Below are 52,500 nucleotides of genomic sequence, written 5' to 3' on the forward strand. Positions count from 1 at the left end.
TGCAGCTTCCCTCTGTTCCCACCCAATTCATGATCGCCCCAACCGCTGAGTCCAATGTAAATCATAGTAAGTACTCCTTACGTATGTTTCTTTTTTTCTTTATTTTATCGCTCGTTGAGATGTAGAACAACTAAAGACGCTTCTCAGCCGAATAGTCGGTTTGAGAAGCGCCTTTTAAATGATATTTAGTGTCAGATAGAGTGGAAATAGCTCGTCCTCTCATTATCCACTTGTTTATTTGTAAATTTTCAGTGTAGGATAAAGATATAGCCATATAGCCATTAAGTATCGTCAACTACACTAACTCATTGGAGGGATCGCTGAAATGAAACCCAGTCGAATCAATCAAATAGGTCCACCGCGCTTTGGCATCGCCGTTCATGCTCTTGTTTGGTTGGCAAATAGTGGTGGTGTCCTTTCAAGTGCAGTCATCGCAGGCCAAGTCAATTCTCATTCTACTTTTCTTCGCAGAGTCTTAGCGCTTCTAACTCAATTCGGAATCGTTGAAGCCCGAGAAGGTCGCGACGGAGGCTACTACTTAAAAATCCCAGCAGATAGGCTGACCCTTGCCGACGTTTATATAGCTGTAAAATCAGAATGCACGGAAGTTTGCACCGAAAGCGATGTAGATTGCGGAGAGGCCGGCAAACAGTTAGATTATGCGCTCGAACGCATCATGAGCGAAGCGGAGGATCAGACGATTACTTGGTTAAAACGATATACGTTGGCAGATTTGATGCAAGGTATTGATTTTGGTCCCCTTACCAATCATCCTACTTGCAATGAATAGAGAATGCGTATTATAATGTGCTCATATCAGTTGCAGTATGATTCGTACTGCAATTATATTTTAAATCTAACTGTGCTCAAAACTGAGACAGAAATTACGGAGGAATAATCATGTCTAATGTTTTATTTGTAAAAGCTAACGATCGCCCTGTAGAACAAGCCGTAAGCGTTCAAATGTACGATGCTTTTTTGAAAACCTATCAAGAGAGTCATCCCCAGGATCGTGTAACCGAGCTAGATCTTTATAACGTCGAGCTGCCTTACTATGGAAATGAAGCCATCACTGCTCTTTATAAATTAAATCAAGGTCTAGAGCTTACTGAAGCGGAACAAAAGCAAGCCGGGCTTGTAACCCAATATTTAGATCAGTTCTTAGCTGCTGATAAAATTGTCTTCGCGTTCCCACTTTGGAACTTTACTGTACCAGCACCCCTTATTACGTATATTTCCTACTTGATGCAAGCCGGGAAAACATTTAAATACACTGCTCAAGGTCCTGTTGGACTAGCTGGAGACAAAAAAATTGCCTTGCTGAGCGCACGTGGCGGAGATTACTCGATCCCACAAATGGCTTCCTTGGAGATGGCTGTCAATTATGTGAAAGTAGCCGTTAGCCTTTGGGGCGTAACCAATCCTGAGGTTGTTGTGATCGAAGGTCACAACCAATATCAAGATCGTTCGAAGGACATCGTTGAAGCTGGATTACAAGAAACAGCTAAGGTAGCCGCACAGTTTTAATTCATGATTCAAATACGTAGAGGCAAGGGAGATCAACGATCCCCTTGCCTCTTTTTTGTGAACCGAACGATTTTCCTTCATGCAGTAACAATACGCTGTCAGCAGATATCTTATATAATGAATACATAAGCAAGGGAGTCTTCACCGTATTTCAATTATCGGGAGGTATGTACGTTGTCGCTGCTGTTTCAATCCTATGTAAGCCAAAAGCTCAATGTCACCTTCTCCCACAGGCTGCGTTAGCATGGAATCAATCAACCCATCTTTCTCCACCCAGCAAGCATCGGAGCCAAATCATTCAAACCCAGCGCTTAGCAAACGTGCTCTCAACCGCGCACTGCTCGCCAGGCAGCTGCTCTTGGAGCGCTCGCATCTGTCCATACTTGATGCGGTTGCGCATCTCATCGGCTTGCAAGCCCAAGCCCCTAACCCACCCTACATCGCACTCTGGACGAGGTTGCATCACTTTCATCATGAGGAGCTGTCTCAGCTCATCCTAGATCGGAGCATCGTGCGCATGGCCCTGATGCGCTCAACGATCCATCTGGTCACGGCCGACGACTGCCTGACCTTGCGCCCGATCCTGCAGTCCGTGCAGGATCGCGCACTGAAAGGCACGTTCGGCAAGCAGCTTGCCGAACTGGACCTGAACGCGCTCGCCGCTGCCGGGCGAGCGCTGCTTGAAGAGCAGCCGCTCACCTTGGGGGAGCTTGGCAAGCGGCTTCAAGCCCAGTGGCCGGGGCGCAGCGCCGCGGCCTTGGCTAATGCGGTGCGCTGCCTCCTGCCGCTTGTCCAGGTGCCGCCCCGCGGCATCTGGGGCGCCAGCGGGCAGGCCGCCCACACCACCGCCAAGGCTTGGCTGAGCCAGCCGCTGGCGAAAGAGCAAGAGCCAGATGCGATGCTGCTGCGCTATCTGGCCGCTTTCGGACCTGCATCCGTGAAGGATATGCAGGTATGGTCCGGGCTCACTCGGCTGCGCGAGGTTATCGAGCGCCTGCGTCCAAGCCTGCTCTCCCTGCGCGACGAGCAGGGCTGCGAGCTGTTCGATCTGCCGAATGCTCCTCGGCCGGAGGCAGGTACCCCTGTTCCTCCGCGCTTTCTATCGGAGTTCGATAACATGCTCTTGTCCTATGATGATCGTACCCGGATCATACGGGATGAAGATAAGCGTCTGGTCTTTACCGATAATGGCATTATTCGCGCCACGCTGCTTGTGGATGGGTTTGTCCGTGGCACTTGGTCGCTGATACAAAAGCGCAAAACCGCCACTTTAACTATCAACCTGTTCGCTCCTTTATCCGAATCCGACCAGACTGAAGTCGCAGCCGAAGGTATCAAGCTGCTTGAATTCATTGCAGCTAGCTCGGACACCCATGATATTCAGTTCACTTTGTCTAAATAGGATGCGACTTCAACCAGATCATCTCATAAATTCAAGAAACACCTCGTTATAATAAACATACTTACTGGAAGGATATTTAAATCCTAAAAACATTCCTGAGTAGGCGATTTCCAACGAAGTAAAGCGACGTGTCGTCACTGTGCTGCGAAGCAAACGATTAAGAAATGGTTTGTTATTCGCATTAATCGCTTTTACTAAGAGAGCCGCGTAGCCCGCATTGTTCGCTATCTCTCGATATAGCGGTACAACCGCCTTAGCAATGGACCGATTAATTGCGCCACTGAAGGTGAATTGCACCTGTCCGGGACGAATCGATGTGGCATTGGTTATAACATCAAGTGGTTTGGGTAGCGGAAAGCCGATAAAATAACCGATACCGTTCGTTCCGAAGGAGGCTAATGGCACCGAACCTATGACCGATCTAAGCATCTTTTCCAGTGTATCCAGGTCCGCTTCGCGAACGGCTTTGGCCCATCTTGCAGAATAACTTCGATCCGCCGCAAGCTTTTGATAGAAAGGCAGCATAATGACCGCCACTTTACGCAAGGCATGCACCGTAAGTTTGACTTGCTTTCGAACCGTTTTGCCATTCCTTATCTTCATAGCTATCCCCCCACTGCCTATAGTCACTATGCTATAAACTATTGCAACGTCTACGAAATGGTGTGGGCGAACTAACAAACCCCGAGGATAACCTCGGGGTTTGTTCATTATGATCGTAATTTATTTTTATTTCTTCGTTTTATTTTCTGATTTTGCTTTCAAAGCATTTTTAATTTCTGTCAATACTTGCGCTGTTGTCTTACCTTCTGTACTGATTCCTAATTTAGCTGCCTTCTGATTAATGCTTGCTGTATGCTTAGCTTGTTGAGCCGCCTTCAACGCAGCGCGAATTTGTTCGGGCGTTAAACCTTCCGTAGCAATACCTGCTTTGGTCGCTTGATCTTTCAATTTAGCTAAAGAGGCTGCTTTCAGATCAGCTTTGATCTCTTTGTTCGTTTTGCCTTCGGTACTGACGCCATTTTTCGCTGCTTTCGTGTTTAGCTTTGCTTGCTCAGCAGCTTGCAGTTCGGTCTTGAGCTGCGCGGCCGATTTGCCCTCGGTGCTGATGCCCAGCTTCTCAGCAGCTTTCTTCAACTGCGCCAAGTGGTTGGCCGAAACAGCCGCTTGAATCTCAGCTTTGAGCTGCGCATTCGTTTTACCTTCCGTAGCAATGCCAAGGGATTTCGCTTTTTCTTGCAGCGACTGCTTAAGTGCATGTGAGGAACTGCTCTTTGAAGGTGCTGTAGTGCCTTGCGCATTCTCAGCAAAAGCAGCCACTGGAACAGATAATATGAGAGCACCAACCAACGCTAATCCTGTTAACTTTTTTAACATAAGTATCACTCCTCAATTCGTCTATGTTTACCCTACAATACATATCCTACAAAAAAGTTATGTCATAAGTTTGTCATCCGACGGAATAGATACAGCAGGCAAAAATATCATAAACACTGTCCCTTGGGAAAGTCGTGATTCCACACGAAGTGAACCTCCAAGAGCTTCAACAATATGCTTGGAGATCGTCAAACCTAGGCCAGCGCCTGAGCGGTTGCGGCTCTCATCGGCTTTATAGAAGCGATCGAAGAGATGCTGCACTTTCTCCGGCGCGATGCCTGGACCGTTATCCCATACTTCGATCCAATGTTCGCTTTTGATCTTTTTTACCCGAATTCCAGCTATTGAGCCCTCAGGAATATGGTTAATCGCGTTGTCCAGTAAATTAATCAGTACCTGCCTTAATCGATCTGCATCCGCGTAAACCGTATAAGGCCCCTCGATCTCCACACTCAGCTCAATTTGCTTAGCCTTGGCTTTCATCTTAAGCTGTGTGACCACAAGCCCGACTAACTCCGGAACATCCACGTTCTGTAAAATCAGTTTGACCTGCTTCTCTTCAAATGAAGACAACTCCATTAAATCATCCACTAAGCTGCTCAAGCGCAGCGTCTCATCCAAAGAAACTTGAATGAATTCCCTCGCATCTTGGGGATCTACGATTCCGTCCGTGATTCCTTGCAAAGAAGCTCGAATCGTCGTCAATGGAGTCCGCAGCTCATGTGATATTTCCGAGAGGAATCGTTTACGACCCTCTTCGACTTTTGCAATTTACCAGCCATTCGATTGAGCGACTCAGCCAGTGAAGCAATTTCATCCTTGCCTTTTACCGCAACTCTTCCGCCAAAATCACCCAGAGCCAAAGCCTCCGCGGTCTTACTCATCAACTGAATCGGCTTCACAAAATGCCTCGATACAAAGTAAAGCACGGCAATTGCCAATAAAGCGATGAAAAAAGCGGACCCATAAATGTATCGATTAATTTCATCAATTGTACCTTGGATATCTTCGAGCGGGGTATACAGAAAAATCCCACCTATAACCTTATTATCCAACACAACTGGGCGCCCTACGATGAGCATTTTCACCTTACTGTTTTGGGCAAAATTGCTTCGTGCAATGACCTGATTCCCAGAAAGCACTTTATCCACCCATTCCTTGCGTGAAGGTGTCTCACCAATAGACTGAATGTTATCCTGATTGGATTTGGGGTGTTTGATGACCGCTACGTGAACATGCGAAGTTTTTTCAATCGTATTGATTTGTTTTTTGAAATCCTTCAGCAATGTCGAATTGTCCAATAAAGCCTTTGCCAGCTCATCCACCTGCTCCACTTTCTCCAACAGAACCTTCTCGCTGCGATCATAGGTCTTCTTATTCATTGAATAACCAATCGTGCCGGATATGGCCACAATGGATACTACCGTGATCGAAATATAGATGAATAATAGCTTTCGGTAAAAAGAATTCAGCATGCATCCGGCCCCTCGAATTTATAGCCTACGCCCCAGACGGTGCGAATGCTCCAGTCTACCTTTCTTTCGGTCCAAGCAGACAGCTTTTGTCTTAACCTCTTAATGTACAAATCAACGACACGGTCTTCACCCTCGAAATCCCATCCCCATATCTTGGAAATCAAATCTTCCCGAGTGAATACCTGATTCGGATTGCGCACGAAAAACAGCAGCAGCTCGTACTCTTTTTTAGGTAAAGCAACTAACTGCCTTTCGACCGTTACATCATGTGACAAGACATCGATCCGTAAGCTGCCCACCTCATAAATATGAGCTGGCGTTCCAGCTTTTGTGCGAAGCAACGTGCGACGCAAAATAGTTGTCACACGGGCAACTAATTCATTAGGGTCAAAAGGCTTCACTAAATAGTCGTCTGCTCCCATCTGCAGGCCTTCAATCCGTTCATCGACATCTCCGCGCGCCGTCAACATCATGATGGGCACATCGCTCTTGGCGCGAATCATCTGGCATACGGACCAACCCTCCCGCTTCGGCAGCATAATATCTAAGACGATGAAATCCGGACTCAGCAAATCAAACTGCTGCAAGGCATGCTCTCCGTCATGTGCGGTCACGACGGCGTATCCGTTTTTCTCTAAATAAAGCTTCGTAATCCGGCAAATATTGAGATCATCATCTACCACCAAAACCGTTTTCATAGGGGGCTCTCCTCTTCTTACTTCATATCCTACAGGACTTCGTTAACTAACCTCCCGTTACGTCTCATATTTTGCAGTTTACAAGAAATTTGTGAACAAAAAATGGCAAAAAAACCCTAGCTATCACTAGGATTTCTTTGACTATATCTATGCATTCGTGAAGCACTACAGCACTTAAACGACAAATGAGCTTTTCAATGAAACGATCAGGTTGAACACTAAATGGTCAGTCGTTGTATGTTTAGGATCTACATTGAAATAACCATGGCGGAAAAATTGAAATTTATCATGCGGCTTGGCTTGTTTCATATTGTCTTCCACGAAACCTTGGATTATTTGCAGGGAATTGGGGTTCAAATTCTCTAAGAAAGAAGCACTCTCGTTCTCCTGATCATCCAAAATCAACGGCTCATACAACCGGAATTCAGCAGGAACAGCGCTTTTGGCATCTACCCAGTGGATCGTACCCTTTACTTTACGGCCCGTAAAGCCGCTGCCGCTCTTCGTTTCTACATCATACGTACAATGAAGCTCAACCACTTCGCCATTCTCATCTTTGATGAATTCGTTACATTTGATGAAATAAGCATTTTTCAGACGCACTTCGTTACCTGGGAATAAGCGGAAATATTTATTCGGCGGATTTTCCATGAAATCGTCTTGTTCGATGTAAATTTCGCGAGAGAACGGAATTTGACGGTTGCCCATTTCCGGATTCTCGGAGTTGTTTTCAGCCTCCAAAAGCTCCGATTGATCCTCCGGATAGTTCGTAATCACGACTTTAAGCGGATTTAGAACAGCCATGGTACGAAGCGCCTTCAACTTCAAGTCCTCGCGAATGAAATGATCCAGCATCTTGCCATCGACGACACTGTAGCTCCGAGCTACGCCAATTTCGCGGGCAAACGTGCGAATCGCTTCAGGTGTAAAGCCTCTGCGGCGAAGTCCCGAGATGGTTGGCATCCGAGGATCGTCCCAACCGTCAACGGCTTTCTCGTCAACGAGCTGTTTCAGCTTTCTTTTGCTCATGACCGTGTTAGTCAGGTTTAAGCGCGCAAATTCAAATTGCCTAGGTACATTTGGCATTTCGCATTCTCGAATCACCCAATCGTAGAAAGGACGTTGGTCTTCAAACTCAAGTGTACAGATCGAATGAGTAACGCCTTCAATCGCATCCTCAAGCGGATGAGCGAAAGCATACATCGGGTAAATGCACCAAGCATCCCCTGTTTTGTGATGATGAGCATGAACAACACGGTAGAGGATCGGATCACGGAGGTTGATATTTGGCGAAGACATATCAATCTTGGAGCGAAGCACACGCTCGCCATCTTTGAATTCGCCGGCACGCATACGCTCGAACAAGCTTAAGTTCTCTTCCACGCTGCGATCACGGTGTGGGCTATTTTTACCTGGTTCCGTCAAGGTTCCACGCGTTTCCCGAATCTCATCCGCCGTTTGGTCGTCAACATAGGCAAGACCTTTGCGAATCAAAACCAAAGCGCGGCTATACATTTCCTCGAAATAATCCGAAGCGAAAAATAGGCCGTCCCATGTGAAACCGAGCCAAGCAACGTCGGCCTTAATCGATTCTACATACTCCGTATCTTCCTTCGCAGGATTCGTATCATCGAAGCGCAGGTTTGCTAATCCTTTAAACTCATGAGCCAGTTCAAAATTAAGACAAATCGACTTCGCATGTCCTATATGAAGATATCCGTTCGGTTCCGGTGGGAATCGGGTGATCACCTGGCTGACTTTGCCTGATTTCAGATCTTCGTTTACAATGTTCTTAATGAAATTGGATGGAGTGCTTGTCGTACTCTTCGTTTCCATATGTGTCCAGCCTCTCTCCCACGGGGTTAAAGTTTTATTTTCTATCATACACTAAATCTTAGTAAAATATAAAGGAGCCAGCGAGATGGAAACGTTTGAATATTACTTAGATAAATATGCCGAGCTAGCTGTACGAGTAGGATTAAATGTACAAAAAGATCAAACCGTCGTCATTATGACCCCTATTGCCTGCGCTGACTTCGTTCGCATGCTAACGAAAAAAGCTTATGATGCAGGTGCCAAAGATGTCGTGATCGACTGGGACGATGATGAAGTGAAGGCACTTCGTCTGAAGCACGCCCCGGAATCCGCACTTCGCGAGTATCCGATGTGGAGAGCCAACGGGCTGGAGGAGATGGCCAAAGAAGGCGCGGCCTTCTTGCAAATCTACGCGCCCAACTCGGATTTGCTTAAAGATGTAGATCCAGAACGAGTCGCGATCTCCAGTAAAACAACAGCAACAGCGCGGGAAGGGTTTCTTAAATACTTGCGCAGCAATCAGGTTAACTGGTTGATGGTCTCCTTCCCCACCGCGGAGTGGTCGGCCAAAGTATTCCCTGAGCTTGGCGAGACAGAACGTATTCATAAACTGTGGGAACAAATTTTCAAGCTGACCCGCGTGGATAAGGCGGATCCGGTAGACGCATGGAAACAGCACATCGAGACACTAACCACGAAACAGAACGTGTTGAACGATAAAAGGTACAAACAGCTTCATTTCCAAGGACCCGGTACCGATCTATATATTGAACTTGCTCCTAAACACTTATGGGTGGCTGCGGGCAGTACAACCGATCGAGGCATTTATTTCGTGCCGAACATTCCGACGGAAGAAGTATTCACCATGCCGGGACGCAATGGTACGAACGGAACCGTTCGCAGTACATTGCCGCTTAGCTACCAAGGCTCTCTAATCGAGGGATTCAGCCTGACGTTTGAACATGGCAAGGTAGTTGAAGCAACGGCAGAGGTGGGCCAGGAAGTGTTGAATAAAATGCTGGATATGGACGAGGGTGCTCGTTACTTGGGTGAAGTTGCCCTCGTGCCTCACGACTCCCCGATTTCTCAGTCTGGGCTTATCTACTACAATACGTTATTTGATGAAAATGCATCCTGTCACGTCGCTCTTGGTAATTCGTATCCCTTCACGATAGAAGGCGGAACAACGATGACCCCGGAGGAATTGGCTGCGAACGGCTACAATAAAAGCTTAATCCACGTAGATTTCATGATTGGTTCTGCTGACATGGATATCGACGGTGTGTACGAGGATGGTACCCGCGAACCTTTGTTCCGCAAAGGAACCTGGGTGTAAAACAAGCTTTGCAAAGTAAACGAAAACACCGCCAATGCCAGGACCATCATGGCTCCTTCGGATTGGCGGTGTTTTTTAGCGCATTTTAGGATGCTGCAGCGTTTTGGTGATAGATGATTTCTGCAACATCCACTTTCCGTCCATCCACTTCCATTCCGAAGTGACATAGCCTATTGTATCTGCGTTAGCGATACCTGTTATTCGCTGGATACCCTTGAGCTCACAAATACCATTTTGATCTATATCCACTGGCTGCAAGGCCCCAAATCCATTTACGTTTACGATGATCGGTTTTACCAGTTTCCCGTTATTGTACACACCGAATTTATCATAATCGTCTTTCCGATCCTTGAGATCGATCTTAACCGATTTCCTTGTTGCTTCAATTTTCAACTTCACCACATAGTTGTTCTTAAACGTTGCCTTAACGCGAAGCGGATCGGGCAGTGGAAATGCCGTCGGGACATTATTATTCAATGAATAGATGGAATAGGTTGATAATCCACCACTTCCGCCTGTTTCAGCAGATACATAGATTTCAGGTATTTGGTCACCGGTAAAATCACAAAATACCATCTGCGGGTTGTACCCACCTTCAAGGGGTATGACGACTTGGGTTTGTGAGGGTCCTGTTACGATAATAAACAATTTGTTAAAGTACGGACTTGAATTGTCTAGTTTGGTGCCCACTAAAGCAACATGATCGGGTTTTCCATCGCCTGTGACATCCACTTCTCGAGTTTGCAAAAGTTGTCCCTGCTGGGTATTAGGGGGCGGCGACGGTAGTTCTTCGTTACTTCCGGCGAATGCCCCTCCCGTTCCGCTCAATAATAGACTGCTCAATAATAAACTGATTGCCACCGATTGGAAGGCAATTTTGGTGCTTTTTCTAAACAAGATGCTCAACTCTCTTTGCCTTGGATTTGGAATCAGCTTATTATTGCTACTATATCCGCGGGATATACGAAAAAAGGGATTGGCAGCTCACCGAAAAGATCGTTTTGTCTCAATTTTCGATAAAATACACTTTATAGAGTTATGGCAGCATTCGAGAAAAGGAATTTTCCATCACGACTCGAATGTTATTCTATCCAACCTGAATTAATGAGGTGCACGGTTTGAAAATTGATCGCCTGCTAGCTATTACGATGCTGCTGCTTAATCGCAAAAGAATTAGTGCCAAAGAAATTTCGGAACGTTTTGAGGTTTCTTTACGAACGGTTTACCGTGACGTTGAAGCCATTAACCAAGCCGGAATTCCCGTCGTCTCCTACGCAGGTGCCAGCGGCGGCTATGAAATTATGGATCAGTACCGACTAGACCGCCAGTTTCTCTCCTTAGAGGAACTACAATCCATTATTACCGGTCTCAAAGGCATTCACGCCTCCGTCGGTGACCAAGAAATCGGCAACCTGCTCGATAAAGTCGGTGCACTTGTCGCTAAATCGGAACAGCATACAGTCGCTAACATGAACAACCAACTCATCATAGATATGAATCCATGGCGCAAAGGCAGTGAAGACAAAGAGAAGCTGAATCAGCTTCGAACAGCCATTCGACAACAACAGCTTGTTTCTTTTCACTATACATCTTCCCAAAGTGAATTATCGGTGCGTACAGTTGAGCCTATGGGTATTGTCGTCAAAGGCTACAGTTGGTATTTGTACGGCTTCTGCTTGCTTCGCCAAGACTTTCGCATCTTTCGCTTATCTCGCTTGAAAGAACTCGAGGTGTTAACCAGAACCTTCGAGCGTAAAAAAGAAGAGATCGAACCCCTCCATTTCTGTTGGGGCAAAGATGACCCTTCCTCGCTAATTACGTTAGTCTTGCATATACAACCGAACGTTCGTGCTCAGGTTGAGGATTATTTTAAACCTGAAGACATTATCGTACAAAAAGACGGTACCTTGCTGGTCACAGCCAGGCAGCCTGACGAACCGTGGCTCCACGGAATGTTGTTAAGCTACGGCGCTAATTTACGGGTTCTTGAACCTCCGCATATCATAGAGATCATCAAGGAAAAAGCTAAACAAATTATTAATTTGTATGCGGTTGAACACTGACATGCTGTTGTCAGCTGTAGTTGGCTATACTTAGTCTATAAGTCATGCCAGTTTTCTGGCGAAAACTCTAAGCCTATGCTTACGATGCCAGTTTTCTGGCGAAAACTCTAAGCTTATGCTTACGATGTCAGTTTTCTGGCGAAAAATCTAAGCTTATGCTTACGATGCCAGTTTTCTGGCGAAAACTCTAAGGAGGCTCAACTCATGTTCACAACGATTCAGGATTTTGTTAAGGAATGGACATTCGAATCTACAGCAACTCAGCGCGTCTTAGACACGCTAACCGATGCATCGTTGGCACAGCGAATCGCTCCAGACTTCCGCACGCTAGGTCAATTAGCCTGGCATATCACAACAACCATTCACGAGATGTTGACGCGTACAGGCCTAGAGTTTGATGCACCCGAAGGTGAAGAGCATGCACCGGCCTCAGTCAAAGTAATTGCTGACACGTATCGTGCTTCTGCCGCCTCACTAAAGAACGCCATTGAATCGCAATGGACAGATGCCAAGCTTACAGAAACCGTTGATATGTATGGTGAGATGTGGGCGAATAGTGCCACATTGCGTATCCTCATCTCTCATGAGATACACCACCGTGGAGAAATGATCGTCCTTATGCGACAAGCCGGACTCCGTGTCCCTGACATTTATGGTCCGACTCGTGAGGATTGGTTGGAACGCGGCATGCAGCCACTGGTCTAAGGTCCCGCTTCAACAAGAGAGGAATGATTCCAATCCAACCAACATTTAAACAGCTGAACGAATTTCAGGTAACAGGCATATCCGCTCGAACAACCAATGCTCAAGAAATGGCGGGGAACGGTGTGATCCCGAAGCTTTGGCAGGATTACTACCAGCAAGAAGTTGGGGCAAAAATACCGCATTTCCTCCCGAACAGCCCTACTTTCGGGCTATACACAGATTATGAAAGTGATGCCTCAGGTTCCTATCTACTGCTGGTCGGATTGAAAGTGGCTGAGCCAACCGATGTTGCGGGGGATCTAGTGTCAAAAACGGTTCCAGCCAGTCGGTACGCTATTTTCACTACAGCAAAAGGTCCTGCTTTCACCAATGTTGCCCAAGCATGGGTAGCGATCTGGGATTGGTTTGCCCACCATCCTGAAATCCAACGAACCTTCACAGGGGATTTTGAATTATACGATGAGAGGACCGCTAATCCATTGGATGCTGAGGTCGATATTTATATAGCGATCCAGGAGTAGCTCTTCATAAGACATCCCATGGCTTACAAGATCAACAATCCTACGAAAACACAAAAAGAAGGATCCTGAACAGGATGCTTCTTTTTGTGTTTTCCTTCTTTGGTCACAGATAAGATTGATTCTCGCAGCCAAATTTCTCTTATTTAGCGCTTATATAAAATTCTTGAGATAACGACTCCAATCGTTCCAAGTCCGATAAACAGGATTGCGCGAATTGCGGTAGAGACGTCCGGCAGATCTACGAAAATAATTTTTAGCAGCGTAACGAATAGAAATAAAATGCCGACAAGCCTCGCTTTAGGCTTCTTGATTGTTAGTCCATAAACGATTAATAAAATCGCGTAAACGACCCAAACCGCAGATAATACTAAATGTTGATAATCAACGGTTAACGCGCGTGTTAGGACATTGGTTATCTGTGTGACAAAGATGAGGCATAGAACCAACTCAGCCCACAGCAAGATATATTGGAGCTCTAATTTTCCTCGACTTTCTTCGAGCGTTACACGAAAGAAACTGTACAAACCGCCAATGGATGCCAGAAGTGCGAGCCATGCGAACGTTTCTACGGAAAAGATTTCTTGAATTGGATGAACCAACACGATGATCATTCCAATTAAATAAGTAACGGTTCCTGTGATTTTCTGCAGTTTGCTTCTCAATTTGACCCCTAAGCAGAGAGCTATTGCGCCTTCGGCTACAATCGCAGCAGCGGATTGGTCAGCTTTCAGCACATAAATTAGCCATAGGAACCAGCCGAACGTGGCGATCGGCAAGTGGACGGAGAGGGATCTCTTTTGACTGAAAAGCCAGTAAGAAGTGCCGCTATACAGGAGTGACCATAAGGCTACCATCCATTCATACGTTATTCGATCGCTTGAATGTCCATATAACCCGTACATCCACGAGGCCAGCAAGCCAAAACTCATGAAAAGTGTCATCCGCTGTCCTAACGTGTTGTCTTTGGAGGGCAAGGTAGCTAATGTGTAAAGTAGGGTGTGCTGTAGAATTACGGCAATGATGATTGCGGCTCGATTGTCCGTTCCGTCCCCCATGAGGGACCCCATCAATAAAGAGAGATGTAGAACGCCGATCGCCACGTAATAGGCTGCACGGAATGAATAACGGAAAGATACTAGGATCATGGCAATAGAAAATAGAGCCTCGTATCCGATGAATACCCAGATGTTGGGTTTTGCAGAATCAACAAGAAATGGCACCAAATATCCAGCAAGTAAAGTAATGATCATTAAGGCTTGCGAACGATGGCGAAGTGCGGTAAAAACACTTAGACCTATGGATACTACAAATAAAACAAAAGCAAGTCCAGCAGGAATCAATCCAAACAACATATGTGCTGCAAACAAGGAAATAATCAGAACGCAGCTGGAACCACCGAGCAGCACTTGCCCAAGAGCTATACGACTGCGGCGAATCTGCGCTTCCCCCTGCCAATACATGAATCCTGCAACTGCGATACCGAGTATACAGCGTACAGGCTCAGTAATAATCCCCGCGCTGACTGCTGCGGTAAAACCCCACAATACGCCAAGTAGGAACACAACAATAAAGATTCGCGGCAGCCACACACGAGCAATCAAATACTCCCAGTCTTTGGGGGGAGCGGACTGCTTCGCCTGTTTGGTTATCTCACTATAGGGTTCCATAGCTTCTTGTGCCTGGAGTACAGGAGTTGTTGTTGCAAGTGTTAGGTGAGCTTGTGAATTTTTTTCTTTTTCAAGAATCGCTTCGAGTTGTTGTTCCAGATCCTTTACCTTCTTCTCAAGGGTATTAACACGTAGTTCCAGATCCATACAAGCACCTCTCTTTCATAAAATGAACCCCTATTTGAATGTAAAATGACATATTCCATATTTTAACACGGCTCATGTTGGTACAGTGAAAAATGTATAATTAACAGGCTATGCCAACCCTTTACATCTGCTATTTTTTACCTGAAATATTTGACTTCCGGTAGAAGTGTGTTATTATTTAATTACGTAATAACGTATTTACGTATTTAAATAAAGAGGTGATCCATTTGAGCACAATGCGGGATTATGGTTTGGAACTTGATGCGATGCAGGCACAAATGAAAGAACTCCAACAACTTGTCAGACAGTTGATTCATAACCAAGCAGAAGGTCAGGCTATTCACACAGAGAAAAATATGTCCACTGAGCTAGGCAGCGTGTTTTATTCAGGCCAATATCGGGGAGCACAAGGAAGCTTTCGTTGGGAGCCTCAGGAGAAACAGGTCAGTCTGCTCATGCAAATGGATGGCGAGAAAATCGCGAAAATTTTGGCAGTCTTTGGTCATAAACAGCGTTTAGATATTTTACGATCTGTCTTGCAAGAACCACTGACAGGACCCGAACTTGTCGAACGTCTGAACATGGGTACGACTGGCCAGCTTTATCATCATATCAAAGCATTAGTAGGCGCCGATCTACTTATCCAGGAGGAACGTGGCGGCAAATACACCATTCCGGGCCACCGAGCGCTGCCGCTGCTTTTGTTGCTGGCCGCTGCGGCTGATTTCATCGATACAAGCGACTATCTGGACATGACCGAAGCTAGACATAATGCTCATACGTATCTAGGCGGAGCCCACGAGCAATATGATCCTCACCTCCTCCTTTGGGCTGTCGTCGAGAACAGCATACTGGAGCATATACATGGAACCTGCAGCGAAATTCATATCTTCCTGCACCTCGATGGCAGTATCACCGTCTCAGACAATGGTCGGGGCATCCCCGTACAGGCCCTGCCCGATAGCGAGCTGCCTCGTGTCCAAACCGTACTGACAGACATGAATCGCTTAAATGCCAGCGCCTCCTTTTTAGCGCCAGGTGGAGAGAAAGGCATTAGCATGCCAATTGTGAACGCACTTTCCCGCCAACTTTCCGTAGAAATACGTCGTGACAATAAAGTGTTCCAGCAGCAATACAGACATGGTATTCCACAAAGTGAATTGCTGACTGTAGGCAGAACGAACGAAACCGGAACCAGCATTACTTTCTTGCCGGATCGCGATATTTTCAGCCAGGCATTTGAATTCAGTGTGCTGGAGAAGCAAGCAGCCGATATTTCCGCTTTTTATCCGAAGCTCCGCCTACAGGTCGTAACCGATTGATCCAACAAAGCCATTAAACACAAAAAAAGCGGGGCCCGCTTGATGAGGCATCGCTTTTACCTTTTTAAACTCAAATCGTTACACTGTTCCATCCTATTTCCACTTTCTCACATAAAGCGCTTCTCGATTCGCTTGCTAATGACCATAGAAACTGCGATGAACAGAACAACATATAAAATCTGATAAGGGTGCTCTATAAATCGCTTGAGATCGTAACCTATAAAACTGACCGATAGGACCATGACGGCTTTACCCGAAGCTACCGCCACGAGAAAAGAACGAAATTTCATCCCGACGAGTCCAGCCGCCATATTGACAACAACAAACGGCCCTAACGGAAAAAGGCTGAGTATGAATACATAATTAAAGGCTTGTCGACGCGCCCAAACCAAGCTCTTCTGGACTTTCGGCTTCTGGGACCAGCGTTCCAGGTAGGGATGACCTACAACTTTTTTCACTATCAAAAAAGTGACCAAACACCCACAAACAATGCCTATCCAGGAATAAAGGAAACCTAACCATAACCCATATACCGCAGCATTGACGCTAATAATGACCAGTGTCGGCAGAGGCGGGATAAACGATTTCATAAAAGGTAAAATTAGACCGGGAAAAGGCCCCAGTGAACGGTACTTATCTAAAAGAATCGCCAAATTCTCTTCTGTAAAGTATGACAACAGTTCCGTAACTCCCATAAATGCGTACACCTACTCTGCTTTGCAATAATTAGAGAACACAAACAGCCCCCATAGGCATAATAGCATATGAGTGGCTCTGCTGCTTATTAATAAGTGAAATATTTCGCAAACTATCCATCGACCAGGCAATCTGGTTAGCATCGAGCCTAATAGCTGGTCCATTTTTCTACTTCGACAATGTGCGATCCGCACCTTTTAATGCCTCAAAACACATATAATAAAATAAGCCTAGTCTGAAGCAAGATTCTCTTCCATTTTGTGCTAGGGAATCCATAGCCACAAATATCGTCTCACCCGTGAGATAATGGCCACAGATCGTGCTCATTTTCTGCATAACCTTCCATCCCCGGTACATTAATGAACTTAAGCAGCCTTCGATTGCTTATGTATCCAGAACAGAAACCAATCGAACAATGAAGCGACTCCATACTTGCGTTGTTGTCTACGCTAACGGATCGTAGTGTTCTTATCGACGAGAAATGAGCCTGTCCATTCTTCTAACGAACTGAAGCGACGTTATCGAGTTAATAATGAATGAATGGATGAGCTTTTACTTGAAATAAAGCGTCTGGAGTTCGTTAGAACGATAAGTCTTTGTGATTTGATGGAATAAGGTGTGCTGAGTTCGTTAGACGTCCCCGTCAAAAAAAGAAAGACTCTCAACATGTTAAAGCCGACCCCGATGCCTAAAGCACGTTCGGAGTTGGATAACACGCTCAGAAGCTAACCATATCGCCGCATCATAAACAGGAAAATCTCCGACAGCAGCGAATTTCCTCGACACCCGGTGATTCTCCATTCAAAGCGTAACTAGCCAAGACCACGTTCATCGAAAAAATATCATCTTAAACATGCTCAATTCCATCCTTTAATTTCAATAAAAAATTAGAAAGGGGTAACCCCTCAGTCCTCTCCTGCAACCTATACTTTCTACAATGTTTAAAAAAGAGGCAGCCTGTGTGGCTCCCCCAATTATAAGATGTATTGGACAGCCGTTGGAGCTTACGCCTGCTCCAGCGGGTACACCGCGTCATGGAGCAGCTGCTCCAACTCCGCGGTGTATGCCTCGGTTTGCGCTTCGTTCCAGCCGAAGCGCTCTGCCATGAAGGCCGTTGCCGGTGCCTTCCACTGCTTTGCCCACGCGATATCGAAGAAGAGGGCGCCCGTGCGGCGGATGAAGAAATCCGCCGGCTTCACCGCCATCTCGTGCTCAATCGCGTACACGAGCGCAGCGAGCACTGCAGCGGGCATGCCCCGCTGCGCCGCCTCTGTCCGATGCTGCTCCAGCAGCTCGAATACGGCGTCCACATTGGAGCCGTATCGGCGCGCGAGCAGCGCGGCCTCAGCTTCGGTCAGCCCTAGGCGCACGCCTTGGCTGACCTTGCTTTGCAAGAACGGCGCCAGCTGCGCGGAGCCGCCCACATCGCCGCCGGATATCGGCAGCGTGCGAGTGCGGCTCGGCGGCAACGCCGCGGCCTTTCCTTCCGCCGCCAGCATGGCGGCGATCTTGTCTACGACCGTCTCCGCCATCTTGCGGTAGCCGGTCAACTTGCCCCCGGCCATCGAAATGAGGCCGGAGTCCGAGACGAAGATTTCGTCGCGGCGCGAAATCTCCGAAGGATCTTTGCCCTCTTGGTGGATCAGCGGGCGCAATCCGGTCCAGCTCGATTCGACGTCAGCCTCCGTCAAACCGAGGACCGGGAACATCTCGTTCGCGGCACGCAGCACATAAGCGCGATCTGCTACCGTAATACGGGGATTCACGATATCCCCTTTATAATTCGTGTCCGTCGTTCCGATATAGGTTTGCCATCCCTTGGGATCGCAAACACCATCCGCCCATCCGGTGTATCAAAATAAATCGCCTGCCGCAGCGGAAACCGGCTCTGGTCGAATACGAGATGAACCCCTTTGGTCAGGTGCAGCGTCTTGCCCTGTTTCGAATGGTCCATCTCACGCAGCGTATCCACCCATGGACCGGAGGCGTTGACAATTTTATGCGCAAAGAGCGAGTAGGAAGCTCCATGGTTACTTGGGTTACTTGGGTTACTTGGGTTACTTGGGTTACTTGGGCTACTTGGGTTACTTGAGTTGCTTAAGTTGATTGTGTCACTTCTCTCACTTGGATTACTTAAGTTGCTTGTGTCACTTCTCTCACTTGGGTCACTTGGGTCACTTCTGTCACTTGGGTTACTTCGACCACTTGAGTCTCTTGAGTCTCTCGAGCCGCCCAAATCACCTGCCGCTCTCCCTCCGCCAATCTGATCCACAACGCGTACACCAACGACCTTGCCGTCCTTCACAAGCAGTTCTTCCACCTTGGCGTAGTTCACCGCAATTGCACCCAACTCGACGGCTTTTTTCATCACCTCAATGGTTAAACGAGCATCATCTGTGCGATATTCCACATAGTAGCCGCCGCCTTTGAGATCTTTCTTTTTCAATAACGGCTCGTGCTGAAGCGTCACATCCCGACCAAACATCCGGCGGCGTTCGGACCTTTTCACACCTGCCAAGAAATCGTACATCCGCAAGCCGAGCGACGTTGACAGCTTCCCAAATGTACCTCCCTTATAGAAAGGCAGCAGCATCCATTCCGGAGTCGTTACATGCGGCCCATTTTCATAAACAATAGCACGTTCTTTGCCTACCTCAGCAACAACTTTCACCTCGAGCTGTTTGAGATAACGAAGCCCGCCATGAACTAGTTTTGTCGAACGGCTTGACGTTCCGGCAGCAAAGTCCTGCATATCAATAAGCGCTGTACGCAGCCCTCTGCTTTGCGCATCCAAAGCAATTCCTGCTCCTGTGATCCCACCGCCAATCACGATCAGATCGAAGGTTTGCTCCGACATCGCCTGGAGTGTTTCGGTTCTTTTTATACTGTTGAAGCCATAAATCTTCTGTTGGTTTTTGCTGCCTGCTATTTGATCGTTTGCACTTGTTATCGAATTCGTCATAGCCCATCTCTCCCTTTATGCACATATAATGAGAAAACCTCTATCGAGGCCATTCAATGATGAGCGACCGCATTTAGAGGTTGGTTTTATCGCCAATAAGAAAGCGATTTTCGGGAACCGAAAATTTATACTTGCTTATGTGGTAAAATAAAAAACCACAACTGACCTAACACGTTTACACGTGTAGGCCGCTGTGGCTTCTCCTAGTCTCCAACCGCATATTAACTTGTCATCAGTATAACATTGATTCCTTTTATTTAAAAGCCATCGCGGCTTGAACCGCTTTTTTCCAACCTTGGTACAGCTTTTTTTGATGCTCATCTTCCATTTGCTGATCGAATACATCATCCACTTGCCACTGCACCGCGATTTCCTCTTGATCCTTCCAAAAACCAACAGCCAGACCTGCTAAATACGCGGCCCCGAGCGCTGTTGTCTCATTAATGACTGGACGCTCCACGGTGACCCCCAGCATATCGCTTTGAAACTGCATCAGGAAGTCGTTCTTAACAGCACCACCATCTACACGCAATTTAGTCAGTTGAATGCCGGAATCATCTTCCATTGCCTGCAGCACATCTTTGGTTTGATAAGCAATCGATTCCAGCGTTGCCCGAATGAAATGTTCTTTCGTAGTTCCTCGGGTAAGCCCAAAAACCGCGCCGCGCACTTCGCTATCCCAATACGGTGTGCCTAACCCAACAAAAGCGGGAACGATATATACACCCTCCGTTGAATCAATCCGCTCCGCATAGGCTTCGCTGTCTTTCGCTGATTCGATCATCCGCAGCCCGTCACGCAACCACTGGAGTGCCGACCCAGCCACAAAAATGCTGCCCTCCAGTGCATATTCGACCTTCCCGTTCAACCCCCACGCAATCGTCGTTAGTAAGCCACTTCGCGAAGGTATGGCATAATTGCCAGTGTTCATCAGCATAAAACAACCTGTACCGTAAGTGTTTTTCGCCATCCCTTTTTCAAAACATGCTTGCCCGAACAAAGCCGCTTGCTGATCGCCGGCTGCTCCTGCAATCGGAACAGCCGTGCCGAAAAAGTGGCTCTCCTCCGTATACCCGTATACTTCTGAAGACGAGCGAACTTCGGGAAGCATCGAGGCGGGTATATCCAAAATGGCTAATAGTTCCTCATCCCATTTGAGCTCATGAATATTATATAATAGCGTCCGAGATGCGTTGGAATAATCGGTGATATGCGCTTTTCCGCCTGTCAGTCTCCAAATTAACCATGTGTCCATCGTGCCAAAAAGCAAGTCACCCCGCTCCGCCTTCTCTCTTGTGCCTTCAACGTGATCGAGAATCCATTTGATCTTAGTCGCTGAGAAATAGGCGTCAATCAGAAGCCCTGTACGCTCCCGAAAAAGATCATTTAGGCCCTGCGCCTTCAATGCTTCGCAAATATCAGCCGTTTGCCGAGATTGCCATACAATCGCATGATAGACAGGCATGCCTGTGTGTCGATCCCAGACAACTGTCGTTTCACGCTGGTTCGTTATCCCGATGCCGGCGATTTGGGCAGGCTGCACACCCGACTCCGACAACATCGTTGCAATCACGCCCAGAATGGAGAGCCATATTTCATTCGCATCATGTTCAACCCAGCCCGGTTTAGGAAAATGCTGCTTAAATTCCTGCTGCGCCGTGTGGACGATGCTGCCTTTTTGATTAAACAAAATAGCCCGCGAACTTGTTGTTCCCTGATCTAGGGATAAAATATAAGAAGATGTTGTTGCCATAATGATGCCTCCACATGTTCAGGATCTTTGATCATAGTGCTGCCACAAAGCCGTATGTGACGTTGTAACAGCGGTTGCTCCAGCCCCGAGCGCCAGCTCCACATCATTGACGGAACGAATAAGTCCCCCTGCAAAAATGGGAATGCCCGAGCGCTCTTTCACTTCTGTAATAATAGGCGGAATGATACCGGGAAGCACCTCGATGAAATCAGGCTTCGTCCGTTCCAGGAGTGTGTAGCTCTTATCCAGAGCACTGCTATCCAGTAAAAAAAGCCGCTGAATCGCAATGAGCCCATTCTGCTTCGTCTTTGTAATGACATTTCCCCGGGTTGAAATCAATCCCGCGGGACGGATGCTCTGACACAGAAATTCCGCCGCGTATTCATCATTCTTCAGCCCTTCAATTAAATCGGCGTGAAGCAGCAGCTTTTTCCCATTAGCTCTGCCTAGGTCGACAATCGTTTTTAGCTGACCAATGTGGCTGTCAAGCAGCACAATATATGTATAACTGGTCTTAAATAATTTCTCTAAGTCCTTCATTTTGCGAACGGCCGGTAAAATACGCTGCTCTTGCAAAGACATCGCTAACTCCTCCGTTTCGTAACTGGAAACCGTAGACAAAAAAAGACTCACCAAGTATTGCCAACTAAATACATAGGCAATCCGAGTGAGTCTCCTGTTCTCCGTCACATGTTATTAACTTATCTTCATTGTAGCTATAGGCGCATGACGTGTCAATCCTGATGAGTCCACCAACAAGCTCAATTACCCGTTGTCTTCTGAAGCCAACCGTAGCTTTCAAAGAAACAACCGCTACCCATTAGATCAAGTGCCTTGCGTATATAAGGAATTACATTGAAGGGGAGATTATCAAGCGGATACCAGGCCAATTCATCGCACTTATTTGTTTCCACATTAACAAGCTCCCCCTCCCAATGCCTAACCTCTACGAAAAAATCAATCCGCTCATCATTCTCATTGCGATGCATCATCCCTACAACACGAACGTTCTCCGGACGAATTTGAATATTTGCTTCCTCTTTTGCCTCGCGGATCGCAGCAGCAATGACCGTTTCGTTACCATCCAGATGTCCGGCTATCACACTGTAATTGCCATCTTCATATCCTGTATGAAAGCGTCTAAGCAAAAGAATGTCATTTTCTTTCCTCAAAAATACATGCACGGCAAGAGGTGCCAGAAATCGTTGACTCATTTTAAATGTTCTCCTATATATGCTTAAATTTCAGCCTCTTACACAATTACTATTCTGCAGGTGTACGCAGCCCGCGTAAGTAGGTGGTTAACAAAAGCCGTAAACTCTCGTCGCGTTCCAAGCCCATACGGAAACCATTTTTCATTTCTAGCGAGGAAAAGCCATGCAAAATGCTACGGAAGCCGCGTACCACATGCAGCGCAGCTTCTTGATTTAGACCATAAGGCTCCAACAGACGCAGGATGAACGCGACAACCTGCGTGCTGGCCTCACTCACCCCGGGATCCTCATAATCAGGCAGAGATGCCATAGCATCGTAGAGCCCAGGCTGTTGTCTGACGAAGGTGACGTAAGCAAAACCCACTGCCAGCAAGGCATCATCGCCGGATTTCCCGATGACCGCTTCGACCATCGCTTCTTTGATAAGAAGCAGACTGCGAAGGGAGAGCAGCTTTCTAAGATCCGGCAGTCCTTTAATGTGATTGTATAAGGACGGGGTCTTCACACCTAATTTAGTAGCCAAGGCTACTAATGTAACTTGTTCAACGCCCTGTAGGTTGGCAATTTCTATAGCTGCTTGCAGGACTGTTTCAGGGTCTAAACCTTGTCGATATGCCATGTGATTTCCTCTTCTCTACATACTTGCTGCTTCTATAGTAAACTTTTTAGAAGCTTCTTCCAAAACACGATCTATACGAGCCTGCGGTTGCTCAATCATCTGTCCGTGGCCTACAGCCAGCACGCTTGGGTTCAGTTCTCTCAGCTTACGCGCGCTCGCTAATGACGCCTGCTTATTCCAAGTAGCCATAGCCGGGAAAGGGAACCAAAACTTGGTCACACCGGCGACCGCCATGCCGCCGCGAACCTGAAAAGCATCTCCTGCAATCAGCGCGCGGCTGCGGGTATCAAGGAATGCCATCATGCCGGGTGTATGCCCCGGTGCAGCAACAGCCTGCAGGGAGCCGATTCGATCGCCATCCTCCAACAAAACATCCGGTTTGGTCTGTATCGACTTCGGCACATCGCCCTTAATGGGCGTATTCGCTTCGCCTGGCTCCAGCTCCTTGTTGCCCGCCAGCAGCTTAGCATCTCGTCTGGAAATGTAGACCTTCACCTGCGGCAACGCCTTTTTCAATCCGTCCAACGCCCCGACATGATCGCCATGCGCATGGGTAAGTACGATGCGAGTTATGGGCTTCCCTATGCGCTGCGCTGCTTGTAGAATACCTTTTACACTAAATGGCATTGCCGCGTCAACCAGCGTCAAGTCCTGTTCTTCCTCAACTAAATAACAATTTACCGGAAAAATTCTAGGCATAAAAGCAATTTGATACAAAGCACCGATGCGTGTTATCTTCATTAAAAATCCCTCCGTTAACTATTTATATTAGTATAATAACTAATTACATTAGTTTTGTCAATGAGGTTTTGCAAGCTTACAAAGGTCTAGGTTGGGTTAAGACCTTAGTCTAGGTGAGAACACAACCAAAGTGTATGTTGAAAGTTTGCATTCTCTTTTATCATAGAGGTATCGACAAATCGAGCTGAAGCGATCCCGTTATCCATCATGTTAGGAGGAAAGTCATATGCGAACGGAATCATTCAAATCTCATTTAATTCCATTAATGTCCCTGTTCACGATCCCATTATTGGGTCTTATTTATGTGTACCTGAATCATGCCCGAGGTAAGGCTTACAACTTAGTCACAGATCTGGACCAGCAAATTCCCTTTGTTAAAATATTCATCCTGCCGTATGTGTCTTGGTATGGCTTTTTGTTTATCGCTTTCCTTTACTTTTCCTATAAAAATCGGGAAGTATTTGTCCAAACACTGCTGCAAATTAACATGGGGCAGTTGATTTGTTACGTTATCTACGCTATTTTTCAAACTCACGTGCAGCGTCCAGAATTAGCCGGAAATGATGCGCTGCTGCAAATGGTTCAGTGGGTTTATCGCTCGGACCAACCTTATAATTGCTTCCCCAGCATTCATGTGCTAACCTCCTATTTGGTGATGAGAGCTTATTGGAGCACCGGAAATATACCTAGGGCTTACAAATATGCCGTTACCTTCATGGCGATGGCAATCATCGCATCCACGTTATTTATTAAACAGCATGTTCTGCTCGATATCGCGGGTGCCTGCCTCGTGGCAGAGGTTGTCGTTTGTATAGAATCGCGCTTGCTCAGAAAATCGCTTAGCCGACTTGTTCGCAGCTTCATGGCGCCAAAAACATTACATGCAGGCTCCAAAGACGACATGAGAGAAGATAAGGCAATGCCTATCAAATAATTGTATATGCTTATCGAGGTTTGGATTTACTTGGGGCCTATATTCATCTTCCCCCCGCTACTATGGTAAAATAAAGCGCATATGTGTTGACACGTATGCCATCTATTTTCAAACAAAGCGAGGAACAACTAGTGAATTCAGAAACTTTAGAACTTTTTCGGACATTGACGGAGCTGCAGGCAGCCCCAGGTTTTGAGCGAGATATTCGCCGGTTTGTACGGGGCGAATTAGAAAAATACACAGACGAGTTCGTGCAGGATGGGCTCGGCAGCTTATTCGGTATCCTCCGCGGGGATGAAGCAGGCCCCAAAATCATGGTAGCTGGCCATTTCGATGAAGTGGGCTTCATCGTCAACGGCATTACCGATCATGGAACCATCAAGTTCCAGCCGCTCGGCGGCTGGTTCAGCCAAGTGCTGCCTGCGCAGCGCGTGCAGATCATGACCGATCAGGGGCCGATCATCGGTGTGATCGGCTCTGTTCCCGTGCACTTGCTGGACGAAGCGGCACGCAGCAAGCCCGCCGACATCAAGTCGATGTACGTAGACATCGGCGCTGAAGATCGGGCCGATGCGCAGCGCATCGGCGTTCGCCTCGGGCAGCAGATCGTGCCGATCTGCCCGTTCACTCCACTGGCCAATCCGAAACGGATTATGGCCAAAGCTTGGGACAATCGCTACGGCGTCGGCCTGGCGATTGAACTCATGAAGGAGCTTCACGGAACGAAGCTCCCGAATGTTCTGTACGCCGGTGCCACCGTACAGGAAGAGGTTGGCGCGCGCGGCGCCCGAACGGCGGCTCATCTCATCCAGCCGGACTTGTTCTACGCGCTGGATGCCAGCGCCGCCGGTGATACGACCGGCGACCGTCAAGCCTTCGGGCAGCTCGGGCGCGGCGCGCTGCTGCGCATCTTCGACCCCACGATGATTACCCACCGTGGGTTGGTTGAGTTCATCCTAGATACGGCCGAGACACATAGAATCCCGTATCAATACTTTATCTCCGCCGGCGAACGGATGCCGGACAAGTGCATCTACAAGGCAGCGGCATTCCTTCTGCCGTGATTGGCGTCTGCGCTCGCTATATTCATACCTCATCTTCCATTCTGCACGTAGATGACTATGCTGCTGCCAAGGAACTGCTCATTAAACTCGTGCAAGCGAGTGACCGCAGCACACTAAATACGATCTATGCGCAAGCATAATTGTTCAACCCGCCATACATCGGCGGGTTTTTTAGCCTTCATCCTTCTATGCCCAAAACTTATCGAACAAAATCCCCTCAGACGCGTTTCGCATCCAGCCATTGGTAGGACCAACCACAAGCTCCTTCTTGCTATTAACGTAAATATAGAACTAATGTTCCAATTTATGGTATAATTAGCAAAAGAACTAGCGTATAGAAAGTAGGAACCTTATGAAATATGTGATTCGCAAAGCAACATCCCAAGATACACAAGGTATTAGCTCGTTCGTTTCTGCTTGTACCGGCAAGGCCATATCCCCGCTTCATATTGAGAACAGACTACATTTTATGCGTGATAATCCAGATGAATCTTTGTATGTTTATGAAGAGAAAAATCAGATTCTTGGAACGCTAAGTTTTCGGATTCGGCGCAGCAGCGATACGATTTTGAAATTTAGCGAGATCTCAGTTATTTCTAGTATAGTTCCGAATCACCGGCAAGCAGCAGCAGATAACTTAAAGAAATATGCAGAGCGGCTTACCACTGAAAATGAGTGCTCAGGCATGTGGTGGATTGCCGGATCAGAAAAGAATAGTTCCCCTCCTGCAAATGAACCTATCGGCTTTCATGAGACCGGGTACAAATTTGTCAAACGATTTTTATAACTATCTCAGCGAATGGAGTGTGTAGCATGTCAACTGGATTTAATACGAATCCGTTTAGTGGGGGTCTCCTTTTTGGCACTATTTTTACAATCATCTTTCTTTTTATTATTGGTTTTATCCTTTTTATGATCATCAAAGGACTTATCACTTGGTCTTCGAATAACGCATCTCCCATCCAATCCCGTAACTGTAAAGTTGTAACCAAAAGAATGAAAGTTTCGGGTGGCTCGGGAGAATCCAGCTCAAGCTCAAGTTATTATATTACTTTTGAATTTGAAGATCGCAGCCGGCTTGAATTAAGGGTTAGTAATGATCAATTTGGTTATATCGTAGAGGGGGATGAAGGTACACTTACTAATCAAGGCACTCGGTTTAAGCAATTCAACCGTATCATTTCCTAGAAGTATAGAGGGGGAATAAAGTAACACATTCATGCATTAACGTGAAATCGTTAGACCTACTTGTCCAAAACACAAACTTCCTGTAGGCTGCTGCAGCTGCAACGCCAAGAAATTTCCTGCCAAATAGTCCATCATTCAGCATAAGGAACTATTGCAGAGGGGCTCTTGCAGAAATATCTTCTAATAGTAAGGATACGTGAGTAAATCAATGGAAAAGTGTGACATTGCGAAAAAAATCACACTTATTTCAATAATCTGAATATTTACAATATTTTAATAATCGTTTATATTAGGTATACGCTCACTTGAAGGACAAGCCACACAGAAGGTGAGGCACCCGAATAGGAGCGCAGGATATTCTCGGTCACACGAAAGGGGATAGTCCAATGGACAATGTTAGCGAAACATGCCCACTTTTCCTTCCAACGTTGAAGATAAGGTGCGGGAACGAGCTTCGTTCATCGGGCATGTGGGAATCCAACCATGGTAAATGTGGTTAACGCGTTTATTCGAGGAAAGGATTCGTAATGGATTGGTTGTCAATTGAAAAGTCGTGTGTTTAAACTTAATTTGGAAACAACGCTAATTAATCGATCGGAGTGTGTTTGGTAACAATTGAATACGATAGGTGAACAGTAAGGACCTCCGGTTATCATGGATAAGCGGGGGTCCTATTTGTGTTCTACGATGACAATCCGTAAGTACTTTTTATTTCTCTATTGGGAATAGAACGGTAAAAATGGTCTTTTCCCCAACCTTGCTATCCACAGTAATATCCCCATGGTGCAGATCAATGATTTTCTTTACAATAGAAAGTCCAAGTCCGTTTCCGCCTGAAGTACGGTTTCTGGATTTATCTGCTTTATAAAAGCGTTCGAAGATATGCACCTGATCCTCTTCCGAAATACCCACTCCGTTGTTCGAAATCTGAACGATAACGTTCTTCTCATTGCTCGTAACCGAAACGCCTATATGCCCAGCAATTGGCGTGAATTTAATCGCATTATGGATGAGGTTCGTCCAAACTTGACTGAGTAGATCCTCGTCTGCGTTCAGCGTAACCTCATTCAGATTAATATCCATCTCGAGCTCTTTATCCAACCACTGAGGTTCGCATGCCAGAATATGATTGCGCAGCTGCTTATCCAACCGGTAGTTTTTGGGCTCGAAGGGATGATGCTGCGATTCTAATGATGTAAGCTTCAACAGGTTGTCACTCAACTTGGATAATCGTTTGCTTTCCGCTTCGATAATGTTCAAATAATGTTTGCGCTCTTCTATTGAAATCTGCTCATTCTGAAGAGCACGAGAGAATCCGCTAATCGAGGTGAGCGGCGATTGAATCTCATGGGATACGTTGGAGATAAACTCCTGCCTCATTTTCTCAAGCTGCCCCAACTCGACTGCCATATGGTTGATGGAATCAACAAGCTCTCCAAAAGGTCCGTTGTGAGGATTATTATCGACGGAGACATTAAAATTCCCCCTAGACATACTGCGAATCGCGTCAATCATCGTCTGAAAAATTTCCATTTGCCTACCCTGGATGAATTTACCTAGAATCGTCATGGTCAATCCCCAAAGAAATAAACCGCCGATGGAATTAATGAGTTGTCCGATAACCTCATAAGGACGTTTATCCATGTAGTTATACAGCCAGTTCGTTGCATAAAAAGAAACTAACCAATAAAAAACAACGAGTAAAAAGATACCTGCCCCAAATAAAAATCCACGAAATCGCTGCATGGGGGGCATCTTACTTTTGTTCTGATTTCTTCTGTTCGGAGTTCTTTGGTTGTGAGTTCTTCGGTTCTGAGTTCTTTTCTTCCTCTCCCTCACGTTCGCAGCACCTCCATCCGGTAGCCTAATCCGCGAATCGTAGAAATTCGGAAGGCATGCCGTTCCTCCGGAAATCGCTCTCTTAAACGATTGATGTGAACATCTACCGTGCGTTCATTCCCCTCATAATCGAAGCCCCAAATCTGCTCGATTAGCTGGTCACGCGAAAAGGTTTTTCCGGTGTAACTGGCCAGCTTATAAAGCAGCTCAAATTCTTTGAGCGGCAAGGTCACATTTTCTGAGCCTACGGTTACTTCATAGGTTTTACGGTTCATCGTTAGGTCTCCAACCTGTACCGTCTGGGATGAAGCTATCTTATAGCGTTTGAGCAGTGCCCTTACACGCATAGCCAGCTCCATAGGCTCGAATGGCTTGACGAGGTAGTCATCCGTTCCCAGTTCGAAGCCTTTGACCTTCTGGGAGGTCTCTCCCTTGGCCGTAAGCATAAGCAGCGGAAAATCATAATGCTCCCGCAGCTCTTTGCATAGCTCCCACCCATCCATATTCGGCATCATAATATCCATGATGACCATATCCACTTGGGTGGTTTCTAATAAGCGGAGAGCTTCTACACCGTCGGAAGCCTCAACCACATCGAAGCCCTCGCTGCGCATGAAGACACTGACCAGTTCACGAATATAAGGATCATCGTCGACAATTAATAGGGGAGCCATCTGCATACGCCTCATTTCTCGAATATCGGATTTAGTTTGACATCGTACCGCGTCTGTTTAGAGCAGCAGATATGCCGTTTCTTCAATGAAATAAGCATAAGCGATTTATATAAACCTAATGTAAACGGAAGACAGATAACGTTTCTCCAGCTCGTACTTTTTTTGGGAATCGATTTATGTTACATTTTTTAGGAAGATACTGGGGGCAACTCATTTTCAGTATACGCAGCTTAGATCCGAACCCCCCCCCGCATACATACTCCTTCAGTGAGGTGGATTTCCAAACGATGCTGAACCCTACTTACGATGACTTTACAAAGCTTTCAACCCCAGATGCCGAATCGGCCTTTCAACAAGAGGTTCATACCGAGGGATATGCCGGGTTTCGCCGACTTTTAGATGGCCTTACAGAGGCGATTAAAGCAGCAATGGACATGGACATCGAAAGCCTTGAGCATGCGCTGGAGAAATCTGGCCGACTGTTTCAAGAGCCTGTCATTTTCAGCCCGTCCTATGCACGTGTTTGGCAAGAGCTCCATGCCACCTTAGCTTCAAAAAAATATGTATTGCAGACAATTCCCCTCTCGGATCGTGCAGGAGAATGGCAAGTGATTATGGATAATCCCGGGGCTGTGCAGGAGGTAGTCTGTTACCCTGGACTGGCGTTCTGCGACGCGGCCTATTTATATGCGTATTTTCGGCCGCAGCTGGAAAAATCGGAGTATATTCGTTTGCAAAAAATTGTCACGCTCATACAGGACCTCGGCAGCGAAGGATAAGCTTCTAGCTTATCTTAGCTTCGATTTCATCCACTGACACCATTCCAAATCTGCCTTCACTTTCCCCCGCGCTTTCCCTATTAATAAATAAATTCCAAATAAAGGATCTTCAAGACTCAATTCCTCCAGCGGCTTCGAACTGTCATTCTTCAACTGTTCAAACGAGAGTGCGAATTTCTCCATCTTCTTTTTATAGTAATTCTCACGGTCAAGCAGCACTTTAAGCGCTTGACCTTTGTCTACAAGTCCAATGCAATACACCTTGAGAGCAAACTCATCTCTGAGTACAGGCTCATCGGTCGGCATAACCATCCATTCCCGCAGGGCATCTTCTCCGAGGCTTGTTAATGAATATACTTTTTTATCCGGCTTGTCCGATTGTGGGACATGAACGAATTGAACGTATCCGTTCTGCTCCAATCGGGCGAGGAGAGGATAAATTTGGCTGTGCTTCGCTGGCCAGAAGGGCTGGATGTGCAGCATCAACTCATAACCGGTTCGTGAACCTCTTGTCAACAAACTTAATAATCCATATGAAAGGGTATTCATGGTACTCCTTTGTTATGTCACAATTGACATATTAACTGCATTGGTAGTATGATAATTTACATTCAAATTATAGAGAATCCAGCGAATAAGATCAATGGATGAAGTGGAGGCATTACCTTGAGTAAGGATGATTTACAGCAAGTACGCTTTTGGCCTATCATGATTGCTATCTTTTTTGGATCGTTTGTATCCATTTTGAGTATGAGCACCATAAATATTGCCATACCGATTTTGAGTGACCATTTTCACACCGATTTAAGTAAGATTCAATGGACAATCACCGGCTTCATGCTCGCCAGCGGTACGATTGCTCCAATTACTGGATATCTTGGAGAACGATTCAGTTATAAGCGTCTTTATGCGCTTGCGCTAGTCGGCTTTACTGTTTTTTCCTTCTTATGCGCAATTGCTTGGGACGCACCTTCTCTCATCGCATTCCGTATTATACAAGGTGCTTTCAGCGGACTTATTATGCCGGCAACAATGACTATTGTCTACCAGGTTATTCCGCGCGATAAGCAGCCGATTGCGATCTCGCTCTGGTCCTTGTCTGCCATGATGGCTCCTGCAATTGGACCTACGTTAAGCGGTTGGTTATTGCAAAATTGGAGCTGGCACTGGTTGTTCCTGATGAACGTGCCGGTCGGTATAGTCGCTATCATTCTTGTTATGAAGCTTATTCCGTTCTACCGCTTATCGGTTCCCAAGAAGTTCGATCTTATCGGGCTGGTAACCGTCGTAACGAGCAGTCTTTCCTTACTTGTTGCTTTCTCTCAAGGTCATGCTTGGGGCTGGACATCTGGTAAAGTTATCGGCCTGTTCGCATTAGGTATCGTGATCTTGCTCCTCTTCATCTGGAGAGAGCTAAGTGTAGAGACGCCGCTGTTGAACATTCGTGTCTTGAAAAACTCACGGTATACACTCACCCTCATTATTTCGAGTATCGTTACCATTAGTTTGTACTCAGGGACTTTTTTGACCCCTATTTTCCTGCAAAATATTCAGCATGTTACCCCGCTGGATACCGGTCTAATCCTGCTCCCAGCTTCGCTTGTCATGGCGCTAAGCATGCCGATTGTCGGCAAGCTGTATGGGATTGTGGGTCCACGTGTTTTGATGTTTAGCGGTATTGCCTTAATTGCGCTCGGTACCTTAACGCTCAGTTGGTTAAGCGTAGATGTTTCCCGTGGGTATATTGTGTTCTGGATGATCATTCGGAACCTTGGGATCGCTCTTGCTACTATGCCTTCAAGCAATGCAGGTATGGAACAAATTCCAAGAACGATGTCAGGTCATGCCACGTCCATCAGCAACTGGGTACGTAATGTCTTTGGTTCCTTTGCGATTGCCCTCTTTACTTCCGTGCTTTCCTCAAAAACAGCCACACATGTAACGGACTTGGCTAGCGGTGGGTTGAAAGACAAAGCACAAATCGGGATGCTATCGTTCACGATGAGTGTCAACGATGTGTACTTACTGGCTACATTCATCGTACTTGTGGCCTTGCCACTGACGTTGTTTGTGCGAAAACGCAAAGTGGAAGCAGCTCCTTCCACACCCGTTGTTACAGCCAAAACAGCTGAACAATAAAGAAGTTTAGCCTCAACTTTCACGTAATATTTGGATAAAAAAGAACCTTCAGCTCCACTTTTATAGTGGTTTTGAAGGTTCTTTTGCACATGTTATGGAATTGTCTGATAAATGATATCTACGAATTACCCCAGCACCACACGGTCATCCGCCAGCTTATTCCCGCTGATTTGCTCGAACTCACCGAGCAATTGCTCGACGGTCAGATGTTTTTTTCGTTCCTCATTGACATCAAGGATGATGCGGCCTTTATCCATCATGATAAGCCGGTTGCCTAGGCGAATCGCCTGTTCCATATTGTGCGTAACCATCAGCGTGGTTAGCTTCATCTCGCGGACGATATCCTCCGTGAGTCTTGTAATCAACTCTGCGCGCGAAGGATCGAGCGCGGCGGTGTGCTCATCAAGCAGCAGGATCTGCGGCTTCGTGAACGTCGCCATCAATAGACTAAGCGCTTGACGCTCTCCGCCGGAGAGCATGCCTACCTTCGCGCGCAGACGGTCTTCCAAGCCAATGCCTAGGCGGTGCAGCTGCTCTAGGAACACCTTGCGCTTGCGCATGGTAACACCAAAGTTCAGTCCGCGTTTCTTGCCGCGGGCATAGGCCATGGCAAGATTCTCCTCGATGGTCATTCGAGGCGCCGTCCCCGCCATAGGGTCTTGGAATACGCGGCCGATCCACCGGCTGCGCTCGTACTCAGGCAAGTCATGGATGATCTCGCCGCCAATACGCACTTCGCCGGCATCCGGTGTCATGACGCCGGAGATAATATTCATGAGCGTTGATTTACCCGCGCCATTACTTCCGATTACCGTAACGAAGTCGCCCGGCATCAGGTTCAAGTTAATGCCAATCAAGGCGATTTTCTCATCCGCCGAGCCAGGGTTGAATAATTTGGAAACATTGGAGAGTTGAAGCATCAGCGGCCACCTCCCTTGTTCGTTTGCAAAGCTCGAGCAATCAGCTCTGCTGAGCGACGTTTGGCCGTTGCCTTTTGCTTGAATGAGCGCTGCACGGAAGGAACCACAAGTGCGATAATAACAATAATAGCGGTGATCAGCTTCAAGTCAGAGGCATTCAACCACTCGACACGAAGCGCCAACGCGACCACAATACGGTAGACGATGGAGCCGAGTACAGCGGCAAGTGTTGCCTGAAACACAGTGCGAGCTCCGAATATCGCTTCTCCGATAATAACGGAAGCGAGTCCAATAACAATCATCCCAATCCCCATGGAAATGTCAGCAAAGCCAGACTGCTGAGCAATGAGCGCTCCCGATAGGGCCACTAGACCATTCGATAAACTGACACCTAAAATCGTTGTTCGATCTGTGTTGGCACCAAAGCTGCGGATCATTCGGGCGTTATCTCCGGTTGCTCGCAAAGCCAGTCCCAAATCTGTGTGCAGGAAGGCATCGAGCAGCAATTTCAATACGACGACAATAATGAGCACAATGGTAATTGGCTTCACAGTGGAAAACAACGTGTCTGCTCCAAGCAGTGAAATATTCGGTTTACCCATGATGCGCATATTGATTGAATACAGCGCAATCATCATCAATATCCCTGATAAGAGCCCATTGATTTTCCCTTTGGTATGCAGCAATCCCGTACAAGCGCCGGCAGCCAGACCTCCGGCAAAAGCGGCCAAACAAGCTAGTATGGGGGAGTATCCGTGTGAAATAAGTATCGCAGCAATAGCTCCGCCGGTCGTAAAGCTTCCATCCACCGTCAAGTCAGGGAAATCAAGAATACGAAACGTGATATAAACACCAAGCGCCATCAACGCATAAAGAAGACCCAGCTCGACAGCGCCATACATTGAATCCATCATAAGTTAGCCCTCCTTTACTTTAAAAAAAGAGGTGAACGAAAGCGACGTCCACCCCTTTTAATCGAATTGCCTTTATTGAATAATATTTTTCTCTTTATCTTTTACCGCATTTTTCATTGCATCTGTCACTTCAATCCCTTGCGCTTTAGCAGCTTTCAAGTTCAAGATCAGATCCAGTTTCTCTGGAACGGTTACTTTCAAGTCAGCAGGTTTTTTACCATTTTTAAGAATTTCAACAGCCATTTGTCCGACTTGGTAGCCGTGATCGTAGTATTTAAAGCCAACTGTTGCGAAGGCTCCTTTTTCCACGGTGTCACGGTCACTCGAGAAGAACGGGATGTGTTTTTCATTAGCCAGTTGAATAATGGAGTCTACGCCGCTTACTACTGTATTATCAAGTGTAATCAAGAAAGCATCCGCACGTCCAACAAGGGATTGCGCAGCTTGCTTGACTTCAGATGTATTCGTTACCGGTGCTTTAACCAATTTAATACCATGCTTCGTTAAAGACTCTTCCGCATTTTTCGCCATAATGACGGCATTAGGTTCACCTTCATTAATAACTAGGCCGACTGTTTTCACTTTTGGCAAATTAGCAGCCACGAAATCCATCAATTGTGCAACAGCCGCAGGATTCGTATCGGAAGCTCCCGACACATTACCGCCTGGCTTATCCAAATTGCTGACAATCTTAGCCGCAAGCGGATCCGTTACTGCTGCGAACAGGATTGGCGCTTTCTTCACTTGCTGCACAACAGCTTGTGCCGATGGTGTAGCGATACCGAGGACCAAATCACTATCGGAGGAAGCAATTTTTTGCGCAATGGATAAGTTGTTCGTTTGATCGCCTTGGGCATTGTTGAAATCAACCTTGAGGTTTGACCCTTCTACGATGCCTGCGTCTTTAAGTGCTGCAAGGAAGCCTTGACGTGTTGCATCCAAAGAAGGATGCTCAACGATTTGGGAAATGGCTACTTTATATGTCTTTTGCGCGTTTGCGGTAGCTACCGGAGCAGGTGAAGCTGTACCTCCTGCTGTTTTACCGGAATCAGCTTTCTGGCCGCAACCAGCTACTGTCATAAGTGCCGCGGATAAAACGAGCGTGACCAAAGCTTTCTTTTTTATCAATGTAATTACCCCTCTCAAATTTCTCTCTTGTAACACTTAGACGAGTCGCCCACTCACCACGTTAACGCTTTTGTGAAGCAAAGTGTAGGGGCAGGATAGGCCTAAGGTTGCATTTCGAATTAACCATAGTTTAATTGGCTCTAGCGTTTCCGTCAATTGTTTTGTATGCGTTTTTATAGATTTTGTAACCATGCGGATACATCATCTATCGGTCTATTTCTGCCAATAGAAGCCATTCAGCAGTTCGTCCATCACCCGATTCGTGCGGGCTGCACTGGTTCCTGTACTTGGGCTGCTTCCAAGCCCCCGTAATTCGTCGACAACTAATTGAATGAGCGGTTGCTGGATGTGAGCTGGGTTAGGAATGATTAACTCCTCTGTTTGACCATCAACCCTCTCGATACGAAGATCTTCACCGAAGGTGGAGAAAGATATTTTACCCTTGCTGCCGATAATTTCGTTCATATCGCTGCGAGTGAATGCGTTGAAGCACCAAGCTCCCGTGCCCAGGACACCAGACTCGAACGCATAAGTAGTAGTAACGATATCTTCTACATGATGCTGTCCCGATTGGTTTCTCGCGAAGCCCTTGACCTCACCGATAGGGCCAAGCAAATAATCCAAAATGTCCAAGGTATGACTCGCGAGGTCAACGAACAACCCCCCACCAGAAAGCTCAGGCTGTATCCGCCACGGAAGAACTTCACCCTCATCCGCTCTCATGGACTGAAGCTGCACGGACTGGACGAATCGAATATCGCCAATGGCTCCACGATCCAGCTGCCTCTTAATTTCAATAAATCGAGGCAGCCCTCTTCGGTAATAAGCTACGAATAAAGGCATCTTCGCCTGTTCGCAGGCCGATAGCATCTCCAAGCATTCTCGATAGTTTCTCGCCATCGGTTTCTCGACATAGACCGGCTTGCCAACACTGGCAGCAAGCAGGGCATACTCACGATGAAAGCCCGGCGGTGTAGCTACATAAACGGCATTAACATCAGGATCATTGACCAACGCCTCTGCGTTATCATACCATTTGGCCACGCCATGTCTGTTTGCATAATCTTCCGCCAAAGCTCCGTTGCGCCGCATAACGGCCACTAGTTCCGAGCCAGCAGCCTTCTGCAAGGCCGGACCGCTCTTGACCTCCGTCACATCTCCGCAGCCAATGATTCCCCATCGAATGCTTTCCATTTCAAGTATCACCTCACCTAGTAACAATTTTGTCTACTACATCTATTCGACATAGAACATCTACCTCCTTTGAGGCAAAGAACCATATTCACGATCAAAAGGAAACGCTTTCATTTTTTGTGAAGAGAACAGTTAGGGCTCATTACCCCCCATTCTCAATTTGCCTACTTTTATATGAATCACACATCATAATTCACAACATAATTTTGCATGTGTGTATGGTAGTACCCCCTGCTGTATTCGATGAGTTCTCCCTTCTCATCATAGGCATAGCGCAGTCGCAGCAATAGCGGTGTTCCTTCACTGACTTGCAGTTTTTGCTCTACGTGAGCAGGGGCAGGGGCAACAGTAAATTCATCCCGAACTTTTTCTAAAGTAATATCTTGCTCCTCCAACAAATCGTATAAGGATTGAGCATTCAAATCGGATCGCTGAATATCGGTCGTTCGCATCGTCAAATAGTTCGTGTAATGAATATAAGGTACGTCATTCAAATAATAAAGACGTTCTATCCGGTAGCAGCGTTCCCCAAATAATTCATACGGTTGGCTCCCTGATTCATTAACTACGACCTCTGCCAACAGCAATTGCTTATGAATCCGATGGCCTTTCTCCACTAATACCTCTGTAAACCGTTTCCACTTGGAGAGCTTGGATGCAGACGTATTGCGAATGACGGTCGTCCCTTTGCCGCTGCCTTTCTCCAGATAGCCTTCCTGGACCAGCTCTTTGATGGCATTACGAACTGTAATTTTACTCACATCGAATTCCGTTTCCAATTGTGGTTCGGACGGGATATTCGTTCCCATGGGATAAACACCATGCAGAATACGATCCTTTAGGATATTCTTTATTTGTAAATATAACGGTCTCTGATTTCGAGATAAACTCACTGCTTCATCCACACTACCTTTCTACATCGCCTACTGCTTCTGTCATCGCACGCAGGATATCACTTTCTGACGACATGGGCGTATCACCCACAATCGTATGAGCCAGCATGCCAGCCGCTGCGGCAAAATTCACAGTCTTATCCATTGGAAAGCCTGCAAGCTCCCCATGCATAATCCCGCTCGTGTAGGCATCTCCTGCACCAATTCTATCATAGATAGAAAATGTGAGTAATTTCGAAAAGACGAATGTTTGATTTTTATAAATAAAGCCTTGCAAAGAATGCGTATTGTCACCGTTGATGGAGCGATGCGTACCTGCAATAACAGAAATTTGATATTTCTGGGCAACGACAGGAATCAGTTCCATGAGCTGATCTTGCCGCTCTTCCTTGTCCGTCTCCATCCCGAGGATCAGCATCGCGTCTTTCTCATTCATCATGACCATGTCTGCCAAACCGAGCATTTCTTCATAATGCGGCTTCGCTTTGACATAGCCGCCTTCTCCCCAATGGGCCGGGCGGTAGTTGCAGTCGAAGACAACGGTGCCGCCCTGCTCTTTGACCGCTCTCGCCAACACTTTCATGTGTGCGCGTACGTTATCATTCATCGCCAGCGTGATGCCGCAGAAATGTATGACGTCGATCTGCTTGGCTATCTCCTCAACATCATACGTATCATCCGGAGCCGTATTAAAGCTGCTTTCCTGACGATTGGAATACGTAACGCGGCTTGGCCGCGCGCCGAATCCATTCTCCAGGAAATACATACCTACATAATTGCCGCCTCGAACAAGGAATGATGGTGAAATGCCTAATTTGCGAAGAGACGCTTCTGCCGCATCCCCGATAGCATTTTTCGGCAATCGGGATACCAGATATCCCGTATGCCCTAGACGCGCAAGCGCCGAACTGACATTCACGCCTGTACCCGAGAAGGAATAGTTCAATGTGCTCGCTTGCGACAACAGCTCATACCCCTGTACCTGCAGGCGCATCATAACTTCTCCGAAAGCTGCAATTTTTTTAGCCATAGTAATCAACCAATTTTTTCATCGTTGCCAACAATTCACTTACATCTTCGGGATTCGTGTTCCCTGTAGCTTTGTCAATGATGGAGGAATAGACGTGAGGGATAACCTGCGGCACATTGGCTTCCAGACCAATACGCAAAATCGCTTCAAAATTCTCTTTATCAATGCTGCCTGTAGGCTCTAAAGCAAATCCTTCTTCTCCGCATGCTTTAGCGACTGCACGAAGTTCGTCTTCGCAGCTCAAGCCGTTCATCGGAAAAAATTTCAATGCATTCCCGCCCATATCGCGGACAAGCGCAATCGCCGTTTTAATAGGTACAATCGCATGTTCGTCTTGTGCCGCGCTCACCGGTCCTGTTGAAATATTCACATATCCAACGCGTCCGCTCGGTGATACCAAGCTGTTGATCCAGCTATCTTGACCGCCCAGATTAGCGCGCGTAGCTCCCACAGCAGGGAATACTTGGTTAATATGCTTGCCCGGATAATGCTTAGCAATCGCTGCAACGACAGCCGCTTGACGATTGTCGCCTGCGCCCAATCCGATCGAAACCGCATCATCGATTTCTTTGCCATAAGCCTTCATCGCTTCTACGCCGGCTTCGACCGTCGGATAATTCTTCGACAGCACGCCGACCAATACATACCCCTCAGCCGCTTCAAATATTTCTTTGGCATTCTCGATACTGTTTGCCAATACGTTTAATGCTGCACGACCTTTATAGAAATGCTTTGCAATGTTAGACATGTTAGTTTCCTCCTGTTAATTCGCGTATTTGAGCCGCAATCATATGGATGTCGTCGCCTTGAAGCGGACGTGGATCGATATCAAAATAACCTTGTTTTACGCCATAATCACGTGTATAGATAGCAATTTCACCTTCTTGAAGACCTGTCACAACGCTTTTCGCTGTGGTTTGGGCTAATGCTGGATCGATTTGAATACGAGCGCGGAATATGGCACGACCCGCTTCATCCTGAACAATCGATACCTTCACGCCCGCTAACTCATTTAAAGACATTAACACTTGCAAACTTTCCTTTTCCTGCTCGCTTTTATCTTCTTTAGCGCCATATTCATCGAGGGCCTGAAGCAAACCGAAGGTGGTTTCTTTGCCCACTTTCATACTCCGTCCAATCCCATACATTTGCACTTTAACCCACTCGATATAGCTGCGTTTGCCGCCAATGATTCCGGAGGTTGGCCCTTCGATTGCTTTGGAACCGCTGTAAATGGCAAGGTCGGACACTTTTACATACTTTTGTATATCCTCTTCGGCTGCTGCATCTACGATCAGGGGAACACCATGACGTTGGGCAACCTCCCAGGCTTCTTCAACAGAGATCATATTCTTTTGGACGGCATGATGGGATTTTACATATAAAATAGCGGCTGTATTCTCCGTGATAGCGTCTTGTATATGTTCCGCTTTACCTTCGTTCGCGTATCCTACTTCAACAAGATTTCCTCCGCCAAGGTAGACCATGGTTTCAACCGGAGCCCCGTATTGAACATTGTGACCTTTCAGCATAATAATGTCGCGCCTCGCTATGATCTCTTGATGCAGACGTTCACTCTTGCGACGATTCCCTTGTGTAACAACAGCAGCAACCGAAAGCGCGATGCCGCTTGATGCCGAATTGACAATAACCGCAGCCTCGGAACCGAGGATTCGCGCTACATAGTCACCCGCTTTATCGACTAGATCAGCGATCTCTACATAATTTTGACCGCCATGCTTCATGGCTTCCATGACGGTATCGGTCGGAGCTGACACCCCAAGAATGCTCATCCTCCCGCTTGCATTGATCACACGTTTAAGACCATATTTAGCATTTAAGGAACTCGCCATTCACAAACACTCCTCTGGTTTCTATTCGTTGGTCGGCCAATCGTTGCTCCCCTTCGGAATCAATCAGGGTCGTTGGCTCTTGGATCACGGTAAACAACGTTAGTTGTGCAGCATCCCCGACTTGAATGCGGCCAAGTTCGGGCTTTTGAAGCCAATTAGCAGCCTGTGTGGTAACCGCTGCGATGACCTCTTCAAGCGAGTAGCCTAAGTAAAGAAATTTGGAAAGTACATGAGCCATATGATAAACAGGACCGTTTAAGCGGTTCCCGCGATAAATATCTGTGCTGATGGTATTTAAACGGATGCCATACTTTGGGCAGCCTCAGCAGCTTTGAATGAAAAGCTTGCTGTCCCATGGCCAACATCCAAATGTACGCCTCTTGCAATCGCATCGACTAGCACTTGCAGTGGCTTGCCTTCTGCATCAAACAAATTATTCTTTTTCCCATTCAAATAATGTGTAATGATATCCCTTTCGGCTAAAAGCGGCACGATCTCCTCGATATTCGGCGGGCCCGATCCAATGTGGACCATTAACGGCAACGATGTTTCTTCAGAAAGCTCCCGCGCTCTGTGCAGCGGCTCCAGCCCACTTTCCTTCACGACACTGCTGCTTATCCTGGCCTTAAGTCCGACGATCACATCCTTATGTGCATGAACGGCCTGCCTTACCTGATCTTTATCTATCCATGCCATGTTCGATAGTTCATCGACTCTTTGCAACCCGATACGCGAAATATTCAAAAAAGCCAGCAAGTTCGTTCGCGCTCCTACCCTACTTGCCACGAGCTCCGAAATCCGGTCCGCGCCACAGCTGCCTGCATCTACAATCGTAGTGACACCTTGCTTGACGCCAATTTCATCAATTTCATCACCATAGGGATCAAACGCAGGAAAAGCATGAACATGAAGATCAATCCAACCGCTGGATACAAACATCCCCGAGCAGTCCATCACTTGCTCGCCGTGACCGCTCCCGGCTGCTGCCAGCTCCACAATCTGACCGTCTTCAATGACGATATCGAGTACCTCTCCATTGACAAGCGTAACATGTTGTAAGACGATTCGTTCTTTCATTTCTTTCACCTAGTTTCTGTCGATTAATTATTTAAATCTTGTTCCTTTAAACATTATAACGTTATAATCTTAGGATATCACGTAACCATACGGAAGTAAATATACAAATCCAGCAATGACTATGGTAAAAAAAGAAGTCAGACAGCGCATCAGCCATCTGACTCTAACTTTATGAATAGGATTGCAAAATGCGATCCAAATTATGAATAGAGCCAACCCTATCCTTTGACAGCGCCTGCAGTCATGCCCTTCATAATTTGTTCCTGGAACAATAGGAAAACGATAATTGTCGGCAGTACAGCAATCAGAAGCGCAGCCATCGTTAATTCATAATCCGTCATATATCCTGTGGCAAAAGCAGATAAGCTAAGCGGCACTGTCTTCAGCGCAGGCTTACTAATAAAAACAAGCGCAAAGGCGAAATCATTCCAAAAGCGTAAAAACCCTAAAATCCCGACCGTCGCAATCGCCGGCATACTGAGCGGCATCATCATTCGGAAGAAAATCCCCCAGTACCCTGTACCGTCGATCAAGGCCGCTTCCTCAATTTCTTTCGGAATCGTAACTAAATAAGCCGCTATGACGAAAATCGCCAAAGGAAGCTCAAATGCCGTATAGGGAAAAATGAGTGCGCCGTATGTGTTTAACAGACCTATTTTTTTCATCAAAATAAAAAGCGGCACTAATGTGCTGTGAATCGGAATGAGCATGCCTAACAGAAACAATCCCATAAAAAATGGTTTTAGCTTAAATTCAAAACGCGATAAAATGTATGCTGCCAGGGCTCCGATAACCAACGTCAGAATGAGAGAAGCCACGGTGACAAGGGTCGAGTTCCAAAGAGAAAGCCCCATGCCGGAAACTTTCCATGCTCTGACCAAATTGTCCCATTTCCAAACTGTCGGAAGTAAAAAAGGCCGCGAATAAAACTCTTCATTCGATTTAAAGGCACTTATAAATAGCCAAATGAGCGGATACAGGGTGACCAAAGCATAGATGGAAAGCAGCACATTCTTCATGCCGTGCAGCCATCCTCTTATTTTCATGCGGGTAGCTGTTAATCCCGGCTGCATCGATACTTCTTGCTTCATAGAGGTCCTCCTTCATGGTTTTCTCAAGAAAACGCGCTTGGTTATCACGAACAAAACACTTAGCGATAGTCTCGCTTCATTAAATATTGACTGCCAGCAACTAGAATAAGACTAAGAATAATGATGGCCGTAGAGATCGCGCTGCCGAAGCCGAAGCGATAGACGTTGAATGTGCTGTTATACATATAAGAAGCTAACAGTTCGGTAGAGTGAGCTGGTCCGCCCCCCGTCATCACATAAATTAAATCGAAGGACTTCAAACTTCCTGAAATACACAAGATGACGGTTACCTTCACCGTATCCCAAATCATAGGAAGAGTTACCGTAAAAAGCTTACGTACCGGACCAACACCATCCAGTTGTGACGCATCGTTGATTTCCGGAGATATATTATGCAAAGCGGCAATGAACATAATCATGTAAGGACCAATATAATTCCAGATGATCGGCACCATCAGTGCGTACATCGACACTTTCGGATCGGAGAGCCAAGCTTTCTTCCAGCTATCAAGTCCAACGCCTTCAAGGAAGAAGTTAATAATCCCGATTTGCGGGTGATACAGGTAACCCCAAATAATACCGACAACAACAGAGGAAAGCACCATAGGCATAAACACCGAAGCTCTTATCGTTCTTTGGAAAAAGTTGCTGCGCATCAACATAAGTGCCAAAATCATGGCAATCGGCACCTGACCGAACACAGAAGCGGCTACAATCAGCATGTTATTTTTGAAAGACTTCCAGAAAATAGGATCTTTAACAACCTCTACGTAATTATCGAAACCGATAAATTTAGCAGCTCCAATACCTTTCCAATCAAAAAAACCGTAATATGCCGACCAAAAGATCGGAACGATAACGAATAACAGGTACAAAACAAGAGCCGGAATAAGCCCTATCGTAATAAATCCGCGGATGCGAGATGCTGCCGTCATAATTTCCCTCCTACAGCTGAAGTGTGAAAAGCTACCTCGCTTTTTGAAAAAGGCTCCAGCCGAGCTTGAGCTGGAGACCTTTGGCTTGTGCTATTACTTACTAATGCCTTTCGCTTGCGCGTCCTGAATTTTCTTCGCGATGTCCTCTGGCTTACCGCCCATGAGAAGCTCTTGCAGACCGTTGTTCACGACATCAGCTGCCACAGAACTCAGTCGACCGTCATACACCGGCGTTCTTTTCACAGTGCCCATCATTTTGTAAACTTCTGCGAAGATTGGGGAAACTTTTGTTGTGTCCAGATCAACTTTGTAGCTTACTAGGTTGTTGCTTTCGAGAATCGCTTTTTGCGCTTCCGGACCTGCCATTTTGTAAATCAATTCATAAGCCGCAGTTTTTTGTGCGCCTGTTACCTTTTTACTCATTCCCAAACCTACACCCACTGCACCGGAGAGGGTATTCGGATCGCCTTTACCATTAGGCACAGAAGGAAGAACCGTAACCGCCATATTCGCCATTGCTTCTTTGGATGCATTCGATGCCAAGTTCGTCAGCGCCCATCCGCCGTCGATCATCATCGCGGATTTGCCTTGAGCAAACAATTGCTCCATTTGCGTATTATCAATACTGTTGAAGCCCTCTTGGAAAGCGCCTGATGTGCCAAGCTGTTTCAAGTAAGTCAATGCTTGAACGAATTCAGGATCCGTGAATTTAGCGCCATTTTGATCGACAGCCTTCAAGAACCATTCCGTACCCGTTACACGGTCAGCAAGCGAGCTAAGGATACTGGATTGTGCTACCCATGCTGCTTTGTTGCCAAGCGCGATTGGCGTGATGTTGTTTTTCTTGAACGTATCAACAAGCTTCATCAGATCGTCCCACGTTTTAGGCGGTTGAGCGTTATATTTATTAAAAATTTCTTTGTTGTAATAAAGAATCGAAGTTGGAGAAAGTGCCATCGGTGCACTGTAAATTTTGCCGTTCACCGTGAAATCGTCGAAAGAGCCTGGCATAAAACCATTTTTCCAATCCGCTTTGCTATCGAGCAGTTCATTAACCGGCTGAAGCAGATCGCCGCCCACGAACTCCTTCGTCATAACGCCCGGCGACAATACGAACAGATCTGGCAATTCGTTTGCTGCAGCAGCTGTTTTCAAACGTGTTTTGTAGCCATCGGGAGGAATACCTTGAATATCCAATTCTACGTTCGGGTGATCTTTCTTGTATTGATCCATGTAGGCACGCATCGTTTTGGCCCGAAGGTCTTCCCCGGTATAGTTATGCCAGATCGATAATTTCACCTTTTCAGCAGGCTTGCTTCCTGCATCTGTTGCTTTAGGAGCAGCGGTGTCTTTCTTGTCTGTCGTTCCGCTTGCTCCACAGCCTGCAAGGAGCGATAAGGATAACGCTGCCGCGAGCGTGACGATAAATGGTTTTTTCATGTAATATACCCTCCTCTGATGTGTTCAAAGAAAATTCATTTTGTATACAGAAGCTCTCGTTGTTTACAAACTTAGTATAAGGGACAATGATGGGGGTCAGTTACGGGAGAGACTTCGGGGCAAGGGGGGTCATTTCTCAGGCTTTGCTTCCTGACGAAATTCAGACGGCGTCTTGCCCGTGTACTTTTTGAACTGTTGGGTAAAGTATTTGATATCTTCATAGCCCACTCTTCTTGCAATATCACTGACCTTCGTCTGTGAGCCCTGAAGAATATCAATCGCGCGTTTCATCCGTTCCTGGGTCACGAATTCCAAATATGTCAGACCGGTCTCCCGTTTAAAAACCTCGCTGAAATGATTAGGATTTATGTGTACGCTGCTTGCTACCTGCTGCAGCGAAATGGATTGATCCAAGTTGTCCCGAATGTAAACAATGGCTTTATGGATATAGGAATAGCGCTGTTTGCCCAAACCTTGATGAAAGTTCGTCATTACCGCAGACAAAGCCTTGAATATCTCCTCCTCAGGGCGACTCGTCTGAGCAAAATTAGACAGAGTCCCTAAGGGAATCGCCTCCTCCTGCGAGGTATGGGCGCGTTCGAGCCAGCGATGGCCGGCAATGATGATCGACTGCAAGTAGCCCTGCACGCTAAGCGGTGTTGCCGCTGCATCTTCCATCTGGGTACGCACCTTCTGATTCACCCAATGACGCAGTTCAATAGCGTTGTTGCTCATCAAGATAACTGTGAGCTCTGCTTCTTCTTTCTCCGAGCAAATCGTTCGACCTCCACTGCGGTTCCGAATATCGTCAACCGTGAACAAGCCTTGGGTGCCAAACAAGCTTTGATAAGCAAATATTTCTTTGGCTGTCCGGTATGATTCTTGCAGGTCTTCGTAATCTTGGGCAATGCCGCCAAGTGCTGCAAATGCATTACATTTGAGCGTCTCTGTGACATGCCTAAGTGCACGTTTCAACCCAACAGCATCGGTTACCCCTACTTCATAGCGCACAACAAGCAGCAGGTGTTCTTTTTTGATCAGCGTCACGCAAGGAAGCAGCTCGAAAAGAATATTCTCTGCCCCTCCCTGCAGAAGCTCCGCAAAGGATGCTTCTCCCCAACCTGATACGGAGACGAGCATGACCTGCATCGCAGCCGGAGTACCCGTCTGCCGGTGAATGTCGACTTCATATTTGTGAAACCAAGCACGAAGCTCTTCCCTCACTTCCGGATCATCCTGCAAGCCTTTTTTCAGGACCCGATCCAGCATTTGCGTGCGCAGAGCCGCCTGCTGGAGCTGATCCTGCCTCATCGATTCCCATTTATGCATGATGTTCTGTTTGGCTTTCATCGCAGCTTTAATAATCTCCTCAGGACGGCTTGTCTTGAGCAAGTAGTCCGTTACGCCTTCACGCAGCGCCTGCTGCGCATATCCAAAGTCATCATAGCCCGTGAGGATGACAACTTCCGTATCGGGCAGCATTTCCTTTATCTCACGAGCAAGCTCAATACCATCCATGCCGGACATACGAATATCGGTCAGAACGATATGCGGCTTTTCAACGGGGATACGATCCAGCGCCTCTTCGGCAGATGATGCCGCAGGCAGCAGTTCAAGACCTAGTTCTTTCCAATCTATAACCGTGCATAACCCTTCACGTATGATAACTTCATCATCCACAATCAAAATTTTCATATCACTGTCTCTCCTTTTAGCAGAGGAATTGAGAAGGCAATGCGTGTTCCAACGCCTACCGTACTGTATACTTGCAGCCCGGACTGGGCGCCATAATGCAGCAGTAACCTGCGGTGCACATTAATCAAACCATAGCTCGTAATGGATGTTTTCAATTCTTTAGGCGCCTGATTTAGTCTGCCCAATTGCTGATGAGCAGAAGCTAACTGCTGGCTGATGTCACGGAGCTTTAGCTCTTCAATCCCTATTCCTGTATCCTCAATAACAAATTTCATCTGATCTTCCAGCAGTTCACCGTGTACGTAAATATGGCCCTTCATTTTTTTCTTCTGAATGCCATGAATAAGACTATTTTCAATCAAAGGTTGAAGCAGAAGCTTCAGCATAGGAAGTTGCTGCATCTCAGGATCTATAAAGAACTCAATTGTAAACTGATCAGGAAAACGAATAGACTGGATATACGCATAGTTCTGTGCATGAGAAATCTCCTGCTGCACACTGCAAAACTCTTCCCCTTTATTTAAGCTGAATCTCAGAAAATCACTGAGTGCTCCAACCATTTCTGATATTTGATGATCCTTGTTTCTCAGAGCAATCCAATGGATGGAGGATAAGGTGTTGTACAGAAAATGCGGGTTAATTTGCGCCTGAAGGGCAAGGATATCCGCCTCCTTCTTCATCGCTTCGTTCTGCTGCACCTGTTCCTTCAGCCAGCCGATCCGTTCACTTAGCTTATTGTAGCTGTGTACGAGCAGCCCCACCTCATCAATGCTTTTTACTTCATAGCGGGGAATCGTGTCATCCGGATTCAAATCCTTCAGATATTGAGTCAGTTTAATCAAGGGCTGTGTCACCCACTGTAAGAAATAAAGAACCATGAGAACTGCAAGCAGCAGCGCAATCCCAATGGCGACAGCTGTTACTGTAACGACATACTCATTTTGCGCCCGGTAAATATGTGTCGGAATAAATCCAACTAACTTCCAATTCAACCTAGGAATTGGATTATATAAAACGGTATACTGCTGCGCGCTGTTTTTGTAACTTTGAATACTGCTTGTATCCAGAAACGGCCCCATATGCGGGAAAACCTCGCTCATCGATCGCCCCAACCATAAGGGATCGCCACCCGATATGATATCGGTATGCTGGTTCAACAACAGCACGTAACCGCTTTCTTCCCAACCCGCCTGTGTCAAATAGCGCTCAAGCTCCGACTGATCGATGCTAATCGCTAAGGTGCCTATCATCTTGAAGGTGTTGATATCACGAATCGGCCGCACCAAGGAAATGACTCTCTTAGGCCCGTCCGAGGTCTGAGTCGCATAAAGAGGTGACCACCATCTCACGGCAGACTCATAGACGGATTTATCTTGCTCAATGAGTGCATTCAGTCCCGAATTCGTTACGGTTGTTGTATATAAAGCGGGATTGCCGTTGATTGGAGTGATCGTAATATTGGAGATGTATTTCTTGGAATACGAAAGATTCCAAAGCGTGCCGACAATTTGCAAATAACTGTTTACATCCCCTACGTCACTATTGAGATAGGTTTGAATGTCTTTTTGTCCAATCAAAAACATGGACATGATCTCCACATCTTGTGTAACAAAGTCAAGCTTATCCGATATTTGTTTCAATGTGTTCATGCCTGCCAGCTTAGCTTTATCCTCCGTAATGGACGTTGCGATGCGGTAAGAAACCACACCCGTAGATAGGAGTGGAATGACAATGGCAAATAAAATGAGTAAAGACAGCTTGCGATTCAGGGATTTGGCAAACCAGCGTCTCATCGGTGATCCCTCACTTTTTTATAATTTGAAAAATGAAAAAACGGTTCCTACGAAACCGTGTCAGCAAATCTTACGTTGATATTGACATAGAAGTGCAACGATTTGCAATATATATTCAAATTTAACTGACTAAGTATTCCCCTGATGACCGCGGCTCACAAGGATAAACGACTTCGTCGTCCTTCAGGGACGAGCGAGTTTGTCTAGGTAGATGCGAAGCAAATGTATAGACATATACTTTCTTATTCTACTGAAAAAAAAGCATTTCAAACCCTCGTTAAACCAAGGTCTGAAATGCTCCCTTCAATTTCAATCCCTAAAATTTAGGAATGCACATTTTTGAGTGAGACAGCTTTGGCTAATACCGCTGTTTCCGATGGAATCAACTGCACAGCAGCCCGATCTTCGGCTTGAAGCTGCAATTGCTGCGTAGCGAATTCCCGATACATCTCGTGTGAATCCAACAACTGTTGATGGGTTCCGCTGCCTGTCACAACGCCTCTATCCAGGAACACAATCTGATCGGCATCCACAACGGTAGACAGGCGATGGGCAATGACCAATGTCGTGCGCCCCTGCATCAAATTTTGCAAAGCCTGCTGCACCACAACCTCCGACTTACTGTCCAGACTCGATGTGGCTTCGTCGAGCATCAGAATCTTCGGATCACGCAGCAAAGCTCTCGCAATGGCAATCCGCTGCCGCTGGCCGCCGGACAGCTTGATCCCTCGTTCCCCAACCTCGGTTTCGTACTTCTCCGGCAATTTCTCAATGAAATCATCGGCATAGGCCATCTGGGATGCCCGCTTCAGCTCCTCCAGAGGAACTTCACGCGACATGCCATAACAGATGTTATCTCGAATGGTCCCCGAAATGAGTGGACTTTCTTGTGAAACATAACCAATCTGACTCCTCCAGGAGACTAGCGAGTAGTCAGCTATCGGCTCTTTGCCCAAAGTGATTGAACCCTTAGTCTGCTTGTAAAACCGTTCCAACAAAGAGAACATCGTCGTCTTTCCACTACCGCTCGGGCCTACAATAGCCGTAACCTTGCCCGCTTCCATCGTGAAACTGACATTTTTGAGCACAGGCTCGCCCTCTTTATACGAGAAGGAAACCCGATCGAAATGGATCGATTGCGAGGCGTCCGTCACTACAGCTCCAACATCCGGAATCTCTTCTTCGTGGTCCAGAACCTTCAAGATCGTATCCGTGGCTCCCATGGTTTTCTGCATTTGATTGAAAAACTGCGTAATCTGCGTAATCGGCATGACAATTTGAAATAAATAAAGCATAAACGCCACCAATTGACCTGCGGTAATAGCCCCTGAGGAGACGCGCATGCCGCCATATCCGAAAAGGACCACAAGCAGCATCAACATAACAAAAGAAATCAACGGCGCCATCAGGGCTTGAATCCGGCCTTCTTTCAGCCCAAATTGGAACAGCTTCTGAATACCGGAACTGCCTTCTTTATACTCGCTTTGCTCGGCGTTTGCCGCTTTTACCAAGCGCATTTCGGACAGGACACGATTCAGCACTGACGTAAAGCTGGCCGTTTCGGCTTGCAAGCCTTTGGATACTTTATACATTTGTCTGCCTAAAGGAAAAAGAATGAGGAACGCAATCGGAAATACGCTGAACATAATGAGTGTCATTTTCCAATCCATGTAAAGCAGCACCGTGATCGATCCAATAATCGCAATAATCCCGGTTACGAACCCCGACATGTGCTCCGCGATAAGTCCTTTGATCACAGACGTATCGTTCGTCATCCGTGAGATTGTGTCGCCTGTTTGATTGTTGTCATAGTAGCCAATCGGCAGCACGAGCAGCTTTTTCCATAACCGGTCTCGAATGCCAGCCACGACGCGCTGCCCCGCATAGTTCAGCAGGTAAACGGAAATCCCGGCAGCAATAGCCTGTGCTACGAAGGCTAGCGCCATTCCGCTAATCTGTGCCCAGCTTAGTGAACTGACAGAGAAGCTATCGACCACATTTTTCGTAAAAAGTGGGATCACCAGGCCCACCAACGTTGAAATGATACTTAACCCAAAGGCGATGCTTAAAACGAGCTTAGGCGGGTTTGCCTGAATCAGCAGGCGGAAAAACGCACGAAAATTAGTGTTCGGTTCTTCTTTAATGGTTCTTGCCATCTATATCTACTCCTTACCCGATCGGATATCCATCCGTTTTTGTGAATAATCTTACTTCTGGATCATACACTGCTATTTTAAACGGAATATAAACAAGATCCAATCAGTCTGAGGATGGAACAGGCTTTTTCGCGAGTTAGCGTAAATGAGCCATATTCATTTTCCCGATTTGTGTTTTGGGACTACTTTCTATACAATGAAAGTACACTGTTATCTCGCTGAGATGCAGCTTGTTTTTATATAACCATCGGATAAACAAATCGTAATTCACAGATATTCCTAGGAGGGAAATCGATGAACGCTTTTACTTTTTACAATCCTACTACGCTGCATTTTGGCCAAGGCCAATTGGAGAAATTGACAGCTGAGGTACCTAAATACGGCAAAAATGTGCTGCTCGTCTATGGCGGAGGCAGTATTAAACAAAATGACATATATGACAATGTAATCAAACTGCTTGCTGATGTGGATGCCGTTGTTTTTGAACTAAGCGGCGTGGAACCAAATCCCAGGCTGACCACCGTTCATCGCGGTGTTGCCCTATGCCGCGATAAGCACATTGACTTCATTCTTGCTGTTGGCGGCGGCAGTGTCATTGACTGTGCCAAAGCGATTGCTGTCGGAGCCAAGTACGAGGGCGATTTCTGGGATATCGTCACACGCAAGGCTGCCGCTACAGATGCAATAGCGCTTGGAACGGTCCTGACGATCGCAGCAACAGGCTCCGAAATGAACTCCGGTTCGGTCATCACGAACTGGGAAACGAAAGAAAAACTCGGATGGGGCAGTCCTTTCTCCTTTCCCAAGTTTTCCATTCTTGATCCAGCTCACACCACGTCCCTACCGGAAAATCAAACCGTCTACGGGATGGTTGATATTATGTCTCATGTGTTCGAGCAATATTTCCATCACGGATCCAATACGCCGATTCAAGATGGCTTTAGTGAAACGATTCTTCGCACTGTTATCGATACAGCGCCACGCTTATTGAAAGACCTGAACAACTTAGACGAACGAGCTACCATTCTTTACAGCGGCACCATGGCGCTTAATGGGATCCTGAGCATGGGTATTCGCGGCGACTGGGCTACTCATAACTTGGAACACGCCGTTTCTGCGGTACATGATATTCCTCATGGCGGCGGCTTAGCGATTATCTTCCCGAACTGGATGACCTACACGCTGGATGCTAACGTAACGCGTTTCAAACAATTTGCGCAGCATGTCTTCCACATCGATGCAGCAGGCAAAACAGATCGCCAAGTTGCCGAGGAAGGCATCGCGGCACTTCGCCAATTCCTGACCAGCATCGGCGCACCAAGTCGCTTGGCTGATTACGACATAGACGATTCCACCATCGAGCTAATGGCCGATAAGGCTATGATTTATGGCGATTTCGGCAACTTCAAAAAGCTGAATCGCGAGGACGTCGTGAATATTTATCGGATGTCGCTTTAGGTGATTAGGAATAGGGCCGAATAATTATCGGCCTGTTCTTTAATATGGGGGACGTTCCCTCTTGACGGCTGAAACGCTGAAAAACCGCGTTATCCTCATTGTCATGCGGATTTGCCAGCTATTTTTCTATCTGTAAGCAGGATTTTCAGTGCTACAGAGGAGTTTTTGCTTTAGGTGATTAGGAATAGGGCCGAATAATTATCGGCCTGTTCTTTAATATGGGGGACGTTCCCTCTTGACGGCTGAAACGCTGAAAAACCGCGTTA

The 52,500-nt window shown here is 46.7% G+C and carries 46 protein-coding genes and 4 pseudogenes (1 of these 50 cut by a window edge); 15 read left to right on the forward strand and 35 right to left on the reverse strand.

The genetic code is table 11. From position 1 onward, the window contains the following. Window positions 1-65 carry the beginning of a DUF72 domain-containing protein gene (locus FU659_RS11570; RefSeq protein ID WP_147947721.1) on the reverse strand. Its footprint begins 772 nt before the window's first position, so 65 of the gene's 837 nt are visible here — the first part of the coding sequence; the start codon lies at window positions 63-65; its stop codon lies beyond the left edge, outside the window. 260 nt (window positions 66-325) lie between these two features. Here FU659_RS11570 and FU659_RS11575 point away from each other — a divergent pair, with 260 nt between their 5' ends. The 3 genes from FU659_RS11575 (at window position 326) to FU659_RS11585 (ending at window position 2,929) form a co-directional block, all read left to right on the forward strand. After that, window positions 326-790: an RrF2 family transcriptional regulator gene (locus FU659_RS11575; protein WP_147947722.1), complete on the forward strand. Its 465-nt coding sequence runs from the start codon at window positions 326-328 to the stop codon at window positions 788-790. Window positions 791-894: 104 nt separating this feature from the next. Continuing rightward, the gene (locus FU659_RS11580) at window positions 895-1,527 is read left to right on the forward strand and encodes an FMN-dependent NADH-azoreductase (RefSeq protein WP_397355558.1); all 633 of its coding nucleotides are present in this window, start codon (window positions 895-897) and stop codon (window positions 1,525-1,527) included. A 358-nt stretch (window positions 1,528-1,885) separates the two neighbouring features. Next, complete coding sequence (locus FU659_RS11585) at window positions 1,886-2,929, forward strand: winged helix DNA-binding domain-containing protein (protein ID WP_261807771.1); 1,044 nt, start codon at window positions 1,886-1,888, stop codon at window positions 2,927-2,929. An 18-nt stretch (window positions 2,930-2,947) separates the two neighbouring features. On the opposite strand, the gene FU659_RS11590 is transcribed toward FU659_RS11585, so the two are convergent. The 6 genes from FU659_RS11590 to FU659_RS11615 form a co-directional block, all read right to left on the reverse strand. After that, the gene (locus FU659_RS11590; RefSeq protein WP_147947725.1) at window positions 2,948-3,532 is read right to left on the reverse strand and encodes a hypothetical protein; all 585 of its coding nucleotides are present in this window, start codon (window positions 3,530-3,532) and stop codon (window positions 2,948-2,950) included. 126 nt (window positions 3,533-3,658) lie between these two features. Beyond that, entirely contained in the window at window positions 3,659-4,306 is a 648-nt protein-coding gene (locus tag FU659_RS11595; RefSeq protein WP_147947726.1) for a hypothetical protein, read from the reverse strand. Window positions 4,307-4,363: 57 nt separating this feature from the next. After that, entirely contained in the window at window positions 4,364-5,011 is a 648-nt protein-coding gene (locus FU659_RS11600) for a sensor histidine kinase (protein ID WP_147947727.1), read from the reverse strand. Beyond that, window positions 5,008-5,781 (reverse strand): HAMP domain-containing protein, encoded by a 774-nt coding sequence (locus tag FU659_RS11605; RefSeq protein ID WP_147947728.1) that lies wholly within the window; start codon window positions 5,779-5,781, stop codon window positions 5,008-5,010. The genes FU659_RS11600 and FU659_RS11605 overlap by 4 nt, the downstream gene beginning before the upstream one ends. Further along, window positions 5,775-6,479, reverse strand: coding sequence for a response regulator transcription factor (locus FU659_RS11610; RefSeq protein ID WP_147947729.1), 705 nt, complete (start codon window positions 6,477-6,479; stop codon window positions 5,775-5,777). Before FU659_RS11610 ends, FU659_RS11605 begins: the two co-directional genes overlap by 7 nt. A gap of 174 nt (window positions 6,480-6,653) precedes the next feature. Further along, on the reverse strand, window positions 6,654-8,315 hold the full coding sequence (locus FU659_RS11615; RefSeq protein WP_147947730.1) for a glutamine--tRNA ligase/YqeY domain fusion protein: 1,662 nt from the start codon (window positions 8,313-8,315) through the stop codon (window positions 6,654-6,656). 85 nt (window positions 8,316-8,400) lie between these two features. Here FU659_RS11615 and FU659_RS11620 point away from each other — a divergent pair, with 85 nt between their 5' ends. Beyond that, window positions 8,401-9,630 carry an aminopeptidase gene (locus FU659_RS11620; RefSeq protein ID WP_147947731.1) on the forward strand — a complete coding sequence of 410 codons (1,230 nt, stop codon included), beginning with the start codon at window positions 8,401-8,403 and terminating at the stop codon, window positions 9,628-9,630. A gap of 75 nt (window positions 9,631-9,705) precedes the next feature. On the opposite strand, the gene FU659_RS11625 is transcribed toward FU659_RS11620, so the two are convergent. Beyond that, window positions 9,706-10,527 (reverse strand): hypothetical protein, encoded by an 822-nt coding sequence (locus FU659_RS11625; RefSeq protein WP_147947732.1) that lies wholly within the window; start codon window positions 10,525-10,527, stop codon window positions 9,706-9,708. A gap of 221 nt (window positions 10,528-10,748) precedes the next feature. Between FU659_RS11625 and FU659_RS11630 the strand changes: the two genes are divergently transcribed. The 3 genes from FU659_RS11630 (at window position 10,749) to FU659_RS11640 (ending at window position 12,919) form a co-directional block, all read left to right on the forward strand. After that, entirely contained in the window at window positions 10,749-11,693 is a 945-nt protein-coding gene (locus FU659_RS11630) for a helix-turn-helix transcriptional regulator (protein WP_483874505.1), read from the forward strand. Between the two features lie 204 nt (window positions 11,694-11,897). Next, window positions 11,898-12,398, forward strand: a complete 501-nt coding sequence (locus FU659_RS11635; protein WP_147947733.1) for a DinB family protein — start codon at window positions 11,898-11,900, stop codon at window positions 12,396-12,398. A gap of 23 nt (window positions 12,399-12,421) precedes the next feature. After that, entirely contained in the window at window positions 12,422-12,919 is a 498-nt protein-coding gene (locus FU659_RS11640; RefSeq protein ID WP_147947734.1) for a GyrI-like domain-containing protein, read from the forward strand. Window positions 12,920-13,062: 143 nt separating this feature from the next. On the opposite strand, the gene FU659_RS11645 is transcribed toward FU659_RS11640, so the two are convergent. Then, window positions 13,063-14,733 (reverse strand): DUF2339 domain-containing protein, encoded by a 1,671-nt coding sequence (locus tag FU659_RS11645; RefSeq protein WP_147947735.1) that lies wholly within the window; start codon window positions 14,731-14,733, stop codon window positions 13,063-13,065. A gap of 236 nt (window positions 14,734-14,969) precedes the next feature. Here FU659_RS11645 and FU659_RS11650 point away from each other — a divergent pair, with 236 nt between their 5' ends. After that, complete coding sequence (locus tag FU659_RS11650) at window positions 14,970-16,055, forward strand: ATP-binding protein (RefSeq protein ID WP_261807772.1); 1,086 nt, start codon at window positions 14,970-14,972, stop codon at window positions 16,053-16,055. A 107-nt stretch (window positions 16,056-16,162) separates the two neighbouring features. On the opposite strand, the gene FU659_RS11655 is transcribed toward FU659_RS11650, so the two are convergent. The 8 genes and pseudogenes from FU659_RS11655 to FU659_RS11685 all read right to left on the reverse strand — a co-directional run bounded on the left by FU659_RS11655 (window position 16,163) and on the right by FU659_RS11685 (window position 24,040). Further along, complete coding sequence (locus FU659_RS11655; protein ID WP_147947736.1) at window positions 16,163-16,750, reverse strand: TVP38/TMEM64 family protein; 588 nt, start codon at window positions 16,748-16,750, stop codon at window positions 16,163-16,165. A 1,005-nt stretch (window positions 16,751-17,755) separates the two neighbouring features. Next, window positions 17,756-18,780, reverse strand: a pseudogene (locus tag FU659_RS35390) (glycerol-3-phosphate dehydrogenase/oxidase); the annotation flags it as partial. A 231-nt stretch (window positions 18,781-19,011) separates the two neighbouring features. Beyond that, window positions 19,012-19,608: pseudogene (locus FU659_RS35395) on the reverse strand (FAD-dependent oxidoreductase); the annotation flags it as partial. Window positions 19,609-19,966: 358 nt separating this feature from the next. Then, window positions 19,967-21,466: a glycerol kinase GlpK gene (glpK, locus tag FU659_RS11665; RefSeq protein ID WP_147947737.1), complete on the reverse strand. Its 1,500-nt coding sequence runs from the start codon at window positions 21,464-21,466 to the stop codon at window positions 19,967-19,969. A gap of 18 nt (window positions 21,467-21,484) precedes the next feature. Beyond that, window positions 21,485-22,048: a glycerol-3-phosphate responsive antiterminator gene (locus FU659_RS11670; protein ID WP_147947738.1), complete on the reverse strand. Its 564-nt coding sequence runs from the start codon at window positions 22,046-22,048 to the stop codon at window positions 21,485-21,487. Window positions 22,049-22,227: 179 nt separating this feature from the next. Next, window positions 22,228-22,680 (reverse strand): NUDIX hydrolase, encoded by a 453-nt coding sequence (locus FU659_RS11675; RefSeq protein WP_147947739.1) that lies wholly within the window; start codon window positions 22,678-22,680, stop codon window positions 22,228-22,230. A 49-nt stretch (window positions 22,681-22,729) separates the two neighbouring features. After that, complete coding sequence (locus FU659_RS11680) at window positions 22,730-23,299, reverse strand: TetR/AcrR family transcriptional regulator (protein ID WP_147947740.1); 570 nt, start codon at window positions 23,297-23,299, stop codon at window positions 22,730-22,732. Between the two features lie 15 nt (window positions 23,300-23,314). Beyond that, window positions 23,315-24,040: an MBL fold metallo-hydrolase gene (locus FU659_RS11685; protein WP_147947741.1), complete on the reverse strand. Its 726-nt coding sequence runs from the start codon at window positions 24,038-24,040 to the stop codon at window positions 23,315-23,317. 226 nt (window positions 24,041-24,266) lie between these two features. On the opposite strand from FU659_RS11685, the gene FU659_RS11690 reads away from it, so the two are divergent. The 4 genes and pseudogenes from FU659_RS11690 (at window position 24,267) to FU659_RS11705 (ending at window position 27,226) form a co-directional block, all read left to right on the forward strand. Continuing rightward, window positions 24,267-24,974 (forward strand): phosphatase PAP2 family protein, encoded by a 708-nt coding sequence (locus tag FU659_RS11690; RefSeq protein ID WP_147947742.1) that lies wholly within the window; start codon window positions 24,267-24,269, stop codon window positions 24,972-24,974. 131 nt (window positions 24,975-25,105) lie between these two features. Further along, window positions 25,106-26,178: pseudogene (locus FU659_RS11695) on the forward strand (M42 family metallopeptidase). A gap of 212 nt (window positions 26,179-26,390) precedes the next feature. Next, window positions 26,391-26,825, forward strand: coding sequence for a hypothetical protein (locus tag FU659_RS11700; RefSeq protein ID WP_147947743.1), 435 nt, complete (start codon window positions 26,391-26,393; stop codon window positions 26,823-26,825). A gap of 26 nt (window positions 26,826-26,851) precedes the next feature. After that, window positions 26,852-27,226, forward strand: coding sequence for a DUF2500 domain-containing protein (locus tag FU659_RS11705; protein WP_147947744.1), 375 nt, complete (start codon window positions 26,852-26,854; stop codon window positions 27,224-27,226). 708 nt (window positions 27,227-27,934) lie between these two features. Here the strand turns inward: FU659_RS11705 and FU659_RS11710 are convergent. After that, window positions 27,935-28,972: a HAMP domain-containing sensor histidine kinase gene (locus FU659_RS11710; RefSeq protein ID WP_261807769.1), complete on the reverse strand. Its 1,038-nt coding sequence runs from the start codon at window positions 28,970-28,972 to the stop codon at window positions 27,935-27,937. A gap of 89 nt (window positions 28,973-29,061) precedes the next feature. Next, a complete protein-coding gene (locus tag FU659_RS11715; protein WP_147947746.1) occupies window positions 29,062-29,739 on the reverse strand; it encodes a response regulator transcription factor in 678 nt (225 codons plus the stop codon). 287 nt (window positions 29,740-30,026) lie between these two features. On the opposite strand from FU659_RS11715, the gene FU659_RS11720 reads away from it, so the two are divergent. Beyond that, a complete protein-coding gene (locus FU659_RS11720) occupies window positions 30,027-30,518 on the forward strand; it encodes a hypothetical protein (RefSeq protein WP_147947747.1) in 492 nt (163 codons plus the stop codon). 9 nt (window positions 30,519-30,527) lie between these two features. Here FU659_RS11720 and FU659_RS11725 read toward each other — a convergent pair whose 3' ends face one another. Continuing rightward, a complete protein-coding gene (locus FU659_RS11725) occupies window positions 30,528-31,067 on the reverse strand; it encodes a PadR family transcriptional regulator (RefSeq protein WP_147947748.1) in 540 nt (179 codons plus the stop codon). Between the two features lie 117 nt (window positions 31,068-31,184). Here FU659_RS11725 and FU659_RS11730 point away from each other — a divergent pair, with 117 nt between their 5' ends. Continuing rightward, window positions 31,185-32,657, forward strand: coding sequence for an MDR family MFS transporter (locus FU659_RS11730; RefSeq protein WP_261807770.1), 1,473 nt, complete (start codon window positions 31,185-31,187; stop codon window positions 32,655-32,657). Window positions 32,658-32,782: 125 nt separating this feature from the next. Here the strand turns inward: FU659_RS11730 and FU659_RS11735 are convergent, their stop codons facing one another. The 15 genes and pseudogenes from FU659_RS11735 to FU659_RS11805 all read right to left on the reverse strand — a co-directional run bounded on the left by FU659_RS11735 (window position 32,783) and on the right by FU659_RS11805 (window position 50,776). Beyond that, the gene (locus FU659_RS11735; RefSeq protein ID WP_147947749.1) at window positions 32,783-33,577 is read right to left on the reverse strand and encodes an ABC transporter ATP-binding protein; all 795 of its coding nucleotides are present in this window, start codon (window positions 33,575-33,577) and stop codon (window positions 32,783-32,785) included. Next, a complete protein-coding gene (locus FU659_RS11740; RefSeq protein ID WP_147947750.1) occupies window positions 33,577-34,491 on the reverse strand; it encodes an ABC transporter permease in 915 nt (304 codons plus the stop codon). The genes FU659_RS11735 and FU659_RS11740 overlap by 1 nt, the downstream gene beginning before the upstream one ends. A 72-nt stretch (window positions 34,492-34,563) precedes the next feature. After that, window positions 34,564-35,616, reverse strand: a complete 1,053-nt coding sequence (locus tag FU659_RS11745; protein WP_147947770.1) for an ABC transporter substrate-binding protein — start codon at window positions 35,614-35,616, stop codon at window positions 34,564-34,566. A gap of 216 nt (window positions 35,617-35,832) precedes the next feature. Continuing rightward, window positions 35,833-36,813, reverse strand: a complete 981-nt coding sequence (locus tag FU659_RS11750) for a Gfo/Idh/MocA family protein (protein WP_147947751.1) — start codon at window positions 36,811-36,813, stop codon at window positions 35,833-35,835. A gap of 179 nt (window positions 36,814-36,992) precedes the next feature. Next, window positions 36,993-37,718: a GntR family transcriptional regulator gene (locus FU659_RS11755; protein ID WP_187274090.1), complete on the reverse strand. Its 726-nt coding sequence runs from the start codon at window positions 37,716-37,718 to the stop codon at window positions 36,993-36,995. Window position 37,719: 1 nt separating this feature from the next. Next, window positions 37,720-38,736 (reverse strand): sugar kinase, encoded by a 1,017-nt coding sequence (locus FU659_RS11760; protein WP_147947753.1) that lies wholly within the window; start codon window positions 38,734-38,736, stop codon window positions 37,720-37,722. Beyond that, entirely contained in the window at window positions 38,729-39,484 is a 756-nt protein-coding gene (gene dagF, locus FU659_RS11765) for a 2-dehydro-3-deoxy-phosphogluconate aldolase (protein WP_147947754.1), read from the reverse strand. Before dagF ends, FU659_RS11760 begins: the two co-directional genes overlap by 8 nt. Window position 39,485: 1 nt before the next feature. Further along, complete coding sequence (locus tag FU659_RS11770) at window positions 39,486-40,589, reverse strand: DgaE family pyridoxal phosphate-dependent ammonia lyase (protein WP_147947755.1); 1,104 nt, start codon at window positions 40,587-40,589, stop codon at window positions 39,486-39,488. Continuing rightward, a pseudogene (locus FU659_RS11775) lies at window positions 40,567-41,666 on the reverse strand (amidohydrolase/deacetylase family metallohydrolase). Before FU659_RS11775 ends, FU659_RS11770 begins: the two are co-directional and overlap by 23 nt. Window positions 41,667-41,884: 218 nt before the next feature. Further along, window positions 41,885-42,712 carry a carbohydrate ABC transporter permease gene (locus FU659_RS11780; protein ID WP_261807773.1) on the reverse strand — a complete coding sequence of 276 codons (828 nt, stop codon included), beginning with the start codon at window positions 42,710-42,712 and terminating at the stop codon, window positions 41,885-41,887. 104 nt (window positions 42,713-42,816) lie between these two features. After that, complete coding sequence (locus FU659_RS11785; protein WP_147947757.1) at window positions 42,817-43,692, reverse strand: carbohydrate ABC transporter permease; 876 nt, start codon at window positions 43,690-43,692, stop codon at window positions 42,817-42,819. Window positions 43,693-43,785: 93 nt separating this feature from the next. After that, the gene (locus FU659_RS11790) at window positions 43,786-45,132 is read right to left on the reverse strand and encodes an extracellular solute-binding protein (RefSeq protein ID WP_147947758.1); all 1,347 of its coding nucleotides are present in this window, start codon (window positions 45,130-45,132) and stop codon (window positions 43,786-43,788) included. Window positions 45,133-45,261: 129 nt separating this feature from the next. Continuing rightward, window positions 45,262-46,827 carry a response regulator transcription factor gene (locus FU659_RS11795; RefSeq protein WP_147947759.1) on the reverse strand — a complete coding sequence of 522 codons (1,566 nt, stop codon included), beginning with the start codon at window positions 46,825-46,827 and terminating at the stop codon, window positions 45,262-45,264. Beyond that, window positions 46,824-48,620 carry a cache domain-containing sensor histidine kinase gene (locus FU659_RS11800; RefSeq protein ID WP_147947760.1) on the reverse strand — a complete coding sequence of 599 codons (1,797 nt, stop codon included), beginning with the start codon at window positions 48,618-48,620 and terminating at the stop codon, window positions 46,824-46,826. The genes FU659_RS11795 and FU659_RS11800 overlap by 4 nt, the downstream gene beginning before the upstream one ends. A 323-nt stretch (window positions 48,621-48,943) precedes the next feature. Then, window positions 48,944-50,776 (reverse strand): ABC transporter ATP-binding protein, encoded by a 1,833-nt coding sequence (locus tag FU659_RS11805; RefSeq protein WP_147947761.1) that lies wholly within the window; start codon window positions 50,774-50,776, stop codon window positions 48,944-48,946. 294 nt (window positions 50,777-51,070) lie between these two features. Between FU659_RS11805 and FU659_RS11810 the strand changes: the two genes are divergently transcribed. Beyond that, window positions 51,071-52,234 carry an iron-containing alcohol dehydrogenase gene (locus tag FU659_RS11810; RefSeq protein ID WP_147947762.1) on the forward strand — a complete coding sequence of 388 codons (1,164 nt, stop codon included), beginning with the start codon at window positions 51,071-51,073 and terminating at the stop codon, window positions 52,232-52,234. Window positions 52,235-52,500: the final 266 nt, after the last annotated feature.

Origin of the sequence: Paenibacillus sp. N3.4, assembly GCF_008017805.1 — a bacterium.
In the GTDB taxonomy this organism is placed as follows: Bacteria; Bacillota; Bacilli; order Paenibacillales; family NBRC-103111; genus Paenibacillus_E.

What these genes read in the sequence shown, in the direction of transcription:
- FU659_RS11575 (WP_147947722.1), top strand. Translation starts at nt 326, where the DNA reads ATGAAACCCAGTCGAATCAATCAAATAGGTCCACCGCGCTTTGGCATC.
- FU659_RS11590 (WP_147947725.1), bottom strand. Translation starts at nt 3,532, where the DNA reads ATGAAGATAAGGAATGGCAAAACGGTTCGAAAGCAAGTCAAACTTACG.
- FU659_RS11595 (WP_147947726.1), bottom strand. Translation starts at nt 4,306, where the DNA reads ATGTTAAAAAAGTTAACAGGATTAGCGTTGGTTGGTGCTCTCATATTA.
- FU659_RS11605 (WP_147947728.1), bottom strand. Translation starts at nt 5,781, where the DNA reads ATGCTGAATTCTTTTTACCGAAAGCTATTATTCATCTATATTTCGATC.
- FU659_RS11610 (WP_147947729.1), bottom strand. Translation starts at nt 6,479, where the DNA reads ATGAAAACGGTTTTGGTGGTAGATGATGATCTCAATATTTGCCGGATT.
- FU659_RS11615 (WP_147947730.1), bottom strand. Translation starts at nt 8,315, where the DNA reads ATGGAAACGAAGAGTACGACAAGCACTCCATCCAATTTCATTAAGAAC.
- FU659_RS11620 (WP_147947731.1), top strand. Translation starts at nt 8,401, where the DNA reads ATGGAAACGTTTGAATATTACTTAGATAAATATGCCGAGCTAGCTGTA.
- FU659_RS11635 (WP_147947733.1), top strand. Translation starts at nt 11,898, where the DNA reads ATGTTCACAACGATTCAGGATTTTGTTAAGGAATGGACATTCGAATCT.
- FU659_RS11640 (WP_147947734.1), top strand. Translation starts at nt 12,422, where the DNA reads ATGATTCCAATCCAACCAACATTTAAACAGCTGAACGAATTTCAGGTA.
- FU659_RS11645 (WP_147947735.1), bottom strand. Translation starts at nt 14,733, where the DNA reads ATGGATCTGGAACTACGTGTTAATACCCTTGAGAAGAAGGTAAAGGAT.
- FU659_RS11650 (WP_261807772.1), top strand. Translation starts at nt 14,970, where the DNA reads ATGCGGGATTATGGTTTGGAACTTGATGCGATGCAGGCACAAATGAAA.
- FU659_RS11655 (WP_147947736.1), bottom strand. Translation starts at nt 16,750, where the DNA reads ATGGGAGTTACGGAACTGTTGTCATACTTTACAGAAGAGAATTTGGCG.
- glpK (WP_147947737.1), bottom strand. Translation starts at nt 21,466, where the DNA reads ATGGCAACAACATCTTCTTATATTTTATCCCTAGATCAGGGAACAACA.
- FU659_RS11670 (WP_147947738.1), bottom strand. Translation starts at nt 22,048, where the DNA reads ATGTCTTTGCAAGAGCAGCGTATTTTACCGGCCGTTCGCAAAATGAAG.
- FU659_RS11675 (WP_147947739.1), bottom strand. Translation starts at nt 22,680, where the DNA reads ATGAGTCAACGATTTCTGGCACCTCTTGCCGTGCATGTATTTTTGAGG.
- FU659_RS11680 (WP_147947740.1), bottom strand. Translation starts at nt 23,299, where the DNA reads ATGGCATATCGACAAGGTTTAGACCCTGAAACAGTCCTGCAAGCAGCT.
- FU659_RS11685 (WP_147947741.1), bottom strand. Translation starts at nt 24,040, where the DNA reads ATGAAGATAACACGCATCGGTGCTTTGTATCAAATTGCTTTTATGCCT.
- FU659_RS11690 (WP_147947742.1), top strand. Translation starts at nt 24,267, where the DNA reads ATGCGAACGGAATCATTCAAATCTCATTTAATTCCATTAATGTCCCTG.
- FU659_RS11700 (WP_147947743.1), top strand. Translation starts at nt 26,391, where the DNA reads ATGAAATATGTGATTCGCAAAGCAACATCCCAAGATACACAAGGTATT.
- FU659_RS11705 (WP_147947744.1), top strand. Translation starts at nt 26,852, where the DNA reads ATGTCAACTGGATTTAATACGAATCCGTTTAGTGGGGGTCTCCTTTTT.
- FU659_RS11710 (WP_261807769.1), bottom strand. Translation starts at nt 28,972, where the DNA reads ATGCAGCGATTTCGTGGATTTTTATTTGGGGCAGGTATCTTTTTACTC.
- FU659_RS11715 (WP_147947746.1), bottom strand. Translation starts at nt 29,739, where the DNA reads ATGGCTCCCCTATTAATTGTCGACGATGATCCTTATATTCGTGAACTG.
- FU659_RS11720 (WP_147947747.1), top strand. Translation starts at nt 30,027, where the DNA reads ATGCTGAACCCTACTTACGATGACTTTACAAAGCTTTCAACCCCAGAT.
- FU659_RS11725 (WP_147947748.1), bottom strand. Translation starts at nt 31,067, where the DNA reads ATGAATACCCTTTCATATGGATTATTAAGTTTGTTGACAAGAGGTTCA.
- FU659_RS11735 (WP_147947749.1), bottom strand. Translation starts at nt 33,577, where the DNA reads ATGCTTCAACTCTCCAATGTTTCCAAATTATTCAACCCTGGCTCGGCG.
- FU659_RS11740 (WP_147947750.1), bottom strand. Translation starts at nt 34,491, where the DNA reads ATGATGGATTCAATGTATGGCGCTGTCGAGCTGGGTCTTCTTTATGCG.
- FU659_RS11750 (WP_147947751.1), bottom strand. Translation starts at nt 36,813, where the DNA reads ATGGAAAGCATTCGATGGGGAATCATTGGCTGCGGAGATGTGACGGAG.
- FU659_RS11760 (WP_147947753.1), bottom strand. Translation starts at nt 38,736, where the DNA reads ATGGCTAAAAAAATTGCAGCTTTCGGAGAAGTTATGATGCGCCTGCAG.
- dagF (WP_147947754.1), bottom strand. Translation starts at nt 39,484, where the DNA reads ATGTCTAACATTGCAAAGCATTTCTATAAAGGTCGTGCAGCATTAAAC.
- FU659_RS11770 (WP_147947755.1), bottom strand. Translation starts at nt 40,589, where the DNA reads ATGGCGAGTTCCTTAAATGCTAAATATGGTCTTAAACGTGTGATCAAT.
- FU659_RS11780 (WP_261807773.1), bottom strand. Translation starts at nt 42,712, where the DNA reads ATGAAAATAAGAGGATGGCTGCACGGCATGAAGAATGTGCTGCTTTCC.
- FU659_RS11785 (WP_147947757.1), bottom strand. Translation starts at nt 43,692, where the DNA reads ATGACGGCAGCATCTCGCATCCGCGGATTTATTACGATAGGGCTTATT.
- FU659_RS11790 (WP_147947758.1), bottom strand. Translation starts at nt 45,132, where the DNA reads ATGAAAAAACCATTTATCGTCACGCTCGCGGCAGCGTTATCCTTATCG.
- FU659_RS11795 (WP_147947759.1), bottom strand. Translation starts at nt 46,827, where the DNA reads ATGAAAATTTTGATTGTGGATGATGAAGTTATCATACGTGAAGGGTTA.
- FU659_RS11800 (WP_147947760.1), bottom strand. Translation starts at nt 48,620, where the DNA reads ATGAGACGCTGGTTTGCCAAATCCCTGAATCGCAAGCTGTCTTTACTC.
- FU659_RS11805 (WP_147947761.1), bottom strand. Translation starts at nt 50,776, where the DNA reads ATGGCAAGAACCATTAAAGAAGAACCGAACACTAATTTTCGTGCGTTT.
- FU659_RS11810 (WP_147947762.1), top strand. Translation starts at nt 51,071, where the DNA reads ATGAACGCTTTTACTTTTTACAATCCTACTACGCTGCATTTTGGCCAA.